Source organism: Novosphingobium sp. SG707, assembly GCF_012275515.1.
In the GTDB taxonomy this organism is placed as follows: Bacteria; Pseudomonadota; Alphaproteobacteria; order Sphingomonadales; family Sphingomonadaceae; genus Novosphingobium.
In genome coordinates this window covers 111063-167633 of the sequence record NZ_JAAZQL010000003.1, presented here as the reverse complement: position 1 = coordinate 167633, position 56571 = coordinate 111063, and the positions used below count along the sequence as shown (strand labels likewise).

Here is a 56571-nt window from a genome sequence, read left to right as displayed (position 1 = left end):
TTTCAACATGGGGGCGATGGAGAACAAGGGGCTCAACGTCTTCAACACCCGCTATGTTCTGGCCGACCCGGAAACGGCGACCGATGGCGATTATGACGCGGTGGAAGGCGTCATTGGCCATGAATATTTCCACAACTGGTCGGGCAATCGCATCACCTGCCGCGACTGGTTCCAATTGAGCCTGAAGGAAGGCTTCACCGTGCTGCGCGATCAGATGTTCAGCGCGGATATGGGGTCCGAGCCGGTCAAGCGCATCGAGGATGTGCGCATCCTGCGCAGCGCCCAGTTTCCCGAGGACAGCGGGCCGCTGGCCCATCCGATCCGGCCCGATTCCTATCAGGAAATCAGCAATTTCTACACCGCGACCGTCTATAACAAGGGCGCCGAGGTGATCCGCATGATGCGGGTGATGGCAGGAGCAGAGCGTTTCCGCAAAGGCACCGACCTCTATTTCGCCCGCCATGACGGCGAGGCGGCGACCTGCGAGGATTTTATCCGCGCCATCGAGGAAGGGGCGGGGCTGGACCTGACGCAATTCCGCCTGTGGTATGCGCAGGCCGGGACGCCGCGTGTGGGGATCAGCTTTACCCATGAGGGCGAGGAGGCGGTGCTGCGCCTGACGCAGCAGGTGCCGCCAACGCCCGGGCAGCCCGATAAACTGCCGGTGCCGATCCCGCTGCGGCTGGCACTGTTTGATCCGGCAACGGGCGCGCATCGCGGCGAGGAGCTGATCGTGATGACCGCCGCGCAGGAGGAGCATCGCTTTTCCGGCTGGCCCACGCGTCCGGTGTTGTCGATCAACCGGGGCTTTTCCGCGCCCGTGACCATCGAGGCGGACACCAGTCTGGATGATCTGGTGTTTCTGGCCGCGCATGATGATGATCCCTTTGCCCGCTATGAGGCGATGCAGAGCCTGATGGTGCGCCATCTGGTGGCGGCCGCAGCCGGCGCGATGGACGAGTCCCGCCGCGCCGCCGAGCGCAAGGCGATCGGTGCGGCGATGCTGGCGATCCTGAAGGATCCGGCGATCGACGATCTGATGCGCGGCGAATTGCTGATCCTGCCGCCCTATGCCTATCTGGCCGAGCAATTGCCGGTGGTCGATCCGGGCCTCCTGCATGGCGAGCGTGAAGGCTTGAAGGCATGGCTGGGCGGCGAATTGGGCGATGCCTTTGCCGCGCTGCATGACCGGGCGAGCGCGGTGCCTTTCGGGCTGGACGCGGCGGCCAAGGGCGCGCGCAAAGTGAAGACGCAGGCGCTGGTCTATCTGGCCGCCGCGCAGGGAGCCGGGGCCGCCCCGCGCGCCGCCGCGCAATATGACGCCGCCACCAATATGACCGACCGACAGGGCGCGCTGATGGTGCTGTGCGGATTGGACAGCCCGCTGCGCGAGGCAAAGCTGGCCGATTTCCACAAGCGGCATGAGGGCAATGCGCTGGTGATCGACAAGTGGTTCTCGCTTCAGGCCGGATCGCTGCATCCCGATGTGCTGGATCATGTGAAGGCGCTGGCCGGGCACGCTGATTTCACCATCCACAATCCCAACCGGGCGCGGGCGCTGTATATGGCGCTGGCGGTCAATCCGGCGGGCTTTCATGATGCGGGGGGCGAGGGCTATCGCCTGATTGGCGATCTGATCCTCGCGCTCGACCCTATCAATGCCCAGACGGCGGCGCGTTTTGTGCCCTCGCTGGGCCGCTGGCGGCGGGTGGAGGCGGGGCGCAGCGCTTTGATGAAGGCGCAGCTCGACCGGATATTGGCCGCGCCCGGCCTGTCGAAAGATGTATTCGAGCAGGTGAGCAAGAGTCTTGGTTGAGGTTATTCAGGCTGCGGCTCTGGCCGGTGTGCCGCACGGGTTTCTCGGGCGGCGCGGGGGCGTGTCGGTGGGCGCGGTCGCGGGGCTGAATGTCGGGCTGGGCAGCGCGGATGATCCGGCTGCGGTGGCGCAAAACCGGCGGCTGGCGGCCGATAGCGTGTTGCCCGGCGCGTTTCTGGCCACCTGCTATCAGGTGCATTCGGCGGACTGTGTGGTGGCGCAGGAATGGGCGGATGCCGAGCGCCCCCATGCCGATGCGATGGTGACCGACCGGCGCGGGATTGTGCTGGGCGTGCTGACGGCCGATTGCGCGCCGGTGCTGTTTGCCGATGTGCAGGCGGGCGTGGTGGGCGCGGCCCATGCCGGGTGGAAGGGCGCCTTTACGGGTGTTTGCGAGGCCACGGTCGACGCGATGGAGGCCCTTGGCGCGCGGCGCGAAAGAATTGCGGCCGCTATCGGGCCGTGCATCGCACAAAAATCCTATGAGGTGGACGAGGCTTTTCGCGCGCGTTTCCTCGCGCAGGCCGCACGCCATGATCGCTTCTTCATCGCCGGGCGCGAGGGGCATTATCAATTCGCGCTCGAAGCCTATGTCGCTGATCGGCTGGCGGAATATGGAGTCGCCGTGGTGGAGGGGCTGGGGCTGGACACCTATGATGATGCGAGGCGATTCTATTCCTTTCGCCGCGCCACCCATGCGGGCGAGGCCGATTATGGCCGCCAGATCGCGCTGATCGGGGTGGCCTGAGACAAAAGGGCAAAGAAAAAGGCCATTGGCAGCATTGGTTTTGATGTTTATCAAAACCAAAAAAGCCGGTGACCGTATGGGACAAACCACACGGATCGCGGGGGAGAAGATTCCTGACGATACCGTATTGCGGCTTTATGCCGTGAACGCGATGATGTTCATTCGTTTTTTCGGTCCTGCGGCCCGCATGGACCATTGGTGCAAGGCAAGGGTCAAACATGACAGAAACTGCTGTTGCTGAAAGTCCCAACGATACGGCGCAGGGGGTGCGTCGGCGGGACTTCATCTATGTGGCTGCCACGGGTGCGGCAGGCGTTGGCGCAGCCAGCGTTCTGGTGCCCCTGATCAGCCAGATGGCCCCCTCGGCTGACGTGCTGGCCGAAAGCTCGACCGAGATCGACATCGGCTCGATCCAGCCCGGACAGGCGATCAAGGCGGTGTTTCACAAGCAGCCGGTGTTTGTGCGCCGGTTGACGCCGGTCGAAATCGCCGAGGCGAAGAAGGTGGATGTGGCGAGCTTGCGCGATCCGCAAAGCCTTGAGGACCGCACCAAGAAGGGCAAGGAAGAATGGCTCATCACCATGGGCGTCTGCACCCATCTGGGCTGCGTGCCGCTGGGCGCGGGCGAGGGTGAGGTCAAGGGCGAGTTCGGGGGCTATTTCTGCCCCTGCCATGGCTCGACCTATGACACTGCCGCGCGCATCCGCAAGGGTCCGGCCCCGAAGAATCTCGAGGTGCCGCCTTATGAGTTTACCAGCGACACTGTCGTGAAGATCGGGTGAGGAAGACGAGATGAGCTTTCCCTGGGCCAATGAATACAAGCCGAGCCACCCGGCGATGGTGTGGCTGGACGAAAAGCTGCCTTTGCCGCGCTTTGTCTATAATGCGATCGGGGCCGGTTATCCGGTGCCGCGCAACCTGAACTACATGTATAATTTCGGCGTTCTGGCCGGTTTCTGTCTGGTGATCCAGATCGTGACGGGCGTCGTGCTGGCCATGCATTATGCGGCCAACACGGGCGTGGCCTTCAATTCGACCGAACATATCATGCGCGACGTCAACTGGGGCTGGATGCTGCGCTATGGCCATGCCAACGGCGCCTCGGCCTTCTTTGTCGTCGTCTATTTCCATATTTTCCGCGGCTTTTTCTATGGGTCATACAAGGCCCCGCGCGAGATGATCTGGCTGCTGGGCGTCGCCATCTTCCTGCTGATGATGGCCACCGCCTTCATGGGCTATGTGCTGCCCTGGGGTCAGATGTCCTATTGGGGCGCCAAGGTGATCACCGGCCTGTTCGGCGCGATCCCACTTGTGGGCGAGCCGATCCAGACATGGCTGCTGGGCGGGTTCGCGCCCGATCAGGCTGCGCTCAACCGCTTCTTCTCGCTGCACTTCCTGCTGCCGTTCGTCATTCTGGGCGTGGTGATCCTGCATATCTGGGCGCTGCATATCCCCGGTTCGACCAACCCGACCGGCGTTGAAGTGAAGCAGGAATCGGACACCGTGCCGTTCCACCCCTATTACACCGCCAAGGACGGGTTCGGCCTGGGCGTGTTCCTTATCTTCTATTGCGCGATGCTGTTCTTTGCGCCGAATGCGCTGGGCCACCCGGACAATTACATTCCGGCCAACCCGATGCAGACGCCCGCGCATATCGTGCCGGAATGGTATTTCTGGCCCTTCTATGCGATCCTGCGCGCCTTTACCCAGAACTTCCTGTTCTTCCCGGCCAAGCTGATGGGCGTGCTGGCGATGTTCAGCTCGATCCTGGTGTGGTTCCTGCTGCCCTGGCTGGACAAGTCGCCGGTGCGTTCGGGCCATTTCCGCCCGACCTTCCGCAAGTTCTTCTGGCTGCTGGTGATTGACGTGGCGGTGCTGGGCTATTGCGGCGGTTCGCCGGCCGAAGAGCCCTATGTGATCATCAGCCAGATCGCGGCGCTCTATTACTTCGCCCACTTCTTCATCATCCTGCCGCTCGTCTCGATGACGGAAAAGCCGCTGCCGCTGCCTTTCTCGATCACCGAAGCCGTGCTGGGGGCCGATGAAGCCGCCAACCTGGCCCCGGCTCCGGCCGAATAAGAGAGCGAGGATAGAGACACATCATGATCCGTATCTTTTCCATGCTCGTGGGCGCCTTCTTCTCGCTGGCCCTGTTGTGGTCGGCGGGCAAGGGCACCGTGGCCTATATTTCCGAGCCGCCCGCCAAGACGGTCGAGGCCGAATTCCATCAGCACCCCAAGGCGCTGAGCCTGTCCTCGGACGGGGCCTTCGGCAAATTCGACCGTCAGCAGCTCCAGCGCGGTTTTCAGGTCTATTCCGAAGTCTGCGCGACCTGCCATGCGATCAAGCAGGTGTCCTATGGCGACCTGCGCGAGCTGGGCTATAATGACGCCGAGGTGAAGGCGATCGCGGCCAAGGCGCAGATCCCCGAATATAACCCCGCCACCGGCGAGGTGAAGCAGCATCCGGGCGCACTCAAGGACCATTTCCCGCCGGTCGTCTATGGCGGCGCGGGCAGCCCGCCCGACCTCTCGCTGATCGCCAAGGCGCGTCATGGCGGGGCGGCCTATATCTACTCGCTGCTGACCGGCTATGCCGATCAGGCGGGCTACAAGAACGAAAAGGGCGAGGAACTGCTCAAGAAGTTCCCCGATGCCAAGACGCCTGACGGCTTGTTCTTCAACCCGTACTTTGCCAACCTGAACATCGCCATGCCCCAGCCGCTCGTGTCGGATGGTCAGGTGGCCTATAAGGACGGCACCAAGGCCACCGTCGATCAGATGGCGCAGGACGTGGCCGCCTTCCTCGTGTGGACCGCCGAACCCAAGCTGGAGAAGCGCCACCAGACCGGCTGGCCGGTGCTTGGCTTCCTGATCTTCGCCACGGTGTTGGCCTATATGGCCTATCGCACCGTCTGGGCGGAGAAGAAGGGGCATTGATCCCTTTGTGAGGGACATGAAAACGCCCCCTGCATCACGCGATGCGGGGGGCTTTTCTTTTGGCCTCAAATGACTTTTTCATGTCGTTAAACCCGCCTATAGGCCCCGCTCATGACCCCAGATGATATGAAAGCGCTCGTCCGCTCGATCCCCGATTTTCCCAAGCCGGGCATCCTGTTTCGCGACATCACCACATTGATCGGCCATGGCGAGGGCTTTGCCGCCAGCGTCGCCCTGCTGGCCGACCGCGCGACCGCTGCCGGGGCGCAAGCGATTGCCGGCCTTGAGGCGCGCGGTTTCATCTTCGGCGCGGCGGTGGCGGCCCGGCTCGGCCTGCCCTTCATCCCCGTGCGCAAGCCGGGCAAGCTGCCCGTGCCGGTGCTGGCCATCGATTATGCGCTGGAATATGGCACCGACACGCTGGAGGTCGATCCCGGCGCGGTGGCGCAGGGGCAGAAGGTGGTCATTGTCGACGATCTGATCGCGACCGGCGGCACCGCCTGCGCCGCGCTCACCCTGCTGCGCCGCGCGGGCGCGGTGGTGGACGAGGCGCTTTTCGTGATCGACCTGCCCGACCTTGGCGGGGCCGAGCGTCTGCGCGCGCAGGGCGTGACGGTGCGCCCGATCATGGATTTCCCCGGCCATTGATATTTTGCCGCGGCGCAGGCGCTTGACGGCGCCGCGCCCGCATGGCAAGCGCGTCCGCACCACAGCGCCAGTCCAAGTGCGGCGCGCCCATGAGCGGGTATAGCATAGTGGTAATGTCCTAGCCTTCCAAGCTAGTCAGGCGGGTTCGATTCCCGCTACCCGCTCCAACAATTGATCTCAGATCATCCCATAGAGCTTTGTAAGTCGTGGAAAAGAAGAGTATTTTTCGGGTTTCAAGGCTCGTAAAATCTCATTTTGTTCCGCTTAAGCGCAGGCAGAAGTGGGGCTATTTCCGGAGCATAGCGGGCCATTCAACCCACTTAGCCCCCAGGGGTGGGGCTAAGTCCTGAAAAGGACCGGCCTATGCCTTTGACAGATATAGCGATTCGTACCGCGAAACCCAAAGAGAAGCCTCATAAGCTGAACGATATGCAGGGGCTCTACCTGCTGGTCTCTCCTGCGGGCGGCAAAACCTGGTACATGAAGTACAAGTTCGGCGGGGTGGAGAAGAAGCTGAGGATCGGCGGCTATCCCTCTGTCAGCCTGCGCGATGCGCGTAAGCGGCGCGACGATGCCCGCGATATGCTGGAGGACGGCAAGGACCCTTCGCGGGAGAAGAAGCTGGAAAAGCTGCGGTCGAGCATTCTGGCGGAAAACACCTTCACCAGCATTTCCCGGGAATATTGCATCAAGCGGCGGAACGACGGCGATCAGGCATGGGCGCCAGCCACAGCGACACGTTCGGAATATCTCCTGAGCCTGCTGGATAATTCGATCGGGCACCTCGCGGTCCATGAGATCGAGCCCATCGATATTCTGGCAGCCGTCCGAAAAATCGAAAAGCGCGGAAACCATGAGAGTGCACGCCGAACGCTGCAGTTATCGAGCATGGTCTTCCGCTATGCCGTCGCGACCGCCCGGCTGAAGTCGGACCCGACAAGGGATCTGCGCGGCGCCTTACTGGCGCCGAAGGTCACGCATTACGGGGCGGTGACCGATGCGAGCAAGGTGGGCGCGCTGCTGCGGGCCATCCACGGCTTTGAAGGGCATGTGACCACGAGGTGGGCGCTCAAACTGGCCCCGCATGTCTTTGTCCGCCCAGGCGAGCTTCGTCATGCCCGTTGGGAGGAAATCAATCTCGAGGCGGCCGTTTGGACCATCCCGCCCGAGAAGATGAAGATGCGCAAGCCGCATCATGTGCCTCTGTCGCTTCAGTCGATTGCCCTCCTGAAGGAAATTCATGAGACGACCGGGCCATACGGATATGTGTTTCCATCGATCAGGTCCGGGATCCGGCCCATGTCGGAAAATACCCTGAATGCGGCCTTGCGCCGGCTGGGATATTCGACTGATGAAATGACCGCCCATGGTTTCCGCGCCATGGCCAGCACGCTGCTGAACGAATCCGGGAAATGGTCTTCCGATGCCATTGAAAGGGCACTGGCGCATGGCGACAGCGACAAGGTTCGCGCGGCCTATCATCGAGGGACCCACTGGAAAGAGCGTGTGGATATGGCGCAGTGGTGGTCGGATCTCCTGGACGCGTTGCGCGGCGGTGCCGCCGTGGCGCCGGGTCCCGGCCTCAATCTGCGGTAGAGGAGAGCGGCGGCGGCTGACTTTTCAACCGCTTTCTTTGCGACCTCTGACAGAGCCGGTTGCCGGTCGGCCAGGCCGAAGATCGTTTGGATGCGGCGTCATACCTGCATTCGGCTGCTTTGACAGTTCGGCTGCCTTTCTCTATGTTCTTCAATTGTTCTCAATAGCCGGGAGTTGCAACAAAGCGGCAACTCGTGAAAGAAGCACTTATGACCTGGAAGCTGATCGATCTTTTTTGCGGTGCCGGCGGGATGTCGCTCGGCTTTATCGATCCCCGCTTTTGCGGTGATTTCGAGTGCGTGCTGGCTGTCGATAATGACAAGGCGGCGATTACGACCCACGAACACAATTTCGGCGGCACGTCGGTATGCGGCAATATTGAGCACTGGCTTGAAGATGCCGTGGTTCCGGCGGCGGATGTGGTGATCGGCGGCCCGCCCTGTCAGGGCTTCAGTCTCCTCAACAAGAAGCGCGACGGCGATTCCCGTCGCGCCCTTTGGGAGCCTTTCCTCGACGTGGTGGTGCGTTCGGGCGCGCGCGTCTTCATCATGGAAAATGTGGCCGAGCTTTTCCGCTCGCCCGAACTGGCGGATATCCGCGCGCGCGCGGCCCGCGACGGGTTCCAGACCGACGCCGCGATCCTCAATACGGCGGACTATGGGGCTCCTCAGACAAGGCGGCGCACCATCGTCATCGGTTGGAAGCCCGGGTCATGGCAGCCGGAATTCCCGCCTCTGCCGACCCATGCGGAAGGCAAATCGGGCCGTAATCTTCCGCCCTGGCGGACTGTGCGCGAGGCCATCGGCGATCTGCCGGTGCCGACCATGCTTGAGATTGAGGGACCGGCACCGCTCAATCTCCATATCAGGCGGACGCCGACCGAAAAAAGTCTGCAGCGCTATCGGGCCGTGCCGCCCGGCGGCAACCGCTTCGATCTGCAGCGCAATGCTCCAGAAATTACGCCCGATTGCTGGATCCGCAAAACCTCGGGCGGCACCGATCTCTTCGGCCGCCTGTGGTGGGACCGGCCCTCGGTGACGATCCGAACCGAATTCTACAAGCCGGAAAAGGGGCGCTATCTGCATCCCGATCAGCACCGGCCGATTACCCATCGTGAGGCTGCGCGCCTGATGGGCTTCCCAGATGATTTCCATTTCTGCGGAACCAAGGTGGAGGTCGCCCGCCAGATCGGCAATGCCGTTCCCCCGCCGCTCGCATCGGCGCTTGGGCGTCTGGTGTCGGCCATGCTCACTCCCATGGCAAAAAGCGCGTAAGATGGGGAAACCCGTGCAGGTGCAGACTCCTGCCGATGCGGTCGACCGCATCAAGGGGCTGCTCGATAATTTTCTCGGCAGGCTCGCGGACGATGATCTTCGCGAGCAGGTCCGCAGTCTGGTTCCCGCTTTTGAAGAACTCAGAGGTTTGGGCAAGGGCCTGATTCCAAGCGAACTGGCTTCGTCTGCCCGCGAGCGCATTCTGGCCTATTTCCAGCGCTATGCCCTGCAGGTGATTGAGGGAGACGAACTGCATGTGGTGGCCGGGATCAGCGAATGGGCCCGCCGCGTGCGCGAACTGCGCGTCGAATTCGGCTGGACCATCTGCAGCGGTGTGACCTTTAAGGACATGGCTGACGACGAGCCAGAGCTTGCCGGAGGCCTCGCGGATATTCTGGGAGCCGACCCGCGCAGCCTGAAGCCGGATCAGTATGTGCTGGTCAATCTCCAGCAGGACCGCGAGGCGGCGCATCGCTGGAATGTGCTGAACACGATCCGCAAGAAGAAGGGCCTCGGCACGAAAGCCCGGCTTCTGGAATATATGCGGGCCAATGTCGGGAAGCCTGTCTCGATCGAAGAACTGCGCTATCTGGCCGGAGACAAAAGCGAGTGGGCGCGCCGGATGCGCGAACTGCGCACCGAAGAAGGCTGGCCGATCTTCACCCGCATGCAGGGCCGCTCCGAGCTGCCTGTCGGCACCTATGTTCTGGATGAAGACAAGCAGGCACCTGAACACGACCGCCGGATTCCCGATGATGTGCGCGTAGAGGTTCTGATCCGGGATAATTTCGCCTGCCGGGTGTGCGGCTGGACCCGCGAGCAGCTGAGACAGGATGATCCCCGCAAATTCATCGAGCTGCACCATCTCACTGCGCATGCCGAAAAGGGTGCGAACAGCGTCGAGAATCTGATTTTGCTCTGCAATGTGCATCACGATCAGACTCATGCAGGTCGTCTGAAACTCGAGCTCTGACGCCTGTGGACCGTCTTTCCCCTTCTCAACGCAGCGAGAATATGCGGCGGATCAAGGGGAAGGATACCGGGCCTGAGCATATTGTCCGGCGCATGCTGCATGCGATGGGATATCGGTTTCGGCTGCATCGCAGAAATCTGCCGGGCAGTCCTGACATAGTCATGCCGGGCAGGCGGCTCGCAATCTTTGTCCACGGCTGTTTCTGGCATCGCCATGAAGGCTGCCGCCGCACAACAATGCCCTCGACCCGGCAGGAATTCTGGCAAAGCAAGTTTGCCCGGACCGTCGAGCGCGATGCTGAGCAGTTGGCGGCATTGGAGGCGCTTGGATGGCGCACTGCCGTCCTTTGGGAATGCGAGATTCGCCATGGCGAGCAGCTTCGAGGGCGGCTGGTCGCTTTGATGGCTGAGACGGAGCTGCCGTAGCGGGCTATTTCATCGCCGTATGAGCCTGGTCGTCAGGCTACATCAACTTTCACTTCGGAAGCGCATTTAGTCCCTGGACGTTGGCTCCATACTGTCCGCACTCCACAGCATCGGATTCCTGCACCAGTGCTGGACGGTCGATTCGCGCCATCCGCAGCAGCGCTGAGAGAGGCGGACCTGGGCGGGGAAGGAGCCGTCCTGGATCTTGCGGTAGAGGGTGGCGCGGCTCAGGCTTGTCAGCCTGAGTACATCGTTGATGCGCAGGAAGCGGTCGGGTTGATGGGGCGTCATTACGTTCTCCTTTAAGCTTCTTTGGGGTGAGGACATGATCTGACTTCCGCGCTCCGCTCCCATGGCACAGCAGCAGTCAGCAGGTACCGTTGTGCCGACTCCTGTATCGTGTCTCATCGCAATGGGCGCTTCACACCCGGTCCGAAGGGTCTGTTGCGCAGTGCCGCTGCAGTCCAATTCGCCGGGATGGGAACTGGAGGAAGCGGGCCTGTAGAAGGGGACGGCGGCGGTGGGGTCTCCTTGATCGGATCGTGAAACATCAGGTTGTCCCGGCAGCATTTGTGAAGCCGCTTGAACTTGCAAGAGGCTGAGACAACGCCTGTTTTTCGCGCATGTACGTGGATGTCTGGCCCAGTCCGACTGAGTTCGACCGAATTTTTCCAAACCGATCTCAGGATGTCTCGCCTCCCTGTTTCAGGGTGTCGGATTGCGTTTTGGTTCCGGCTTGCTCCGTTCGAGTCGCTTTTGCCGTCCCGTTTGCACTGCTGCGGCGACCGCTGACACAGAAGTCATGACGGGCTGCGCCGCCAAGGTGTTGAGCTTCCGTTTCTATGAATTGTTGCGTCAGGCTTGTATGATTGCGCCCTGTTCGCCGCAGCCTATCACGGCCCTTCGAGGAGATCCGGAATGCGCTATTTCCTCGACACCGAATTCAACGGCTTTGGCGGAGAGCTGATCTCCATCGCATTGGTGCCCGAAGAGGAAGGACGCGCCCATTTCTATGAGGCCATCACCTGTGCTTCGCCTACACCATGGGTTGCCGAGAATGTGATGCCGGTGCTGGAGGTCAAACCCCGCAGCCGAGCCCAAGTGGCACGTCTCTTTGCCCGCTATCTCCGTAATGATTAGGAGCCTCTGTTGGTGGCCGACTGGCCCGAGGATATAGCTCATGCCGCGCGTCTGCTGGTGACAGGTCCCGGGCTGATGGTGCCGGTGCGCGGCTTGCGCTTCGAACTCTTCGATCCCGACACCATCCTTGCGGGTGCCGACCATCCCTCGACGGTTCCGCATAATGCGCGCCACGATGCCATCGCTCTGCGCGCGCGAATACTCGCCCATGAGGCATGGGAAGCATCCTTGTCGGAATAGCTGAGGGAGCAGGCAATGCGGGTTCGCGGGTCAATGATACCTTCGTGCCCGAGTTGCTTCCCGGGAGGCTGCGCGAAAGGACGGCGGCCGCTAAGAGACGCCTCGTACGATCTCCGTCGCGCCATCCCGCGAGCGCCGGATGCATGTCTGGTTCTGACGGAAGCTGTCGTTGGCAGAAGCCATCAGGGACGACGGCTTCGTCGAAGGGTTTCGGGCGCCGGCAGGCGTACGAAAGTCTTACAAGTACGACCCGCGGTGAGGCTCGCCCTGGTCTATGGGTAAAAGGGCTTTAGTGTGGATTGAGGTGGCTGAAGCAAGCCTGCCGGCCAGCCCGTGATGGGCGGAGCAGCATAGAAGTCAGATGGCCATTGAGCTCGAAGCGCCGCTGATCCTGGAACATCTGACTTGGGGACGGGAATTGTGAAATTGTTGTTGTCGAACGCGATGAGTTCTGATCCCTCAATCTTTCCGAATTCGCCTGAGCCCCATTATTGTGACAGCTCGGCAGCTGTGGGGGCAAGCCAAATTTGCGCGAGTTTCGAAATTCGATCGAAGCGCGCGCCCTGTGATTTGAGAAGGGACAAGGCATGTATGTTTGCGGTCTCGTGATCCCCGTGTCGGAAGGTCAGATCGACGCCTATCGCCGATGGGCTGAGAACGGGGCGGCTTTCTTCAAGGAATATGGCTGCCTTGAAATCGTCGAATGCTGGGAGGATTTCGTCCCGGACGGCGAGCACACCGATTTCCGTAAGGCCGTTGCGGCCAAAGAAGGCGAGAAGATTGTCTTCACATGGCAGATATGGCCCGACAAAGCCTTCTTTCAGGCCGCTGAGGAAAGGATGCACCACGATCCGCGAATGGACACAGCCGGCGATCCGCCATTTGATGCAAGGCGGCTTATCCTTGGATGCTTTCAGCCCATTGCCTGTATGGGGCGAGGGTGAACAGGTGGCATCAAGTTTGAACCCAGCTCCTGCAGTCAGCTCGGTCAGCAATAGGAAGCCTCCGCGGGCGCTATGAGAAGAAATCCGATCCGGCAGGCAGTGAATGGCGTGCTCCTGTGATTTTTGATCGGTAGGATGTCCACATACTCTCATTGCTCAACGGAAGGTGCCGGGCCGGGATTTGACTCTGAATGAACCGCAATCGCTGGGCGCAAATTGTTGCCGGATGTCTCATGTAATGCTATGGGGTCATCAGTGCTTAAGAACGGAAAAGATTCCGTATTTATGCTTCGAACCCTAGTTGCGAAAATGGATTGGGGCTAATTATGGGGCTTTTGATAATTTAAAAATAGAATTATTTATTATATATCAAATGTATAATTTTTAATTTCGATTCCCGCTACCGGCTCCAACCTCACATCACCGCCATCCACACCATCAGCGAGCCCAGCGAGGCGATGGTGGTGACCAGAATCGTGGCTGAGGTCAGGGCGGCTTCGCGGCGGTAATATTCGGCGACCATGAAGGGGCCGGTGCCCGTCGGCAGGGCGGCCAGCAGAACGGCGGCATGGGTCAGGCCGGGGGTAAGGTGGAACACCTCGGTCGCCAGAAACCATGTCAGCGCGGGATGCAGGATCAGCTTGGCCAGGGTGAGCGCGCCGATGGCGCTCAATGGGGCGGATTCCTCGCGCTTTTCGGCCAGAAACAGGCCAAGGCCCACCAGCGCGCAGGGCGAGGCCGAGCCGCCCAGCAGTTTGAGAAAAGCATTGACCGGCACAGGCACGCCAAAGCCCGACACCAGAACGACCACCCCCAGCGCTGGCGCCACCAGCAAGGGGTTGCGCGCCAGCGAGAGCGCGACCTTGCGCGCCATATGCAGCGGATGGGCCTGCGCCTGAAGCCCGATTTCCAGCAGCACCAGCGCCAGCGCAAACAGCACGCAGACCGTCAGGATCGAGGCGATCAGCGTGGGCGCCAGCGAGGACGGCCCCAGCACCGCCAGCAGCAGCGGAAAGCCGATGAAGCCGGTGTTGGCATAGCCCGCGTTCAGCCCGTCGATCGCCGCATCGGCCAGCGGCCGCCCCCGGCTCATGCTCACCCCCAGCGCGAGGGCAAAGACCGCCGCCCCGCCCAGCGCAAAGACCGCCATGAAGGCGGGCTGCCAGATGGTCGCGATTTTGGCATTGGCCACGATATCGAACAACAGCGCGGGCAGCGCGAGATTGACGACATAGCGGTTGATCTCGCCGCTGGCCATCGGGCCCATCACGCCGATGCGCCGCGCGCCCCATCCAGCCAGAATGAGCGCAAAGATCGGCAGGGTGATGCCAAGAATCGCAAGCATGAATCTATCCCAGAGTGCCGGTTTCATCGCCTGCGGGCGCAGGCGGACCGGCTGGGCCTCGCTGGCGCGCGGGCGCGGTAAAATCAAGACCTGGCAGCCTTTTTTCGGCGCGGCGCAGACGTTTTCAGCGCACCAAAGGGCAAAGCGAAAAGCCTTTACGCAACCGTTTGTTTACGTCATTTTAGGCAAGATCCCCCTAAACATCGATCATACCCTTGGGAGGGGGCCATCATGCCGTTTCTTCGCCAATTGATCGAATCGCGCAACGGGGCGCTTTCGCAACTGGCCGCGATTGCGGCCGACATGTTCGAGGTGCCCATCGCGCTGGTCAGCCTGCTCGACGGTGATCGACAGGTCTTTGTCGGCCGCCACGGGCTGGATGCCGAAGGCACGCCCATCGAGCAGTCCTTTTGCCGCCATGCCGTTGCGCAGGACGCCCCGATGGTGGTGCCCGATGCCGAACTGGACTCGCGTTTTTGCTTCAACGGGCTGGTCTGCGGCGCGCCGGGCATCCGCTTTTATGCGGGCGTGCCGCTGCGCGTGCGGGCGCGGCCGGGCGAGAATGTCACCGGCATCGGCGCCTTTTGCCTGATCGACACGGTGCCGCGCGAATTTTCGCCCGCCGACCTGGCGCGCCTGTCCAGTCTGGCGTGCGGGGTGGAGGCGATCCTGCAATCCATGGTGTCCAGCATGGCGATGGCGCAGGATGCCGCGCGCATCAACCGCCTTTATGCCGACCAGCAGCGCCTGCAGCGCCAGTTCCGTCAGGCCGAACTGATGGCCTCGATGGGTTCGTGGCGGCTCGATGCTCGGCTGCAGACCGTGACATGGTCCGAAGGCGTTTATGATATCCACGACCTGCCTCCCGGCGAGGGGATGGCGGTGGACGATGCGCTGTCCTATTATCCGCCGGCCGAACGCGAGCGGATCACCGCCCTGATCGAGCAGGCGATCAACACCGGCGCGGCCTATGATGTCGAGGTCGATCTGGTTTCGGCGCGCGGCGTGTGCAAAAGGGTCCGCGCGATCGGCGAGCCCGAGCTGGAAAACGGGCGCGTCATCGGGCTGATCGGCGTGTTTCACGATGTGACCGAGCGGCACGAATTGTTTGTCGAGCTGGACCGCCGCGCCAACACCGACGAAGTGACTCATGTGGCCAGCCGCCATGCCTTTGTCACCCATGTCGACGAATGCGTGGAGCGCGCCCAGCAGCGCGGCGAGCGCATGGCGCTGATGCTGATCGATCTGGACAATTTCAAGCAGGTGAATGACACGTTCGGCCATGGCGCGGGCGACGATATCCTGCGCAAGGTGGCCACAGAGCTGCGCTCGCCATGGCTGGGGGGCAGTCTGGCGGCGCGGCTGGGAGGCGATGAATTCGCGCTGGTCATCACCGATCAGGCGATGATCGCCCAATTGCCCCGCGTGGCGGAAAATCTGCTGCGGGTGCTGCGTTTCCCGGTCGGGCGGGGCAAGGACCCGCTGATGGTTTCGGCCACGATCGGGGTGGTCGAACTGCGCGGGGCCGATGATTGCCGCCACGATCTGTTGCAACGCGCCGACCGCGCGCTCTACAGTGCCAAGCGCAAGGAGCGCGGCACATGCGAGGTGGAATGGTCGGACAAGGTGGAGCGGCAGGTGCTGCGCGTGGCGGGGTAAAGGACGCGCTGGTGATCCGCCCGTTGACGGGGGATGAGATCGGCGCGGCCATGGGCGATCTGGCGGCTTTGCGCATCGCGGTCTTTGCCGCATGGCCCTATCTCTATGACGGCAACGCGGATTATGAGGCCGACTATCTGCGCGAATTCCTGAGCGCGCGCGATGCCGTGCTGGTGGCGGCAATAGAGGGCGACCGGATCGTCGGCGCGGCCACGGCCAGCCCGATGGCGGCGCAAAAGCCCGAATTTCGCGCGCCCTTTGCGGCGCGGGGCATGGACACATCGCGCCTGTTCTATTTTGGCGAAAGCGTGCTGTTGCCCGCCTATCGCGGGCGCGGGGCGGGCCACGCCTTTTTCGACCACCGCGAGGCGCAGGCGCGGCGGTGCGGCGCCGATGCGGCCTGTTTTGCCGCCGTGATCCGCCCCGACGACCATCCCGCGCGGCCGGGCGACTATCGCCCGCTTGATGGTTTCTGGCGCGCGCGCGGCTATGCGCCGATCCCCGATTTTATCACCCATCTGGCGTGGAAAGAGCACGGCGAGGCGCAGGAAAGCCCCAAGCCGCTGCAATATTGGCACAAGGTTCTCGATTAAGCCTGCCCGTTAAGCTCTGAGTCGTTCAAACGCCCTTTCGCGCATGGCATGGACCGTGCTGTGCCCGCGCTGGTCCAGCCATGCGGCCAGTTCATCCGCAGGCATCGGGCGGGCCAGATAGAAGCCCTGAAACTCGCGGCAGCCGCGCCCTTTCAGATAGGCCATCTGCTGGGCGCTTTCGATCCCCTCGGCGATGACCTTGTGGCCCAGCACCTTGGACACGGTGATGATCGCGGCCAGCATGGATTCGGTCTTGCCATGTTCGCCGATGCTGCCCACCAGCGAGCGGTCGATCTTGAGCGCGTCATATTCCAGCCGCGCCAGTTGCGAGAGATTGGAATAGCCGATCCCGAAATCGTCGATCGAAATCGAAACGCCCACCTTGCGCAGCGCATCGACCCTTTCGCGCGTGCGGGCGAAATCGGCCATGGCGATGCTCTCGGTGATTTCCAGTTCGAGCCATTGCGGCGGCAGGCCAAAATGATCGAGCATGGTCAGCACGGTTTCGACAAAGCCGGGCCGCTCGAACTGCACCGGCGAAACATTGACCGCAATCGGCACCGGCCGCCCCGCATCCAGCCATTGCCGCGCCTGACGCATGGCGCTGCGCAGGATCGAATGGCCCAGCGGCACCATCAGCCCGCATTGTTCGGCAATATTGACAAAGACTTCCGGCGACACCGGCCCCAGCCCCGGACAATTCCAGCGCGCCAGCGCCTCGACCCCGGTGATGCCCAGCGTTTCGGCGTCGAATTTGGGCTGATAATGCAGTTCGAGCCGGTCATGCTCGATGGCATGATGCAATTCGCGCTCGATCAGCGCGCGTTCCTCGACCTTGCCCTTGAGCGAGGAGTCGAAGAAAACATGGGTGTTCTTGCCGCCTTCCTTGGCCCGGTACATGGCGATATCGGCATAGGCCAGCATCTGTTCGGGCGTGTCGGCATCCTGGGGCATACGCGCGATGCCCATGCTGGCGCCGATAAAGACCTCATTGTTGAACACGGTAAAGCATTCGGCCAGCGCCGCATGGATAGAGCGCGCCACCATGTCGAGCACGGCATTGTCATGATGGCCGGGCAGCAGCAGCACGAATTCATCCCCGGCAAACCGGGCGAAAACCGGCCGCGTGGGGCAGGTTTCGCACAATTCGCCAAAGGAATTGGTGCAGGTCTCCAGCTCTTCGAGCGCCAGCCCCATGCCCCGCACAATAATCCGCGCTGCCACCTGACGCAGCAATTCGTCGCCCGCATCATGGCCCAGCGTGTCATTGACACGTTTGAACCCGTCCAGATCGATGAAAATCATTGCCCCGGCGCAGGGTTCGTTCCTGTTTTTCTGCGCCAGCGAGAGGATATGGGTGATGACCGTGCGATTGGGCAGGCCGGTGATCGGATCGGTATAGGCCAGCACATTCATGCGCAGCATATTGTTGTTGAGCCGCGCCACCATCGCGCGGAAACTGTCGGCAAGACCGCCGACCTCGCAGGCGCAGTCAATGTCGATGGGGCGCGAAAAATCGCCCTCGACGATCGCCTGCGTGTTGTCGCGCAGGGTGCGGATCATCCCGGCCAGCTTGCGCGCCGCCAGATAGCTGACCACCGCGGGCAGCGCGAGCAGGGCGGCCATTCTTGCTGCCGAGCCTGCGGTCCACGGCCCGGTCAGCCATAGGCGCGCCACCAGCACCACCACCGCCGAGGTGACAAGCGCCATGAGCGCAAACCGCCAGGGGATACTGTTGAGCCCACGCTCCCGTCCGAGCAGCCTATCGCTCCATGCCATCGATCGCACATCCTTCCTCATACCTATCATAAGGCGTGGAAGGTTTCCTCATGGCCAAGGGAGGGCTGGTGGAAACTACGCAGGACTTTGGTAATATAAGCGCCTGAAAAAAGGCCGGTGTACAGGCTGCCCAGACGGCATCGACATGCTCGGGCGCGGCCACGTCGATGATCTGTCTCGGTCCTGTCCCATGAAAATCCCCGCGTCCGGCGGGAGTGTTGGGAGTGCCGGACGCGGGGATGGGGTGGGGTCTGCCTTGAAAGGGCGCTGCTGCCCTTAGAAAGTGACTTTGGCCCCAAGGTTGAACTGGCGGCCGCTGTGGGTCAGCACGTTGAGGCGGTTGGTCGCATCGACATACTGATCGTTGAGTGCGTCGGTCAGGTTGATCATTTCAAGGCTGAATTTCAGCCGCTCGATCGGCGCATAGGTGATCTGCGCATCGACGTTGATCGTGCGGTTGGTGCCGTTCCAGCTCTGGCCTTCGGTGCCGGGCACGGCGGTCAGATATTTGGAACGATAGGCGACCGAGCCGCGTACCGAGAACTTCTTGTCCTCATAATAGAGCGTGCCATTGGCGGCATATTTCGACAGGCCCACCAAGGGCGCGGTGACCGAGGTGCTGCCATCGGCGCTGGTCAGATATTGGATGTTCGAGGAAACATAGGTGAAGTTACCCAGAACGCCGAAATTCTTGCCGATCCCGCGCAGGAAGCTGAAGGGCTGCTGCATGTTCACTTCAAAGCCGCGCAGCATGCCGCCGCTCGAATTGACCGGGGTGCTGGCGATGAACACGTCGCTGGCGCTGGCGGTCGTGCCGGTCAGCAGGGAGGCGGGCAGGCCGAGCGAGGAAAAGGGCACAGCGGTGCTGAGCGTCTGGGCAAAGCTGCTGATATTCTTCTGGAAATAGGCGACCGAATAGATCGCCCCGCGCGCAGGGTAATATTCGACCGACAGGTCCAGATTGGTCGATTCGGTCGGACGCAGATCCGGGTTGCCCGCGCTGAACGTGCGGCTGCCGCCTGACACCGACAGGCTGCCGCCGGGCGTGAGAGAGGCGATGCCGGCGCGCGCCAGCGTCTTGGCCGCGCCAAAGCGGACCAGCAATTGCCGGTTGATGTCATAGACCACATTGGCCGAGGGCAGCAGGCGGCTGTACGAACGATTGGCCGTCACCAGATTGATGGTTGCGCCCTGGCTGGCATAGCCGGTCGAGAATTGCTTGGTGTTGACATAGCGCAGGCCGATGTCGCCGCGCAGCGGAATGTCGCGGTCGGCAAGGTTGAACTCGCCCATGCCCCAGACACCGGTGTCATCCTCGCGCACAGTGATGAAGGATCCGCGTGCGGTCGCATTTTCAATGCCGCCGATGGCATAGGTCGGGTTGGAATAGATGCCATAAAGGTTGGCAAAGGCGTTGAGATCGGGAACCACCCATGCCGTGGGCGTGCCCGCCGGAACCGCAAGGCCGCGACCAAAGCCGCTGAACACCGTGGTGGCCGCCGCGATCTGGGCGGCGTTGAGCGAATTGACCACGGTTTCGCCCGAAAGGCGGCGCTGTTCGGTCGAGCCATAGGTAAAGCGGCGCCAGTCCACGCCCGCCTTGATCTTCAGGATATCATTGGCCTTCCACTCCAGCGCGCCCTTGGCGGTGCCGAAAGCGTTGTCCACCGTCTGCGGGCGGATGCGGACTTCGGAGGTGCCGCTGGTGAAGGCGAAATTGGCCGGATTGGTGATGTCCACGCCGGGTCGGATGGTGGGGAAGCGGGTCGAGAAATCGTAGAAGAAATTGCCCGTGTTCGCCGCGTCCAGCGTCACCGTGGTCTGGGTCGGATTGGTGAAGGCGGATTTGGAATAGCCTACAAGGCCGGTGAATTTCAGCCGGTCCGAGAACGAATGTTCCAGATTGGCGGTCAGGTTGTAGAAGGTGGTGCGCAGCACGTCATAGCGGGCCTGCGTGCGCAGATCGACATTGTCGAACGTGCCCGAAATCAGGTTGCCATTGCCATCGACCGTGCCGTTGCGAATGATCGTCTGGGGCTTGCCGGTGCCCGAGCGGCTGAAGCTGATCGCCTGAAACTGGCTTTCAGCGCGGGTGCCGTCGAGATAGGAGAACAGACCGTCGAGCGTCAGCAGCGTGCGGTCGCCCGGGCGCCACTGGATCGAGGCCGAGGCGCCCACGCGCTTTTGGTCGATGTCATAGCTGACCAGACCGGGGATGCGGGGGTGATACAGGTTCGCGCTGTTGATCTGGGCCAGATTGTAGCCCGGCACGGTCGAGGCCGCGTTGAAGCCGCCGTTGAAACCGCCATAGGTCCAGCGCGTGATGTTCGCGCCTTCTTCCTTCAAGCGGCGGGCTTCATAGGAGAAGCTCATCAGCACGCCGAAGGTCTGATCATCATTGCTCTTGGTGACCAGCGCGGAGAGGCGCGGCGTGGTCTTGCGCGAGAGGTCATTATAGCTGCCCTGCGCCGAGAAAGTGGCGGTGGGCTTTTTGAAGTCAAACGGGCGGGCGGTCTGCATATCGACCGTTGCGCCCAGCGAGCCTTCTTCCACGTCCGCGCTGGCGCTTTTGCGCACGGCCAGGCTGTTGAACAGGTCGGAGGAGAAGATGTTGAAGTCAAATCCGCGACCGCGGTTGACGCCGCCCGAATTGTCGGTGCCGCCGGTGGTGCCGATGGCCTCCATGCCGTTGATGCGCACGCGGGTGTAATCGGCGCCAAGGCCGCGCACCGAAACATTGCGGCCTTCGCCGTTTACGCGGTTGATGGCCACGCCGGGAATGCGTTGCAGCGATTCGGCCAGATTGAGATCCGGGAATTCGGCAATATCCTCGGCCTTGATGACATCGACGGCGGCGGCGGTCGCCTTTTTCACGCCCAGCGCGCTGTTGAGGCTGGCGCGGAAACCGGTGACAACAATTTCAGCGGAAGCTGGCTCTTTGGCGATGGAGGCGGGTGCCTCCTGCGCCATGGCGGCGGGCGCGGCGATAATGGCGCTGGTGACAAGCAGGGCGGCCTTCGCGCCGCGGCGGATGGAATGGGCCATCAGTAATCCCCTCAAAATCCCATACCGGTCAGGATTGCCGGATTGAGCAGGGGGATAGACCAGGGGGGCGCAAAAACGCCAACCTGATTCCGGCATCAATCATTGCCGGATCAGCACTGATGCGGCTGCAATCGTTATATTTACTTGCGATCATGCCGATATTTGGCTGGATCATCGCGTGATTTGCCTTGGACGGTTTGCCTGGTTGCGCCTATCGAAACGGGGTCAAAAAAGACCATCCGGAGAGATATGATGCACGGCCCGCGCGCCCAGATTCCCACAAGAACGCGCTATAAAATCATCGCGCTGATCTTCCTTGTGACCACGCTGAACTATGCGGATCGGGCCACTTTTTCCATCGCGGGCAGCGCGGCGGCGAGGGAATTATCTCTGACACCGGTGACAACAGGATACGTCCTTTCGGCCTTTGCATGGGCTTATGCGCTGGCGCAGATTCCGGGCGGCGCGTTGCTGGATCGTTTCGGAACCAAGCGTATTTACACCATCGCCATCGCCATCTGGTCCGTGCTGACCGCCGCGCAGGCGCTGGTGGGCATTGTGCCGGGCGTTTCTGCGGTCACCGCGCTTTTCACGCTGCGCTTTCTGGTCGGTCTGGCCGAGGCGCCGTCTTTTCCCGGCAATGCGCGATTGGTGGCGGCATGGTTTCCCGGCGCCGAGCGTGGCACCGCCTCGGCCATTTTCAACAGCGCGCAATATTTCGCGCTGGTGGCCTTTGCGCCGATGATGGGCTGGATGGTGCATGCGCATGGCTGGCGCTCGGTGTTCTGGATGATGGGCGTGGTGGGGGTGATCGCCGCGCTGATCTTTGCGAAAATGATCCACGGGCCGGACCGGCATCCGGGCGTCAATGCCGCCGAGCTGGACCTGATCCGCGAGGGCGGCGGGCAGATCGCGCTGGAGAGCAGCAGCGGGCAATCGCTGGCTTTCAACTGGGCCAATATCCGGCCCTTGTTGGCCAATCGCATGATGCTGGGCATCTATATCGGGCAATACAGCATCAATGTGCTGACCTATTTCTTCGTCACATGGTTTCCGATCTATCTGGTCAAAGAACGCGGCCTCTCGATCACGCAGGCCGGGTTTGCCGCCGCTCTGCCCGCGATCTGCGGCTTTGGCGGGGGATTGGTCGGGGGCGTGATCTCGGATCGCATCCTCAAACACAGCGGCAGTCTGGACCGGGCGCGCAAAATGCCTTTGGTGCTGGGCATGGTGCTGGCCTCCAGCATCCTCGGCTGCGTCTGGCTGGATAATCAGGCGGCCGTGATCGCGGTGATGGCGCTGGCCTTTTTCGGCAAGGGCGTGGCCTCGCTCGGATGGGCGGTGATGGCGGACGTGGCGCCCAAGCGTCTGGCGGGCCTGTCGAGCGGGGTGTTCAACATGTTCGGCAATGCGGCGGGCATCGTGACGCCGATTGTGGTGGGCTATATCGTTGGCGCAACGGGATCTTTCGATCTGGCGCTGCTTTTCGTGGCGGCGCATTGCGTGCTGACCATTCTGGCCTTTACGGTGATCGTCGGGCCGATCCGGCGTCTGGAGATTGCGGCATGAAGGTGGATCGTCGTCAGCTTTTGACCGGGGCGGCCGCGCTGGCCGCCAGCCCCGCGATGGCCGCCACGGCCGCGCCTTTGCGCATCACCAGCCCGATGCCCGCGCCGCGCTGGGCGCAATTGCAGCGGCAATTGCTGTCCGCCCATGCTCAGGCGTGCAAGGACTATTACGCAACCTATGTTGATGCGCAGGATCACCTGAAATGCTTTGAACGCTGGGGCGCCAATGACGGGCCGGACGATGCGGCCGAGGCGACCAATGACTGGGTGCTGCTGCACGCGCTGGGCGCGGATGACAGCCTGCTGACCATGGCGCAGAAGTTCTGGGAAGGGCATTTGCGGCAATATACCGGCATCCGGACCCGCGATGTGCCGATTGCGCGACAGGGCATGTATTACCGCGAATTTCCGGTCCAGATGGACTGGCAGCATAATTCGGAAGGGCTTTCCACCTTCAACGTGATGGGCCTGTCGGCGCCGCGCGATCCGCGTTTGTTGATGCGCACGCGGCGTTTTGCCGATTTCTATACGGGCGCGGATAAAACGGTCGGCAATTATGACCCGCAGCACCGCGTCATCCGCTCGATCCTGAACGGCAGTCGGGGGCCGATGCTGCGCAAGGCAACGCCTCTGGATTGGGCGGGCGATCCGTTTGACGCCAGCCGGTTTCATCTCGAGCATGGCGAGGACAGCTATGAGCAGTTCCTGCGCCATTATGACGAATATGATGATGTGGTCTGCGATACGCCTTTGAATCTGCAATCGACCACCTTGGGGTTGAACGCCTATGCGCTGGGCGCGGGGGAGAGGTTCCGCCGCTGGGTGCTGGATTACACCGATGCGTGGATGGAGCGGGCGCGGGCCAATGGCGGCATCTTCCCCAGCAAGGTCGGCCATGACGGCAAGGCGGCGGCGGATTGGTGGGGCGGCACCTATGGCTGGAATTTCGCGCCCCGCGTGCCGCAAACGGGGGTGCGCGAAGGGCGCAACCGCGTGCCGCGTGCGATCACGGCTTTCTTCAACGCGCTGCTCTTGAGCGGGGACCGCGAATATCTCCATGTCTGGCGGCGGCAGAATGCGATCATCAATGCGCAGGCCCGCATGGTCGATGGCAAGATGCAGACGCCCACCCTGTTCGGCCCGGATGGCTGGCATGGGTGGAAGGCGGGGCCATACCGGCAGGGCGCGTTCGAAATCTGGTATGCCACGCAAGACCCCCAAGACCGCGCGGCGGCGGGCAGCGATCCGTGGATCAGCTTTCTGGAAGGCGCGAACCCTGCCTATCCCGAGGCGGCGCTGGAGGCCGATCTGGCGCATCTGGCCAAGCGGGACGCGGCACGGCGGGCGGATCATACCACGCCCGACACGCGGCTGGCCGACTGGACGCTGGATTTCAACCCGGCCAGCGCCAAGGCCTTGGTGCAACTGACTACGGGCGGCCTGCATATTGCGCGCCCCACGTGGAACGCCGATAGCCCGCCGCAGGGTGGGGTGACGCTGCATTGCCGCTTGCGCTATTTCGATCCGGCGCGGCGGCGGGCGGGATTGCCAATGGATGTGGCGGCGCTGGTCCATTCGCTGGGCGATACGCAGACGCAGGTGAGTTTGGTGAACACCGGCGACAAGCCGCGCCGCGTGATCGTGCAGGGCGGGGCCTATGGCGAACATCGGATCGAGAGTGTGGAGATCGACGGCCGCCGCTATCCCGTCGGCGCGCGGCATTTCGCGCTGGATCTGGCGCCGGGGGCCGGGGCGCGGCTGGTGCTGGCCATGCGGCGCTATGCCAACCGGCCTTCGCTGGCCTTCCCTTGGGGCTAGCCGATCGCCTCGGCGCATAGGCGGCGCATCGGGTCGAGGGCGGGATTGGCATTGTCCCGCCGCCAGGCCATGATCAGCTCGACCGGAAATTCGGGCTGGGTCACCATCTGGCGGAACTGCACATCATCCGGGTGCAGGCCCAGCGCCGATTGCGGCACCACGGCGGCGGCAAGGCCAGCGCGCACAAGGCCCAGCATCGAATGGATCTGCGTCACATGCTGGACGAAATTGGGGGCCACCTGCGCCTCGTCAAACAGGCGCACCAGCATGTCGTGGAAATAGCCCGCGCCTTGCCTTGCATACATGATGAGCGGCTGGCCATCGAGATCGGCGGGGGTCAGCGTCGATAGCCCCTGACGCGGATCGCCCGAGGGTAGCGCGACCAGCAAGGGTTCGTGCAGGATGGTGAGCGTTTCAAATTCGGAGCGCACCACCGGGGGGCGGACAAAGCCGATGTCGATCAGGCCCGTCAGCAGCGCATCGGTCTGCTCGGTGCTGACCATCTCGCGCAGGTCCAGCTCGATATTGGGTAGGCTGGCGCGCGCCTGCGCCACGATTTGCGGCACCAGCGTATAGCCCGAAACGGCGGTAAAGCCGATGGCCACCTTGCCCGCATCGCCCTTGGCCACGCGCCGCGCTGATAGAGACGCGCTTTCCGCCAGCCGGACGATCCGCCGCGCCTCGATCAAAAACACCCGCCCCGCAGGCGTCAAGGACACCGTGCGGCTGGTGCGTTCCAGCAGCGTCACATCCAGAATGCGTTCGAGCAACTGGATCTGGCGGCTGAGCGGGGATTGCGTCATGTTGAGCCGCTGGGCCGCGCGGCCGAAGTGGAGTTCTTCGGCCGCCGCGACGAAGCAGCGAAGCTGGCTGAGTTCGAACATGGAACCCAGCCTAGATGATTCAGGCAGGAATCGGGAGAGCATAAGGCGCGACTTTTTCAATGAGCGCGGCCAATTGCGCATCCTCGGCCGCGGACAGATCGGTCAGCGGGCTGCGCACCGGCCCGGCATCGCGCCCGATCACGCGGCAACCGGCCTTGACGATCGACACCGCATAGCCGCGCCCCTGATTGCGCAGGTTGATATAGGGCAGCACGAAATCGCGCAATTGCTGCTGCACATGGGCGTGGTTACCGCTGCGCACCGCGTTGTAAAATTCCAGCGCCCATTGCGGCATGAAGTTGAAAATGGCCGAGGAATAGGTGGTCACGCCCATGGTCAGATAGGGCGTGGCAAAGGTTTCCGCCGTGGGCAGCCCGCCGATATAGGTCAGCCGGTCGCCCATCCGGGCATAGATGCGCGCCATCAGCTCGATATCGCCCACGCCATCCTTATAGCCCACCAGATTGGCGTTGCGTTCGCACAGGCCCGCCAGTGTTTCATCATCCACAATCGCATTGCCGCGATTATAGACGATGACGCCCAGCCCCGTCGCGCGGCACACCGCCTCGATATGGGCTGCCAACCCTTCCTGCTTGCCCCCCATCAGATAGGGCGGCAGCAGCAGGATGCCATCGGCCCCTGCGGCCTCGGCCTTGCGCGCAATGTCCACCGCAATCGCCGTGCCATAGCCGCAGCCCGAGATCACCGGGACATCGACCTTACGCTCGGCAACGGCCGCGCGCACGACATGGGCGACCTCGTCGGGGGTGAGGGAGAAGAACTCGCCCGTGCCGCCAGCCGCAAACAGGCCCGACAGCTCATGTTCGAGCATCCATGCGCAATGGGCGCGGAAAGGGCCTTCATCAAACGCGCCATGGGCGTCGAAGTGAGTGACCGGAAAGGACAGCAGGCCCTCGCCCAGCCGCTGCGCCATCGAGACGGGATCGAACATTGCTATCTCCTGATATTGCGCGCCGCCAGGCGTTGGGCCGGGGCGTCGTTTCTGCCGCCCTGCCTAGGGTTTCGGCTCAGGCAGGTCCAAACCAAAGGGGCGGTGGATTGATGCAGGATTTGGCTTGATGGGCGGGGCGGCGGGGCGTTCCTCTGCGCAATTTGGCGGTTTGCCGCCCCATGCCCGGCCTGTCAGTCTGCGCCCTCCGATCGCCATGGGGGAGCCGCGCGTGAAATTTGCCAAAGCCTGTCTGTTGGCGCTGACTTTGCTGGCCGCGCCGCTGAATGCCCATGCGCAGGATGGCGGGCCGGGCTATGCCCATTACATGGCGGGGGACCGCAGCCTGCCCACGCCGGGGCTGCGGGCGCCGGGCCTGTTGCTTTCGGGCGGGGGCGATTGGGATGTCGAGGCGTTCCGCTGGTTCGTGGCGCGGGCCGGGCATGGGCATATCGTCGTGCTGCGCGCCTCGCAAAAGGGCGAGCTTGGCGAGGCTTTCTTGAAGGAGATCGGCGGGGTGGCCTCGGTCGAAACTTTCGTCTTTTCCGAGAGGAAGGCCGCCTATGATCCGCGCATCCTTGCCGCGCTGGAGCGGGCCGACGGGGTATTTATCGCGGGCGGCGACCAATCGCGCTATGTCCGCTTCTGGCAGGCCACGCCGCTGTCTCGCCTGATTGACCGGCTGGCGCGGGATCGCCCGATCGGCGGGACAAGCGCCGGGCTGGCGATCATGGGATGGTGGGGATACGGCGCCTTTGGCGATGACGGCATTACCAGCCCCGAGGCTCTCGATAATCCGATGGGGCCGGGGGTGACGGTGGTGGACCGCTTCCTCCATCTGCCCCGGATGCGGCGAATTTTCACCGACAGCCATTTCATGATCCGGGCGCGCATGGGGCGGCTGATCGCTTTCCTCGCCAATGCGCGCGCAAGGGGAGCGAAGGATGTCGTCGGGCTGGGCATGGATGAGCGCGCCTCGCTGGTGGTGGACGGGGCGGGCCATGCGCGGCTGATGGCGCCAAAGGGCACCTACGGCTGGCTGGTGCAGCCGGCGGGGCGGGCGCAAAGGGCGGTGCTGGGCGAGAAGCTGGATTATGCCGGGATCAGGATCACCGGGATCGGGGCCGACAGCCGGTTCGACCTCAACACCTTGCAGGTGAGCCATCCGGCCTTTTCCGGCGTGGCGCGGGTGCGCGCGGGCGTGCTGACCGGGGTTCCGGCTCCCTTGCCGTGAAACCGGCGCGCTGTCATAGGCGGGCGATGAGAGTGGAGAGCATGCAATGAGCGTCGCCTTTCGCCGCGATGGCGATGAGGAACATCTGGAGCCGAAATTCGAGCTGCCCATCCCGCCCGGCCCCAATCTGGTGACCGCGCGCGGCAAGGCGCAGATCGAGGAGAAATGCGGCGAATGGGAGGCTGCCGTCGCCGCCGCGCCGGATGAGGAAGCGGTCAAATCCGCCCGCAGCCATCTGCGCTACTGGCGCACCCGCGCCGCCACCGCCCAGGAAATGCCCGTGCCCGATGGTTCCTGCGTTGCCTTTGGCGCCACCGTGCAGTTCCGCCTGAACGGCCAGACCCGCACCATCACCATCGTGGGCCATGACGAGGCCGATCCGGCGGCCGGCCTGCTCGCTTTCTCCGCCCCTCTGCCGCGCGCGATGATGGAGGCCGAGGCGGGCGAGCTGGTCGATTTCTCCGGCCGGGCCGAAGCGATTGAGATTGTTTCAATCACGGTTTAGATTTTGGCACGGTTTGAACGCTGGCAAAGCGGGGATTTAGCCGTTACCCCTCCGGGCCGATAGAGCCGGGAGAATGCGATGTTTGGGCCTTTACCATGGATGGCGGCGGGTTTGCTGGGGCTGGGCGCCTTGGCGCGGGTGGCGCTCGATCATGGTGAGCCGATCAATGCGCTCTGGCTGGTGGTGGCCTCGCTGGGCTGTTTTCTGGCTTCCTATCGGTTTTATGCGCGTTTTATCGGCGCGCGGGTGATGGGGCTGGACGGCGCGCGGCCCACGCCTGCGATGCGGCGGCCTGATGGGCTGGATTATGTGGCGACCGACCGCAATGTTCTGTTCGGCCATCATTTCGCCGCGATTGCAGGCGCGGGGCCGCTGGTCGGGCCGGTGCTGGCGGCGCAGATGGGCTATCTGCCCGGATCTTTGTGGATCATCTTTGGGGTGGTGCTGGCGGGTGCGGTGCAGGATTTCCTGGTGCTGTGCATCTCGATGCGGCGCGACGGCAAATCGCTTGGCGAAATCATCCGCGTGGAAATGGGCGAGGTGGCGGGCGGCATCGCGCTGCTGGGCACCTTCATGATCATGGTCATCATTCTGGCCGTTCTGGCGCTGATCGTGGTCAAGGCTCTGGCCGAAAGCCCGTGGGGCATGTTCACCGTGGCGGCCACCGTGCCGCTGGCGCTGGCGATGGGCGTCTATTCGCGCTGGATCCGTCCGGGCCGCGTGGGCGAGGTTTCGCTGCTGGGGCTGGTGGGCTTGCTGGCCGCGCTGGTCTTTGGGCAGGATGTGGCGCAATCGGCCTTCTGGGGGCCGTTGTTCACCTATACGCCGATCCAGATCTGCTGGATCCTGATTGTTTACGGGGCGGTGGCTTCGCTGTTGCCGGTGTGGTTGTTGCTGGCCCCGCGTGATTATCTTTCCACGTTTCTGAAGATCGGCACGATCATCGCGCTGGCCATCGGCATTCTGATTATGGCCCCGGCGTTGAAGATGCCCGCGCTGACGCAATTCGTGAACGGCGGCGGGCCGGTGTGGTCGGGCGGGCTGTTTCCGTTTCTCTTCATCACCATCGCCTGCGGGGCGGTGTCGGGCTTCCACGCGCTGATCGCCAGCGGCACCACGCCCAAGCTGATCGCATCCGAGGCCGACGCGCCTTTCATCGGCTATGGCGCGATGCTGGCCGAGGCGTTCGTGGCGATCATGGCGCTGGTGGGCGCATCCATCATCGAGCCGGGCATCTATTTCACCATGAACAGCCCCGCCGCCCTGATCGGCACCACGCCGGAAAGCGCATCGGCGGCGGTCTCGGCCATGGGCTTTGCCATCACGCCCGAGGCCATCGTGCAATTGACGAAGGACATCGGCGAGCACACGATCCTCTCGCGCACCGGCGGCGCGCCCACGCTGGCCGTGGCCATGGCGCAGATTTTCAGCCATGTCGTGGGCGGCGCGGCGATGAAGGCGTTCTGGTATCACTTCGCCATTCTGTTCGAGGCTCTGTTCATTCTGACCGCGGTGGATGCGGGTACGCGCGCCGGGCGGTTCATGGTGCAGGACCTGCTGGCCCGCGCGGTGCCGGGGTTTGCACGGATCGGCGGCATGGCGCAGGGGCTGATCGGCACGGCGATCTGCGTGGCGGCATGGGGTTTCTTCCTGCATCAGGGCGTGACCGATCCGCTGGGCGGGGTGAACACGCTTTGGCCGGTGTTTGGTATTTCTAACCAGATGCTGGCGGCCACCGCGCTGATGTTGGCCACCGCCGTATTGTTCCGCATGAAACGGCAGCGTTATGCATGGGTCTCGGTGCTGCCGACCGTGTGGCTGCTGATCTGCACTCTGTCGGCCGGGTGGCTCAAACTGTTTTCCGATGATCCCAAGGTGGGATTTTTGTCGCATGCGGCGAAATTTTCTCAGGCGGCGGCGCAGGGCAAGGTTCTGGCCCCGGCCAAGAGCATGGCGCAGATGGAGCGAATCATCTTCAACGACCGGGTCGATGCGGTGCTTTGCGGGTTCTTTATGGTGGTGGTGCTGGCCGTTTTGGTGGCGGCGGTGCGAACCTGTTTGGTGGCTCTGCGCAGCGATGCGCCCAGCGTGCGCGAGGTAATGGCGTGAGCGGGTTTCTGCGCCGTCTGATAGGCGCGCTGGTGGGTATGCCCGATTATGACGCCTATCTGGCGCATATCCGCGCCCACCATCCCGACCGCGCGCCGATGACCCGTCAGGAGTTTTTCCGCAACCGCCAAGAGGCCCGCTACGGCAAGGGAGGCGGGGGCAAATGCTGTTGATTTAAGGCTTTTTTGTCCCGCCGCTTTCTGCTTCGCACAATTCGCACAGGGCATGGATGATCCCTGAAACGATCCGGTCCTTCAGACTGTACCAGCGGGTCTGGGCATCGACCCGCACATGCACGATATTTTCGGCCCGCAGCAGCGCCAGATGCTGTGACACCCCCGACTGCGACAGGCCGGTCATCGCCACCAGTTCGTTCACGCTGACCTCGCCCTCGTCCATCCGGCACAGCATCAGTAGGCGCTCAGGGTGACTCATCACCTTGAGGCGCGCGGCCATCATCGCGGCATTGGCTTTCAGTTCTGCAAGGTCCGTGGGCTTCATTGGGCCGGAATTGGCGCTTTCCGGCGGGTTTTGCAAGGGGGGGCGGCGTCAGGCCTCCGCCGATCCGCCCCGCGCGGCGCCTGCCAGCGCCATTTCCGCCAGCGCCTGGGCCACCTCGGCCATGCGCGGGCGGGCCAGCGAATAGAACACTTGCTTGACCTCGCGCCGTCCCTGCACCAGCCCCGCCTTGCGCAGCAGCGCGAGTTGCTGGCTGATGATCGACAGGCTTTGCCCTGTGCGCGCGGCCAGTTCGCCCACGGCCACGGGGCCGCGCGCCAGTTGCGTCAACAGATTGAACCGCAGGGGATGGCCAAGCAGACGCAGCGCCTCAATCAGGTCGGGAACGGGCGGCGGGCCGGGCGTTAAAGACGGGTGGGAAGCGCAGGCGGCAGGGCGCGGGGCGCTGTCGGCTGGTTCCATCACGTCGCATTGCTCCCAATCTGGCCAGAGCCGCAGACGGTCCGGCGGCGGGCGCCTATCCTAATGTATTGTGATGGTGAGAAATTGACCGCGATCAATCGGAAGTTCCGAACATGCGGTTTCCATTCCAATCAGGATGTTCCCAAATGGTTCGTTAACCGCAGGTTACCGGACGCGGAAAGCGGGCAAAAGAAAACCCGGCCGAAGCCGGGCTTGGAAGTTTGGGAGAGGATGCCTGAAAGGCAAGTTCTAAGTAGGTGAATCAGGTGATTCGCGCAACTGTAAAAGATGTCAACTAGCCATATCGGCGTTAATTAAATGACACAAAAACCAAGATGGCCAATATGGCAAAAATCCGTTCATGTTTCGGTAAATTTCGCCACTCTGGTCCGACAAATTATCCCAGCGGAACATCGATATTGTCGATCAACCGGGCCTTGCCGATTCGGGCGGCGGCCAGCAGGCGCGCCGGGCCGGTGCCGCGTGTGACCAAGGGCACCAGCGTGTCGGCATCGCAGACCTGCGCATAATCCACCGAGGCAAAGCCGCCCGCCAGCACCGCCTGCTCCATGCGGGCCAGCGCCTCGCCGATCGGCGCACCGCCCGCGATTTCCGCCGCCGCCGCCCGCATCGCGCGCGACAGAGAGGCCGCCTCGATGCGTTCCTGCGGCGTCAGATAGGCATTGCGCGAGGAACGGGCGAGGCCGTCCTCTTCGCGCACCGTGGGCACGCCGATGATCGCATCGACATGCGGCGCGGTCAGATCCAGATCGCGCGCCATCCGCCGGATCACCGCCAGTTGTTGCCAGTCTTTTTCGCCAAACAGCGCGACATCGGGCGCCACCTGATTGAACAGTTTGAGCACCACCGTGGCCACGCCGTCGAAATGGCCGGGCCGGGCCGCGCCGCAATAGCCATCGCTGACCCCCGAGACGCCGACATTGGTGGCAAAACCGGCGGGATACATTTCATCGACCGTGGGCGCCCAGAGCAGCGCCACGCCCTCGCTCTCCAGCGCGGCCTGATCGGCGGCCAACTGGCGCGGATAGGCGTCCAGATCCTCGCCCGCTGCAAATTGTCGGGGATTAACGAAAATCGATGCGACCACGTGATCGGCATGGCGCCGCGCCTCGCGCATCAGCGTTAAGTGCCCGAAATGCAAGGCTCCCATCGTCGGGACCAGCGCCACGCGGCCGCTCTTGCGCAAGTCGGCCACCGCTTCGCGCAGCAGATTGAGGTGATTGATGGTTTGCACCGGCACGGCCCCTTCGGTAAGGTTTTGACACTGTTCGCGCGGTGGCTGATAAGCCGGGCCGACGCGGGCAGCAACGCTTTTAAGCCCGCCAACCCTGTGATGAGAGAGCCGCCATGTCTGGTCCCCACCGCATCGTTTTCGCCAATGAAAAGGGGGGCACGGGCAAATCCACCACCGCCGTGCACATCGCCGTGGCGCTGGCCTATCTGGGCGCGCGGGTGGGCACGATCGACCTGGATTCGCGCCAGCGCACCATGCACCGCTATATGGAAAACCGCGGCGAGACCCTGCGCCGCCGGGGCATCGAGCTGCCCACGGTGAAATTCGACGTGTTTCGCGGCACGACCACGCAGGAACTGGACGAATTGACAGCGCATGTGTCGCGCGATGTCGATTACCTGATCTTTGACACGCCGGGCCGCGACGATGAATTCGCCCGCCATGTGGCGATGAGCGCCGACACGCTGGTGACGCCGCTCAACGACAGTTTCGTCGATTTCGACCTCATCGGGCAAGTGGATGCCGAGACCTTCAAGGTGCGCCGCCTGTCCTTCTATGCCGAAATGATCTGGGAGGCGCGCAAGAAGCGGGCGCTGGCCACGATCAACGAACATCGGCGCGAGATGGACTGGGTGGTGGTGCGCAACCGCACCCAGCATATCGAGGCGCGCAACATGCGCCGTATCGACAGCGCGTTGGCCGAACTCTCGCGCCGGGTGGGCTTTCGCATTGCCCAGGGCCTGTCCGAACGCGTGATCTACCGCGAATTGTTCCCCAGCGGGCTGACCTTGCTGGACAAGGGGCATCTGGGCGATCTGGGCACCAGCCATCTGGTCGCGCGGCAGGAATTGCGCACGCTGGTGGCGGGCATGAACCTGCCCGCGCCCCGTGTGCAGCGCGATGCGCAGGCGATGTCGGCGGGCTGATATGGTCAAGCTGCTTTTGCTGCTGGTGCTGGCGTCATGGGCGTGCCGCCAATGGACGGGCCAGTGGCCATGGGTGCATTGGCAGCGTATGACCGGGCCGACGGCGGTAGAGCGCGCGCGCCGCCTGCTGGGCGTGGAGGCCGGGGCCGGGCGCGGGGCGATCATCGAGGCGCATAAGAAATTGATCGCGCGGGTTCACCCCGATCGCGGCGGCGATGCCGCGTTGGTGCATGAGGCCAATGATGCGCGCGACCTGCTGCTGGCGCGGCTGGGAACCGAAACCGGCACATGACCGATCCGGCGATCTTCCGGGAATATGACATTCGCGGCACCTATGGCCGCAATCTGTTCGACGACGACGCCTATGCGATCGGCCGCGCGGTGGCGCAGGCCCTGCAGGAGCGGGGCGGGCGCAGGATCGCTGTGGGGCGCGACGGGCGGCTCAGCGCCCCCGCGCTGGAGGCCGCGCTGGTCGAGGGCCTGCGCGATGGCGGGCTGGATGTGGTGCGGATCGGGGTTGGTCCGACCCCGATGCTCTATTACGCCGAAGCCTCAATGCAGGAGGTAGATGGCGGCATTCACGTAACTGGCAGCCACAATCCCCGCGATGATAATGGCTTCAAGATAGTATTTTTTGGGGGCGCCCTGTTCGGGGCCGAAATCCAGCGGATCGGGCTCCTCGCTGCGGATGTGGCGGCTGCGAAGCGGAGCGGTGTTGCCGGTGAACTTGGTGCCGGAGAAGGTGTTGTCGGTGAATGGATCGGCGGTGATCTCGTCCATCGTGGCGCGGTGGAAGGGCAGGATATTCTGCCCGCCTATGTCGCGCGGCTGGTCGATGGTCTGCTGCCGGGGCTTTGGGACAAGGCGGGCGATCTTCGCATTGGCTGGGACGCCGGAAACGGCGCCGCCGGCCCCGCCATCGAGGCCCTGACCGCGCTCTTGCCCGGAGAGCATCATCTTCTCTTCACGCAGGTTGACGGACATTTTCCTCACCACCATCCAGATCCGACTGTTGAGGCAAATCTCGCAGACTTGCGGGCGCTGGTCGCCTCCAGACATCTCGATTTCGGAGTGGCTTTCGACGGGGATGCGGACCGGATCGTGGTAATCGACGGGCGGGGGCGCTCGATCCTGGGCGATCAACTGCTGGCGCTGCTGGCGCAGGACCTTCTGCTCGATTGTCCCGGCGCGGTAATTCTGGGCGATGTCAAAGCGTCACAGGCGGTATACGACCGGATCGCGGCGCTGGGCGGGGTGCCCGCGATGGGGCCTGCGGGGCATAGTCTGATCAAGGCCGAAATGAAGGTTAACGGCGCGATGCTGGCCGGGGAGACCTCGGGCCATATCTTTTACAAGCACCGATTCTACGGTTTCGACGATGCGCTTTATGCGGCGGTGCGGCTGATCGCCGCGGTTTCGCGCCGAAATGGATCTATTGCGGACTGGTTCGATGAACTGCCCGTCTGCTTCAACACGCCCGAATTGCGCTTTCCTGTGGCGGCCAATCGTAAACGCGCGGTGGTTGAGGAAGTGGCCGCGAGGCTGGCGGCGCAAGGCGCGCGGGTCAACCGGATGGATGGCTTGCGCGTGTCCTGCGATGATGGCTGGTGGTTGCTGCGCGCGTCCAATACGCAGGAGATGCTGGTGGCCCGCGCCGAGAGCACAAGCGAGGCCGGGCTTGCCGCGCTGGTGGCGCAGTTGGACGCAGAACTGGCGCAAAGCGGGGTGAGCCAGAGTGGGGCAAGCGGGGTGTGAGGCAGGTCCACCCGCGCATTGCCGAATGGTTTGCCGGGCGCGGGTGGCATATCCGCCGCCATCAGGCCGAAGTGCTGGCGCAGGTGGCCGATGGGCATCATGTGCTGCTGGCCGCCGACACCGGGGCGGGCAAGACGCTGGCCGGGTTCATGCCCACGCTGTGCGATGCGGCGGAAGGCGTTTTGGCTGCCAAAAAAGGCGAGGGGGGCTTGCACACGCTCTATGTCTCGCCGCTGAAAGCGCTCGCGCATGATATTCAGCGCGGCCTGTTGGGGCCGGTCGCCGAAATGGGGCTGGGCCTGCGGGTCGAGGCGCGCACCGGCGACACATCCTCGGACCGCAAGGCGCGCCAGAGGCACGATCCGCCCCATGTGCTGCTGACCACGCCCGAATCTTTGTCTTTGCTGCTGTCCTATCCCGAAAGCGCGACGATGTTTGCCGGGCTGCGCTATGTGGTGGTGGACGAAATCCACGCGATGGCGGCGGGCAAGCGGGGCGATCTGCTGGCGCTGTCTTTGGCCCGGTTGCAGAGCCTAGCGCCGGAAATGCGGCGGATCGGCCTTTCCGCCACGCTGGCCGATCCGGCGGGCTTTGCGCGCTGGCTGGCGCCTGTGGGCGAGGATGCGGCGCTGGTTGCGGGCGAGGAGGGCGCGCCCGCGGATGTCTCGATCCTGCTGCCTGCGGGCCAGCGCATTCCGTGGAGCGGCCATGCGGCCAGTTGGGCCGTGCCCCAGATCCTCGACCTGATTCGCGCCCATCGCACCACGCTGATCTTCACCAACACGCGCTTTCTGGCCGAATATACGTTTGGCCTGCTGTGGGATCGCAACGAGGAAAACCTGCCCATCGGCATCCACCATGGCAGCCTGTCCGCCGAGGCGCGGCACAAGGTCGAGGCGGCGATGGCGGGCGGGCGGCTGCGCGCGCTAGTCTGCACCGCCAGCCTCGATCTGGGGGTGGACTGGGGCGACATTGATCTGGTGGTGCAGATGGGGGCGCCCAAGGGCTCCTCGCGCCTGTTGCAGCGGATCGGGCGGGCCAATCACCGGCTCGATTGCCCATCCAAGGCGGTGCTGGTGCCGGGCAACCGGTTTGAATTTCTCGAAGCCGTGGCCGCCGTCGAGGCGGTGCGGGCGGGCACGCGCGATGGCGAGGACCTGCGCCCGGGCGGCCGCGATGTGCTGGCCCAGCATGTGCTGGCGCTGGCCTGCGCGGGGCCGTTCGATGGCGACGCTCTGCTGGCCGAGGTCCGTCGCGCCGCGCCTTATGCCGATATGGGCGAGGAGGAGTGGGGGCGGGTGCTCGGCTTCGTCTCGAACGGCGGCTATGCGCTGCGGGCCTATGACCGGTTTCGCCGGATCACCCATGGCCGCGATGGGCTTTGGCGGCTGAGCCATCCCGATCTGGCGCGCTCCTATCGGTTGAATGCCGGGATCATTGTCGACGCCGATATGGTCGAGGTGGCCTTTCGCAATGGCCGCGCGCTGGGGCGGGTGGAGGAGGATTTCGCCGCCTCGCTGGGGCCGGGCGATACGTTCCGCTTTGCCGGGCTGGACCTTGAGGTCGAGTCGCTACGCGAGGGGGCCTTGCTGGTGCGGGCCTCGCGGCGTTCGGCGGCGATTCCCTCGTATAATGGCGCGCGCATTCCTATCTCCTCGCATCTGGCCGACCGGGTGCGGGCGATCCTGAACGATCCGGCGCGCTGGGATGATTTCCCCGAGGATGTGCATGAATGGCTGGCGGTGCAGGCGCGGGTATCGGTGCTGCCGCGCCCGGGCGAACTGCTGGTCGAGAGCTTTCCCCATCAGGACCGCTTCTACAGCGTGTTCTACACCTTCGAGGGTTGGCCCGCGAATCAGTCGCTGGGCATGTTGATGACGCGGCGGATGGAGGCGCTGGGCCTCTCGCCGCTGGGCTTTGTGGCCAATGATTATGCGCTGGCGGTCTGGGGGCTGCGGCCGGTCGAGGACCCCGCCGCGCTGCTCTCGCCCGACATTCTGGTCGAGGAATTTGTCGAGTGGGTGGAAAATTCCTATCTGCTTCGCCGGGCCTTCCGCGAGGCTTCGGTCATCTCCGGCCTGATCGAGCGTCAGATACCGGGCAAGCGCAAGACCAACCGGCAGGTCACTTTTTCAAGCGATCTCATCTATGACGTGCTGCGCCGCTATGAGCCGGATCATCTGCTGCTCAAAGCCGCATGGGCCGATGCGCGGCAGAAGATGACCGACGTGGCCCGCGTGGCCGAGGTGCTGGACCGGGCGCAATCGGCGATCCGCCATCAGCGCCTGTCGCGCGTCAGCCCGCTGGCCGTGCCGACGCTGACCATGATCGGGCGCGAGAGCCTGCCCGCAGGCGCCGCCGATGATGAGCTGTTGTTGGAGGCTGAGGCGCTGGCCGCCATCGCCATGGGCGATCCCGCGCCGGAATAGGGCGCAAAAAAGGGGCGGATCGCTCCGCCCCTCTCTCTTGCCGTTTAACGCAGCATACCCTGGCCTTACTTGGCCCCGGCAGCCTTGTTGAAAGTGGCATAGCGCTCGTTACCGACGAAGCCGAACTTCGTCACTTCCGAGGCCTTGATGATGTTCAGCACATTCGCTGCCAGTTCATAGCCCGACTGCGCATCCGGCTCGAACTGAAGTTCGGGCTCGGGGGTCATGCTGCGCGAAGCCTTGAGGTTCGCGGCCAGCACGCTGCGGTCGATCGGCGTGCCGTTCCACAGGATCTGGTTATCCGGGGTAAGCACAACCTTGTTCTTGATCGGGTCGACCGGCGGCTTGGGCATATTCGGCGGCGGCGGCGAAGGCAGGTCGATGTTCACCGCGTGGGTGGCCACCGGAATGGTGATGATGAACATGATCAGCAGAACGAGCATAACGTCGATCAGCGGAGTCGTGTTCATCTCCGACATTGGCTCGCCATCGTCTTTACCGGCTGACATTGCCATGGGATGTTACTCCTGAGTTAAAGGGCTTATCAGCCGTTCGGATCGACCGGGTTCGAGATGAAGCCAACCGTGGGATAGCCCGCGCGCTGCACGTTGAAGATCGCACCCGCGACGCAGCGCCAGGGCGCTTCGACGTCGGCACGAACGTGAACCTGCGGCACCTTTTCGGGGTTATCGCGCAGAACCTCTGCACCGCCCTCGCGCTTGATGATGTCGTCAAGGCGCTTGAACGCCTGGTCGTACAGTTCAGTCGAGTCAACGGGGGTGATGTTGTTGAAGTAGATGCGGCATTCGCCACCACGCGACGCGCCTTCGAAGCCGGGGTCGCCGGCGCTGCGACCGGCAGCGTCGGTGGTGCTGACCGTGATCAGCAGGTTTTCGACCTTATCCTTGGATTCCTGCGAAACCATCACAGGGATCTTCAGCTTCTGGATCGTCTGGATCGCAACCGGAACTGCGATCAGGAAGATGATCAGCAGCACCAGCATCACGTCCACCAGAGGGGTGGTGTTGATGTCGGACATCGGCTTTTCTTCGCCGCCCGCGCCGCCAACAGACATTGCCATGTTATGATCCTACTCTTGCAATGCCCTCTTTCGAGAGGAGGGATTGGGGGGAGGGGAGGGCCGGGAAATCATGCCGCATGCCGCGCATGATTTCCCGTAGCATCCGCTCGGACTGGCCGCCCGGATGCAACCTCATGTCTTACTTCTTGGCGGCGGGAGCCGGAGCAGCCTTCACCGGGGCAGCAGCCACGGCCGGCTTGATGGCGCCCTTCGAGTTGATGTAGGCCAGCACGTCAGCCGAGAAGCCCGTCAGCAGCTCGTTGATGCGCTTGTTGCGCGACTGCAGGAAGTTGTAGGCAAGCACGGCAGGCACAGCGACGAGCAGACCGATGGCGGTCATGATCAGAGCTTCACCCACGGGGCCGGCAACCTTGTCGATCGATGCCGAACCGGCCAGACCGATGGCGATCAGAGCGCGGTAGATGCCGACCACGGTACCGAACAGACCCACGAAAGGAGCGGTCGAACCGACGGTGGCGAGGAAGGGCAGGCCACGAGCAAGGAACGCGCCGATCGAGGCTTCGGTGCGGGCCAGCGACGAGTGGACCCAGTCGTGGGCTTCGAGGCTGTCGGCCATCTTGCCGTGGTTTTCTTCGGCCAGGATACCGGCTTCGACGATGTCACGGAACGGGCTGGTCTTTTCCAGCTTGGCGGCGCCTTCCTTGAGCGAAGCGGCCTTCCAGAACGTGCCCAGAGCCTTGTACTGCTTGAGGATCTTCGACTGGTCCGACCAGCGGGTGAACAGCACGAAGAACGAACCGAACGAGAAAATCGCCATGATGGTCACGGTCGACTGAGCGATCAGACCGCCCTGTTCCAGGGCTTCCTTGAAGCCGAACTTGTTCTGCGGAGCCGCGCCAGCAGCGGCGGTCAGAATGTCAATAAGCATGCGATGGTCCTCTCAAAGGGCTCTCGAGTAGAGAATAGGGTCATTTACAGTAGGGACCGGGCCTTCATGCCGCAGATCCCCTGGGGAGTGTGGCTCAGTCCTTCGGGATGACCCACTTCACGCGATTGGCATAAACGCCGGTGGTGGGCTGGCCTTCGCCATCCTTGGCGGGCGCAAAGCGCGCGCGGCTGGTGGCGTATTTGCAGGTGGCAGCATCCAGTTCGGCATTGCCCGAGCTGGCCGTGATTTCACAGCCCGACACGCGCCCGTCAGGGGCCACGGTCAGCTTGAAACCCGTCGTGCCCTGCACACCTTCACGCAGGGGGCGCGAAGGATAGTCCTCAGGCGTCACCCAGTTGGCGGGGTTGCCCTTGGGGGCAGCGCCAACAGGCGTGAAACGCGGCGGCGGCGGCGCCGAAGGCGCAGGCGGTGCCAGCACAGGGGCAGGCGGCGCCGGCGGCGGGGCAACCGAAACCGTCTCGATCACGGGCGCGCTGACGGGCGCCACGTTCACCGGCGGCGGCGGAGCGACGATCGGCGGCGGCGGAGCGTCCTTCGGCGGCGGCGGAGGCGGTGGCGGCGGTTTCTCCTCTTGCTTGATATCGACAGTCGTCACTTTTTTCATGACCTTCTGGACGGCCGAGTAGGCAAGACCAGAGACCAAGGCATAACCAACGACGATGTGAATCAAGGCAACGATGATAATGGCGGTAAGGCGATTACCGCTCAATTGTTGATCAGCGTAGGCCATTCAGACGCATCACTCCATACAAAAACCCGGGCAAGCCCCGGGCCGACCATGAACCGAACCCGAAGGCGAAGTCCATGGGGAAAAGCTCATATCCACCCTGCCGGATTTACCGGATATTCGCCAAATGCCTTATGTGTCGGCTTTCGGCGAACGCATCGGCCCCCTTTGTTGGGGGTCCGCTTTTTTGCCAATCCTAGCCACCTTGCCGACTCGGCGCAACGCCTTATGCGCAGGGGGGTGGGGTTCAGGCAAAATTCATTTGTGTTAAAGCCTATCTAACAGGCACCCTTGGGGGCCTTTTGCAGGGGTTATGCGCCAATGGCGAATTTTTCGGAGTTTTCCGCGATGTTTCAAGGCATCCGAGCATGGAAATCGGCTTGCTTTGCGGCTCTATTGCCGCTGTTTGTTCCGGTCTCTGCGGGGGCTCAGGAGCCCCTTACGCAAAATGTCGTACAATCGTATGCTGACCTTGTTGGTCTGGCCGAATCGTCGCCTTTGGTCGTCTTCGCCGAGCTGAAAAAGGTGATTCCCATGCCTCTGCCGCGCGAGACGTCGCCTTTTTTGACCGTCCAGCGTGCCTATGTCGAGGCGCAGGGAATTGATTTGTTGAGCGGAACCGGCTCGGTTTCGGCCTCGGTGCGCTATCTGGCCGATATCCGGCTCGATTCGCGCCACAAAATTCCCAATCCGCGCAAACAGATGGTGCTGATCTTTGCCCGTCCCGGCACCACGCCGGGCGATATCCAGCTGGTTTCGCCCGATGCCCAGCTGCCCTGGAGCCAGCCGCTCGAGGCGCAGGTCCGCAAGATTCTGGCCGATCTGGCCGCCCCTGATTCGCCGCCCCATATTACGGGAATCAATATGGCGCTCTATCAGCAGGGCGATCTGGCAGGCGAAGGCGAAACGCAGATCTTCCTGACCACGGCCAAGGGCACGCCCGCGGCCATCATTGTCCAGCACAAGCCGGGCCAGCCCTCGCGCTGGAGCGCGTCCTTCTCCGAAGTGGTCGATGCGGCCAATGCCCCGCCCGCGCAAGGCACGCTGGAATGGTATCGTCTGGCCTGCTCGCTGCCCGAAACGCTGCCCGCTTCGGCCAATCTGGGCGAAACGCAGGAGGCCAAGGATCAGGCTGTCGCAGATTATCTGCTGGTGCGCCGCGATCTGGGGCCTTGCACGCGCACGCGGGTTGCGTGGGGCGGGGATATTGCCAAACCGGCCAAATAGGCTTGCTGGCAATCCAATTGCCCCCTAGGTGGCGCATCGTCAAATCCAAGGATTCCACGATGACCGATACTGTCGATAGCGCCACCCTTTCGCCCCAATCCGGCAAGCCGCCGCTGCGCATTGCGCTGGCGGGCCTTGGCACGGTGGGCGCGGGCGTCATTCGGCTGGTGGAGGCCAATGCCGATCTGATCGCGCGGCGCGCAGGCCGCCCGATCAAGGTTTCCGCCGTTTCCGCACGTGATCGCGGCAAGGATCGCGGCGTCGATCTTTCGCCCTATGCGTGGGAAGACGACATGACCGCGATGGCCGCGCGCGATGACGTGGACGTGGTGGTCGAACTGGTCGGCGGGTCGGACGGCCCGGCGCTGGTGCTGGCGCGCAATGCGATTCGCCATGGCAAGGCGCTGGTGACGGCCAACAAGGCGATGATCGCCCATCACGGCATGGCGCTGGCCAAGGAAGCCGAAGCGCAGGGTGTGGCCATGCGTTTTGAAGCGGCCGTGGCGGGCGGCATCCCGGTCATCAAGGGCCTGCGCGAAGGTGCGGCGGCCAACCGGGTCGAGCGCCTTTACGGCATCCTCAACGGCACCTGCAATTACATCCTCTCGACGATGGAAGACACCGGCCGTGATTTCGCCGAGGTGCTCTCCGAGGCGCAGGCCAAGGGCTATGCCGAGGCCGACCCGACCTTTGACATCGAGGGCATCGACGCCGCGCACAAGCTGTCCATCCTGTCGGCCATTGCGTTCGGCGCCAAGATCGACTTTGGCAGCGTAGACACGCAGGGCATCAGCCGCATCCTGGCGGCCGATATCGCCCAGGCCGATTCGCTGGGCTATTGCATCCGCCTGATCGGCACCGCCGAGGCCGATGCCGGACCCGAGGGCACGCCGGGCCTGTTCCAGCGCGTTGCGCCCCATCTGGTGCCTTTCGACAATCTGCTCGCCCATGTCGATGGCCCGACCAATGCGGTCGTGGTCGAGGGCAATTTCTCGGGCCGCCTGCTGTTTCAGGGCGCGGGCGCGGGCGATGGTCCGACCGCTTCGGCGGTGGTGGCAGACCTGATCGACATCGCGCGCGGCATGGACACCGGGTTTGAAGCCGACATGGCCTTTTCGATCCCCGTTGATGGTTTGGAAGACATGGCGCCTGCGCCTGCCGGTCATCGCCTTGGCCGCGCCTATATCCGCTTCCTCGTGGCGGATCGTCCGGGCGTGCTGGCCGAAATCACTGCCGCTATGCGCGATGCGGGTGTGTCCATCGAGAGCCTGATCCAGAAAGGTCAGGCCAGCAAGGACGGGGCGGTCATCGTCGCCATCGTCACGCATGAAGTGCCCGAGGCGGCCGTGGCCAAGGCGCTGGCGCTGCTCGAAGGTTCGCCCAGCCTGGTAGGCCAGCCGTTGGTCATGCAGATTCTGGGCGCGTAAGGCGGCGCATTTGCTCCGCCGAAATCCGGGAGCAAATGCGCAGTAACTCAGACAATTTCGACGCCGGGGGCCATGCCCTCGGCGTTTTTCTTTGTCGGCTCAATAACTGGGTTCGTATGTTGCCCGTTTTGGACCTTTGACTTCGCGTTTGCGGCATTTGTCCGCTCGACAACCGGCCTGTGCATAGGTAAGCGGACGTGTCTGCATAGGTATTCACAACGTGCATTCACACTGCCGACCAACAGGTCCGGCATAGGGGCCATACATTCCTGAAGGAATCGGACAGATTATGAGCGCTACTCCTGCCAGCAAGATTCTCGACCGCGTTCTGGTGCTTGAAATGGTGCGCGTGACCGAAGCGGCCGCCATCGCCTCGGCCAAGCTGATCGGACGCGGGGACGAGAAGGCCGCCGACGCCGCCGCAGTCGAAGCCATGCGCGAGAAGCTCAACGAACTTTATATCGACGGCACCGTGGTGATCGGCGAGGGTGAGCGCGACGAGGCGCCGATGCTCTATATCGGCGAAAAGGTCGGCGCGGCGCTGGGCAAGGGCCCCAAGATCGACATCGCTCTCGACCCGCTGGAAGGCACGACGATCTGCGCCAAGGCCGGGCCGAACTCGCTGGCCGTGCTGGCGATTGCCGAAGAGGGCGGGCTGCTCAACGCGCCCGACACCTATATGGACAAGCTGGCCGTGGGGCCGGGCTATCCTGATGGCATCATCGATCTGGCCAAGAGCCCGACTGAGAACGTCAAGGCCGTGGCCGCCGCCAAGGGCGTGGCGCCCGAGGACATCGTGGTCTGCGTGCTGGACCGCCCGCGCCACACGGACCTCATCGACGAACTGCGCGCGCTTGGTTGCGGCGTCTATCTGATCGGCGACGGCGACGTGGCGGGCGTGATCGCCACCACCAACACCGAGGAAACCAACATCGACATGTATATGGGCCAGGGCGGCGCGCCGGAAGGCGTGCTGGCCGCAGCGGCTCTGCGCTGTGTCGGTGGTCAGTTCAAGGGCCGTCTGGTGTTCCGCAATGACGATGAAAAGGCCCGCGCCTACAAATGGGGCATCACCGATCTCAACAAGATCTATGACCTGACCGAGCTGGCCAAGGGCGACTGCATCTTTGCCGCCAGCGGCGTGACCGACGGCTCGCTGCTGAAAGGCGTGAAGCGCACGCGCGGCGGCCGTCTGACCACCGAAAGCGTGGTGATGCGCGCCAGCACCGGCACCGTGCGCTGGGTCAAGGGCGACCGCCGGGCGTAATCGGTACTGCGAATAACATAAAGGGGGCAGGGGTTTGCACCGCTGCCTCCTTTTGTATGTGCGGCAAACCTTGCAATCCTGCCGTTCTTGGCTAGAGGCACGCGCGAGGGAAGCAACGCGGCGGCTGAGTCTTTCGTGCCGCGTGCAGTGGAGATACGCGAATGAAGATCCTTGCCGGTAACGGTAACCTGCCGCTGGCGCGCGCGATTGCGGGCTATCTGGAACTGCAATTGACGGATGCCAGTGTGCGCCGTTTTGCCGATGAAGAAGTCTTCGTCGAAATCCACGAAAACGTGCGCGGCGAGGATGTCTTCGTCGTTCAGTCGACCGCCTATCCCGCGAACGACAATCTGATGGAACTGCTGATCTGCATCGACGCGCTGCGCCGCGCCTCGGCCAAGCGGATCACGGCGGTCGTCCCCTATTTCGGCTATGCCCGTCAGGACCGCAAGCCCGGCCCGCGCACGCCGATCTCGGCCAAGCTGGTGGCCAATCTGATCACCACGGCGGGCGCCGACCGCGTGCTGGCGGTTGACCTCCATGCGGGTCAGATCCAGGGCTTCTTCGACATTCCCACCGACAACCTGTTTGCCGCCCCCGTGATGGCCGCCGATATTCTGGCGCGCAATGGCGATGATGGGCTGATGGTGGTTTCGCCCGACGTTGGCGGCGTGGTGCGCGCCCGCGCGCTGGCCAAGCGTCTGAACAATGCCCCGCTGGCCATCGTGGACAAGCGCCGCGACAAGCCGGGCGTGTCGGAGGTGATGAACATCATCGGCGACGTCAAGGGCCGCACCTGCATCCTGATCGACGACATCATCGATTCGGGCGGCACGCTGTGCAACGCGGCGCAGGCGCTGATGGATGCGGGCGCCGCTTCGGTCACGGCCTATATCACCCATGGCGTGCTGTCGGGCGCGGCGGTCTCGCGCGTCAACAATTCGGCGCTCAAGGAACTGGTCATCACCGACTCGATCCTGCCCACCGAGGAAACGCAGAAGTCGGACAAGATCCGTCTGCTGACCATCGCTCCGCTGATCGGCGAGGCGATCCGCCGTATCGCGGATGAAAGCTCGGTGTCGAGCCTGTTCGACTAAGACTTGCAAGGCCCTCTGCCGCCAGCAGGGGGCCTTTATTGCCAGGGGCGGTTGCCCCCCGGCGGCACGCGTTCCAGCGCCTCCAGCCTTTTGGCCTGACGCGATTCCAGCGCCAGCGTGAGCAGCGGGTTGGGCGTGCGCACAAAGCGGCGCGGTGTCACGCCGAACAATTCGGTAAATTCGCGCGTCATCTGCGCCTGATCGAAATAGCGCAGGATCAGTTCCTCGGCCTCGGCCTCGTCGGCCACGCCGTGCAGATGGCTGGCCATGTCCAGCGCGCGGGCGCGGCGCATCACCTGCTTGGGCGGCATACCGAAATCGCGCCGCACGATCCGCTCCAACTGTCGCGTACTGATCGCCATCTCGGCGGCGAAATCGCTGATGCTGGCATTGGGATTGGCAAAGGTCAGCGCCTCAAAGGCGGTGCTGATCGGATTGGGATACGGACGGCCCAGCTTTTCCACCAGCAGCCGGAAACGGCGCTCCAGCAGATCGGCGATCGCCACCGGGTCCTCGGTATGGCTGAAGGCGGCCAGCGTTTCTTCGCTGTTGAGTCCGTAATGTTCGAGCGGGACCAGCCGGTTGACCATCTCATGCGCGCTGCGGCCAAAGAGCGCATAGCCCGCCCCCGCCTTCAGCGCATAGCCGATGGACAGAAAGCTGCCCTCGACGGTGATGGGCATGATCTTGCTTTGCGGGCCAAAAATCAGCGCGGCGCGGCCAAGATGGTGGACACCGTCGGCGGTATGGGCGGTCCATTTGCCGCCCAGTTGAATACGCACCATCGAACTGTCGTTGAAGATGCCAGAAGACAGGCAGTAATCAGGCGGCAGATTGACCGGCGTGACATAGATCCGCCCCAGCCACGGCGCCAGATCGGGCGCGGGCGCCCGATTATAGGACAGCGGTTGGCCCTTGCTTGACCGGCCGACCAGCGGTGTCACCGCTGCATCAAGGGCCGGTTTGGTTGGCTTGAGCATAGATTTTGGACCCAGTATTCGTTTTTGTTGTAAAAATAATTTCCAGAACCTGTGTAGTTCAATTTCCCCTGCGTGCGGCTTTGTCAACCGATTGTCACGTTATATTGCTGTGCTGCTGCCACCTGCGGCTTGACCGCAACCCATGGGCAAAGGCACAAGCGGCGCCATGAAACTGAACCTTGATGCTGACATTGCACTGGCCCAACGTCTTGCCGATGCGGCGGGCGCGGCGATCCGCCCCTATTTCCGGTCCGGCGTGGCCTCCGAGCGCAAGGAAGACGCCAGCCCCGTCACTCTGGCCGATCAGGCCGCCGAAGAGGCCATGCGCGCGATCCTGCGCGCCGAGCGTCCCGATGACACGATCATCGGCGAGGAATATGGCGTGACGGCCGGAACCTCGGGGCGCAGCTGGGTGCTGGACCCGATTGACGGCACGGCGGGGTTCCTTGCGGGCCGCGCGATCTTCGGCACGCTGATCGCGCTGGTGATCGAGGGCTGGCCGGTGCTGGGCGTGATCGACCAGCCGATTGCGGGTGAGCGCTGGGTGGGCGCCTCGGGCCGCAAGACGACGTTTAATGGCCAGCCGGTCAGCACCCGCCGTTGCCGCGAATTGTCCGACGCCACCATCGCCACCACCGGCCCGCATTATTTCAGCGACCATGAGGGCGAGCATTTCATGGGTCTGGCCGCCAAGACCGATTATCGCCGGATGGTGATGGGCGGCGATTGCTATAATTACGCGATGCTGGCCAGCGGCCATCTCGACATCGTGTGCGAGGCGGGGCTCAAGCTGCATGACTGGGCGGCGCTGGTGCCGGTGGTCGAGGGCGCGGGCGGCCTGATGTGCGACTGGAACGGCGATCCGCTGCACGCCGGGTCGACCGGCCATGTGCTGGCGCTGGGCGATCCGGCGCGGCAGGATGATGCGGTCGAGGCGCTGGCCTGTACCCACGATCACCACCACTCCGATCATCACTAGGGCCATTGATCCGGCGCTTCTTCTTCTATGGAACATTGATGGCGGGCATGGGCAACCGGCATGAACGGGCGGCCCATGCCTTGCTGGACAAGGGCCGCGCGGCCAGTGCGCGCGGGCGGCTCTATGCGGTGCCCGATCCGGCGGGGTGGTATCCGGCGCTGCAGCCGGGCGCGGGGGTGGTGCGGGGCATGGTCCATCGCGCCGGGCCGCGTTTCGATGCGCGGGCGCTGGCCCGGATGGATGTCTATGAAGGGCGCGAATACCGGCGCGGGACGGTGAGGCTGGGCAAGGCCACCGCCTGTGCCTATATCTGGCGCGGACCTTTGCCGCGCGGGGCATGTCGGATCGCTTGTGGCGATTTTCGTGTCTGGTTGGCGGCGCGTCGGGGGCGGCGGGCCTATGGCGCCTGACTCGCGCCGCCCGCAAATATCTCCGTCGCCCGCAGCAGATCGGCCAAGGCGCTTGCATTTGCCCGGCGATGCCCCTAAGGGCCGCCCCTTCAACCGGTTCGGAGGATTTGCCGCAAGGCAGATTCGCTCGCCTGCCTGGCCATCAAGGGCTGCCACGGCAAGCGGGACGGACCGCTAGATCAAGGAGATGAAAATGCCCAAGATGAAGACCAAGAGCGGTGTGAAGAAGCGCTTCAAGATCACCGCCACCGGTAAGGTCAAGCATGGCGTCGCTGGCAAGCGTCACCGTTTGATCAGCCATAATTCGAAGTACATCCGTCAGAACCGTGGCACCGAGGTGATCTCCGACGCGGACGCGAAGGTGATCAAGAAGTGGGCGCCCTACGGGCTGAACTGAGGAGTTACTGAGTTATGGCACGTGTCAAAAGGGGTGTTACCACCCGCGCCAAGCACAAGAATATTCTGGAACAGGCCAAGGGTTACCGCGGTCGTCGCAAGAATACGATCCGCGTTGCTCGTCAGGCCGTTGAAAAGGCCGGCCAGTACGCTTACCGCGACCGCAAGGTCAAGAAGCGTACCTTCCGCGCTCTGTGGATCCAGCGTATCAACGCTGCGGTTCGCGCCGAAGGCCTGACCTATTCGCAGTTCATCAACGGCATCAAGCTGGCTGGCATCCAACTGGACCGCAAGTCGCTGGCCGATCTGGCGCTGAACGAAGCGGCCGTGTTCTCGGCTGTTCTGGCTCAGGCCAAGGCTGCTCTGCCCGCCGCGTAAGCGCGCAGGCCGATTGGACAGAAAGGGCGCGGGGGGATTTCTCCCGCGCCTTTTTTGTTGCCCTGCGTCCAGAGGTGAACTTGCCTTCACATCATCGATGCGTCATGCATGGCGCCAAGGTTCGCAATAAAGATAAGGCCAAAAGATGAGGCCAAGAGACAAGGGATGCCATTGACGCGCGGATCATCGGTCCGGGCCAGGTTCTTTGCCCCGCCGGCGGAATTGGCCCGGTATTTCACGACCTTCTATTTGGCCGAGATTGATCTCGCGCCCGGCCAGCGCGTGGTTGATTATCTGCATCCCGAATGGGCCAATCTGCGCTTTTCCTCGGGCGGGCCGCTGGCCGCGCATAATACGCGGGGCATGGGCATCGCCGATTGCCATTTCGCGGTGACAGGCCCGAGCGGCCATGCGGTGCGTTTCGAGGTCGGGCCATGCAGGATCTGGGGCGTGGGCCTGTTGCCGCTGGGCTGGGCGCGGTTTGTCGGCCTGCCTGCGGCGGAACTGGCCGATGCGGTGCTGGACGGGGCCGACCATGATGGCTTTGCGCCCTTCATGCCGCTGGCCGAGGCGATTTTCGGGCCGGAGCCGGATGTCGAGGGCGAATTGGCGCGGATCGGCCGCTTTTTTGCCGAATGGCCATCCGACGGCGCGGGCGATGACCAAAGGGTTCAGGCGATCCATGCGGCCATGATCGACCCGGCGGTGTCCAGCGTGGCCGAAATGGCGCGCCGCGCCGGGGCGAGCGCCCGCACGGTCGAGCGCCTGTGCCAGCAATCCTTCGGCTTTGGCCCCAAATATCTGCTGCGCCGCCAGCGTTTCATGCGCAGCCTTGCCCAGTTCATGCTCGACCCCTCGCTGAAATGGATCGGGGCGCTGGACGGGCATTATCACGATCAGGCGCAATTCGTGCGTGAGTTTCGCCAGTTCATGGGCATGACTCCGCGCGAATATGCCCGGATGCCGCATCCGATCATCGAGGCCTTTGTGCGCGAGCGGGCGCGGATTGCGGGCGCGGCGGTGCAGGCGCTGGACGGGCCGGACGGCGCCCGCTTGGGGCGGCGCCCTACTTGACGCCGTGCGGTCAGGGCGCGGTTGATCTTGGCGCCGCGCCGCCCTAGAGGGTGCTGGCGCATGGCCCGATGCCGGCGCGCCCATCAGCAGACGGACAGAGCATGGATTACGAAAGTCTCGGCGCACAGGCGCTCGACAGCATTGCAAAGGCGCAGGATCTGGACGCGCTGGAGGCGCTGCGCGTGGCGTTTCTGGGCAAGCAGGGTTCGATCTCGGGCCTGCTCAAAACGCTGGGCGGGATGAGCCCGGAGGAGCGCCAGACCACGGGGCCCAAGATTCATGCGCTGCGCGAAGGCGTGACGAATGCGCTGGCCGACAAGAAGGCGGCTCTGGAAGCAGCCGCGCTGGAGGCCAAGCTCGCCGCCGAGACGGTCGACCTGACCCTGCCCGCGCCGGAAAGCGCCCGTGGCAGCGTGCATCCCGTCAGCCAAGTGATGGACGAACTGGCCGAGATCTTTGCCGATCTGGGCTTTGCCGTCGCCACCGGGCCGGAGATCGAGGACGACTGGCACAATTTCACCGCGCTCAACATGCCCGAGAGCCATCCGGCGCGCGCGATGCATGACACATTCTATATCGACAAAACCGCCAGCGGTTATGAAACCGAGCAGGACATGGTGCTGCGCACGCATACCAGCCCGGTGCAGATCCGCGCGATGCTGGCCGCAGGCGGCGACAAGCCCTTGCGTATCATCGCCCCGGGCCGCGTCTATCGCAGCGATTCCGATGCCACCCATACGCCGATGTTCCATCAGGTCGAAGGTCTGGTGATCGGCAAGGACATCACGCTGGCGCATCTGAAATGGACGCTGGAAACCATGCTCAAGGCTTTCTTTGAGCGGGACGATATCGTGCTGCGCCTGCGCCCCAGCTATTTCCCCTTCACCGAACCCAGCGTCGAGGTCGACACCGGCTATTCCTATGTCGATGGCCGCCGCGTGGTGGGCGGTTCGGGCGATGCGCCGGGCCATGCGTGGATGGAATTGCTGGGATCGGGCATGGTCAACCGCCATGTGCTGAGCGCGGGCGGCTATGACCCGGATCAGTGGCAGGGTTTTGCCTTTGGCGTGGGCGTCGATCGTCTCGCCATGCTGAAATATGGGATGAACGATTTGCGGGCCTTCTTTGATGGCGATGCGCGCTGGTTGGGCCATTACGGCTTTTCCGGCCTTGATGTGCCGACCCTTTCGGGCGGCGTTGGCGTACAGGCATAAGGGGCTTCCGCATGAAATTCTCTCTCTCGTGGCTGAAAGCCCATCTGGAAACCGAAGCGACTGTTGAACAGATCGCGGGCAAGCTGAACGCCATCGGCCTTGAAGTCGAAGGCATTGAGGACCCGGCGGAAAAGCTGAGGGGCTTTCGCGTTGCGCGCATTCTGACCGCTGATCGTCATCCCAATGCGGACAAGTTGCAGGTGCTTTCGGTCGATACTGGTGAGGGCGCGCCCTTGCAGGTGGTCTGCGGCGCCCCCAATGCGCGTGCGGGCCTTGTCGGCGTGCTGGGCCTGCCCGGCGCGGTGGTGCCTGCCAATGGCATGGTGCTCAAGGTTGCCGCCGTGCGCAGCGTCGAATCGAACGGCATGATGTGTTCGATGCGAGAACTGGAATTGGGCGAGGGCCATGACGGCATCATCGAATTGCCCGAGGACGCTCCGGTCGGCACCGCTTTCGCAGAATATCACGGCGCCGATCCGGTGTTCGACATTTCGGTCACGCCCAACCGCCCTGATTGCATGGGCGTTTATGGCATCGCGCGCGATCTGGCCGCGGCTGGTCTGGGCTTTCTCAAGCCCATCGCCGCGCCGGGGATTGCCGGTTCCTATGCCTGCCCGGTTGAAATCCGCACCGAGGATACCGATGGCTGCCCCGCCTTTTATGGCCGCACCATCAAGGGCGTGAAGAATGGCCCCAGCCCGGAATGGCTGCAGGCTGCGCTCAAGGCTGCTGACCAGCGGCCGATTTCGGCGCTGGTCGACATCACCAATTATGTGATGCTGACCTATGGCCGCCCGGCCCATGCCTATGATCTGGCTAAGCTGTCGGGCGCGGTCGTGGCCCGCCGCGCGGTTGCGGGCGAGCAATGCCTTGCGCTCAATGGCAAGACCTATGATCTGAACGAGAGCATGACTGTAATCGCCGATGCGGCGGGCGTGCATGACATTGCCGGGATCATGGGCGGCGAGCATTCGGGTTGCAGCGATGACACCGCCGATGTCCTGCTCGAAATCGCCTATTTCACGCCCGAGCGGATTGCCGCCACGGGTCGCGCGCTGAACCTGACCTCTGACGCCCGCGCGCGGTTTGAGCGCGGGGTGGACCCGGCTTTCCTTGACACCGGGCTTGATCTGCTGACGGGCCTGATCCTTGAGATCTGCGGCGGCGAGGCATCCGAAGTGGTGCGCGCCGGTGCTGCGCCCGCCACGCCCAAGACCGTGGCTTTTGATCCTGCGCTGGTGACCAAGCTGGGCGGGGTTGAGATTGCGGGCGATGAGCAGAAGCGCATCCTCGCAGCACTGGGCTTTACGGTGGGCGATGACTGGGCCGTGACCGTGCCGGGCTGGCGCCCGGATGTCGATGGCGCGGCCGATATTGTTGAGGAAGTGGTGCGTATCCACGGCCTCGACGGGATCGAGAGCGTGCCTTTGCCGCGTGAGGATGGCGTTGCCAAGCCGACCGCGACCCCGGTGCAAAAGCTGGAGCGTCGTCTGCGTCGCAGCGCCGCTGCGCGCGGGCTGAACGAGGCGATTACGTGGTCGTTCCTGCCGGAAGGCGAGGCGGAGCATTTTGCTGAAGGCGTGCTCTGGCGTCTGGCCAATCCGATCAGCGAAGACCTGAAGGTCATGCGTCCCAGCCTGATCCCGGGTCTGCTGAGCGCGGCCAAGCGCAATCTGGCGCGTGGGGGCTCCTCGCTGCGCCTGTTTGAAATCGGGCGCCGCTATCTGCGCGATGCCAATGGCAAGGGTGCGGAACGGCTGACGCTGGCCGTGGTGCTGGCGGGCGACAAAACCCCGCGCGGCTGGGCCACGGGCAAGGCGCAGGCGTTTGACGCTTTCGACGCGAAGGCCGAGGCGCTGGCCTTGCTGGCCGAGGCGGGCGCGCCGGTGGATAACCTCCAGATCATGGGTGAAGCTGGCGCTCAGTTCCACCCCGGCCAGTCGGCCACCTTGCGGCTTGGGCCCAAGAATGTGCTGGCGCGTTTCGGCATGTTGCATCCCACCACCGCCAAGGCGTTTGATCTGGACGGCCCGGTGGCGGTGGCGGAAATTTTCCTCGATGCCATTCCGGGCAAGAAGGGCGCTTCTGGTTTTGCCCGCGTCAATTATGCGCCCCCGGCCCTGCAGGCGGTGAAGCGCGACTTTGCTTTCTTGGTGAAGGCCGATCTGGCGGCGGGCGATCTGCTGCGCGCGGTGAAGGGCGCGGACAAGGCGAATATCATCGCTGCGCGCGTTTTCGACGATTTCCGGGGGCAGGGCGTGCCCGAGGGCCAAAAGTCGCTTGCCATCGAGGTCACGCTGCAGCCTGCGGAAAAGAGCTATAATGACGCCGACCTGAAGGCCATTGCCGACAAGGTGACGGCGGCGGCGGCCAAGCAGGGCGCGGTTTTGCGCGGTTGAACGCCAAGGGGTTGAAAGAAAAGGGCGCTGCGGGCATTCTCGCAGCGCCTTTTTTGTTGGCCGGATGGGGAATGGTGTGAGCGAAGAACTGGTGAGCCTTGTTTCGGGCGAATGGCGCGCCTTGATCCATCCGCTGGGCGCCGAACTGCAATCGCTGCGCGATGGGGCGGGGCGCGAGTTTATGACCGACGCCGATCCGGCCTATTGGACGGGCCATGCGCCTTTGCTCTTTCCGATCATCGGCGCGCTGCGGGGCGATGCGTTTCGGCATGAGGGGTGCGAATATACCCTGCCGCGCCACGGTTTTGCGCGGCGCAGCCGGTTTGCGATTGCCGCCCGGAGCGAGGATGCGGTAAGTTTTGCGCTGGAGGACAGCGAGGCGACGCGGGCGGTTTACCCCTTTGCTTTCCGGCTGGAGATGGCGTTTCGCCTGCACGGCGGGGCGCTGCATATGACCGCCACGGTGCATAATCGCGGCGAGGCGGTGATGCCTTTCAGCTTTGGCTATCATCCCGCTTTTGCCTGGCCTTTGCCGGGCGGAGGCGAAAAAACCGCGCACCGCATCATCTTTGAAAAGGATGAGCCCGAGCAGATCCGCCGCCTCAGCAAGGCCACGGGCGAATTGCTGCCGGGCGGCGAGGCGACGCCGGTGGCGGGGCGCGAACTGGTGCTGCATGAAACTCTGTTTGAGGCCGATGCGATGGTTTGGACCGGGCTGGCCAGCCGCGCCTTGCGCTACGCCTCTCCGCAAGGCCCCGCGCTCGACATTGCCTTTCCCGACAGTCCCGACCTTGGCCTGTGGCAGGTGCCCGGCGCGCATTATCTGTGCATCGAGCCATGGGCGGGCTATGCGGACCCGCTCGGCTTTGACGGAGAGATTGGCCAGAAGCCGGGGATTGTCCTGTTGCCGCCGGGTGAAAGCCGCAGCTTCCGCATGGATGTGCGTGTAAGCGCGGGATAGGCGCCAAGCGCGTAAGCGCGGGATAGACGAAAAGCCCGCCGCCATGTAAGCGCGCGCGCATGACTGACGCCTTTGCCACCCGCCGCACCTTTGCCATCATCTCGCACCCTGACGCGGGCAAGACCACGCTGACCGAAAAGCTGTTGCTGAACGGCGGCGCGATTCACTTGGCGGGCGAGGTGAAGGCGCGCGGGGCTGCGCGGCGGGCGCGTTCGGACTGGATGAAGATCGAGCAGCAGCGCGGGATTTCGGTGACCTCCTCGGTCATGACCTTTGCCCGCGAGTTTGAAGGGCTGGGGCATATCACCTTCAACCTGCTCGACACGCCGGGCCACGAGGATTTTTCCGAGGATACCTATCGCACGCTGACGGCGGTCGATTCGGCGATCATGGTGATCGACGCGGCCAAGGGCATCGAGCCGCAGACGCGCAAGCTGTTTGAAGTGTGCCGGATGCGCAATGTGCCGATCATCACCTTCGTCAACAAGGTGGACCGTGAAGGCCGTCCGGTCTTCGAGATTCTGGACGAGGTGGCCGATGCGCTGGCGCTGGACGTGTCGCCGCAAAGCTGGCCGGTCGGCATGGGCGGCACGTTTGAGGGCATCCTTGACCTGAAAAGCGGGCGGATCAGCCGGCCCGAAGGCGACAGCCGGGAATTTCTGGGCAAGGTCGATCATGAGCCGGTGCCGGAGGAATTTGCCGAGGAGATCGAGCTGGGGCAGGCGGGCTATCCCGAATTTGATCTTGAGGCCTATCGGCATGGCGATCTGACGCCGGTGTTCTTTGGCTCGGCGCTGAAGAATTTCGGTGTGGCCGAATTGATCGAGGCCATCGCCCGCATCGCGCCCCCTCCGCGCCCGCAGCCCAGCGAAGCGGGTGTGATCGATCCGTCGGGCAATGAGGTGACGGGCTTCATTTTCAAGGTGCAGGCCAATATGGACCCGATGCACCGCGACCGCATCGCTTTCATGCGTCTGGTTTCGGGCACATTCAAGCGCGGGATGAAGCTGACGCCATCCGCGTTGGGCAAGCCGATTGCGGTGCATTCGCCGATCCTGTTCTTTGCGCAGGACCGCGAGATTGCCGATGAGGCCCAGCCCGGCGATATCATCGGCATTCCCAACCATGGCACTTTGCGCGTGGGCGACACGCTTTCGGAAACGAACAAGGTGCGCTTCACCGGCCTGCCCAATTTCGCGCCGGAAATCCTGCGCCGCGTTCAGCTCAAGGACCCGACCAAGACCAAGCAATTGCGCAAGGCTCTCGATGATCTGAGCGAAGAGGGCGTGATTCAGGTCTTCTATCCCGAAATCGGTGGCCAGTGGATCGTAGGCGTGGTGGGCCAGCTTCAGCTCGACGTGCTGATTTCGCGACTGGAGGCTGAATATAAGGTAGGCGCCATGCTGGAGCCTGCGCCTTTCGATACCGCGCGCTGGGTCAAGGGCGATGCCAAGGCGCTGTCCGACTTTGCCGAATTCAACCGCGCCAATCTGGCCAAGGACCGCGATGGTGATCCGGTGTTCATGGCGCGATCGTCATGGGATGTGTCCTATCAGCAGGAGCGCAACCCCGAGCTGACCTTTTCCGCGACCAAGGAGCGGTGAGAGCATTACCCGCTTTTGCGGTTTCAACAGGCGCGTCGGGACATAAGTTCCGGCGCGCCTGTTTTTTGCGCGTGCGGGATGTTTGACGGCTTTTGCCTCCGAAACGCTGCCTAATTTTTGAGCAGATGCATAGGAATCGGGCGCAGGCCGGGCCTGATTAACCACCAGACGGGGCAATCGCCTTGGCGAATCCCCGCGAATCTCAAAAAACCCTAAATTGGCACACCCCTTGCTAGGTATGTGGCATACCGGCGCTGGGCCGGTTGGCTAATAGGGGATAGGCATGAAGTTCATCATCGCCATCATCAAGCCGTTCAAGCTCGACGAGGTGCGTGAAGCCCTCGGCGCACTTGGGGTCGCCGGTCTGACGGTGTCCGAAGTGAAGGGCTTTGGTCGGCAAAAAGGGCAAACCGAGATCTATCGCGGCGCCGAATATTCGACCAACATGCTGCCCAAGGTGAAGATCGAGATCGCCGCCAGCGACGAACTGGCGCCGCGCGTGGTCGAAACCATCCAGCAGGCCGCCAGCACCGAAGCCATCGGCGATGGCAAGATCTTCGTGCTTGATCTGGCCTCGGCCGTCCGCATCCGCACCGGTGAAACCGGGGATACCGCTCTGTGAGCGGCGCTAGCCTTAGGAGTGAACCCACTATGATCCGCAAGATGATTTGCGGCGCTGGGGCTTTGGGCGCATCGCTCTTTGCCGCCACCACCGCTTTTGCGCAGGCAGCGCCGATCAAGGCGCCGACTGCCGAACAGATGGCCACCATGGTCAACAAGGGCGACAACACCTGGATGCTGATGTCCTCGGTGCTGGTGCTGCTGATGAGCATCCCCGCTCTGGCGCTGTTTTACGGCGGTCTGGTCCGCACCAAGAATATGCTCAGCGTGCTGATGCAGGTGTTCATGATCGTTTCGGTGGC

General features: G+C 63.4%; 56 protein-coding genes and 1 tRNA gene (2 of these 57 running past the window's edge). 43 read left to right on the top strand and 14 right to left on the bottom strand.

Going from position 1 to position 56571, the window contains the following annotated elements; genetic code table 11:
- The 12 genes from pepN to FHW92_RS09495 all read left to right on the top strand — a co-directional run.
- Positions 1-1816 carry the 3' portion of an aminopeptidase N gene (gene pepN / locus FHW92_RS09550; RefSeq protein WP_168603046.1) on the top strand. It extends 800 nt beyond the left edge of the window, so 1816 of the gene's 2616 nt are visible here — the last part of the coding sequence; the start codon falls outside the window, past its left edge; its stop codon occupies positions 1814-1816.
- Positions 1809-2564 (top strand): peptidoglycan editing factor PgeF, encoded by a 756-nt coding sequence (gene pgeF, locus FHW92_RS09545; RefSeq protein ID WP_246870042.1) that lies wholly within the window; start codon positions 1809-1811, stop codon positions 2562-2564. The genes pepN and pgeF overlap by 8 nt, the downstream gene beginning before the upstream one ends.
- Before the next feature lie 43 nt (positions 2565-2607).
- Complete coding sequence (locus tag FHW92_RS09540; RefSeq protein ID WP_168603045.1) at positions 2608-2805, top strand: hypothetical protein; 198 nt, start codon at positions 2608-2610, stop codon at positions 2803-2805.
- Positions 2783-3346: a ubiquinol-cytochrome c reductase iron-sulfur subunit gene (gene petA / locus FHW92_RS09535; RefSeq protein ID WP_168603044.1), complete on the top strand. Its 564-nt coding sequence runs from the start codon at positions 2783-2785 to the stop codon at positions 3344-3346. Before FHW92_RS09540 ends, petA begins: the two co-directional genes overlap by 23 nt.
- Before the next feature lie 10 nt (positions 3347-3356).
- On the top strand, positions 3357-4643 hold the full coding sequence (locus FHW92_RS09530) for a cytochrome b/b6 (protein ID WP_168603043.1): 1287 nt from the start codon (positions 3357-3359) through the stop codon (positions 4641-4643).
- A 23-nt stretch (positions 4644-4666) separates the two neighbouring features.
- Entirely contained in the window at positions 4667-5503 is an 837-nt protein-coding gene (locus FHW92_RS09525; protein WP_168603042.1) for a cytochrome c1, read from the top strand.
- Between the two features lie 111 nt (positions 5504-5614).
- A complete protein-coding gene (locus tag FHW92_RS09520) occupies positions 5615-6151 on the top strand; it encodes an adenine phosphoribosyltransferase (protein WP_168603041.1) in 537 nt (178 codons plus the stop codon).
- Between the two features lie 93 nt (positions 6152-6244).
- A tRNA-Gly gene (locus tag FHW92_RS09515) sits at positions 6245-6318 on the top strand.
- A 196-nt stretch (positions 6319-6514) separates the two neighbouring features.
- Entirely contained in the window at positions 6515-7747 is a 1233-nt protein-coding gene (locus FHW92_RS09510) for an integrase arm-type DNA-binding domain-containing protein (RefSeq protein WP_168603040.1), read from the top strand.
- A gap of 209 nt (positions 7748-7956) precedes the next feature.
- The gene (locus FHW92_RS09505) at positions 7957-9021 is read left to right on the top strand and encodes a DNA cytosine methyltransferase (RefSeq protein WP_168603039.1); all 1065 of its coding nucleotides are present in this window, start codon (positions 7957-7959) and stop codon (positions 9019-9021) included.
- Position 9022: 1 nt separating this feature from the next.
- Positions 9023-9994, top strand: coding sequence for an HNH endonuclease signature motif containing protein (locus FHW92_RS09500; RefSeq protein WP_168603038.1), 972 nt, complete (start codon positions 9023-9025; stop codon positions 9992-9994).
- A 5-nt stretch (positions 9995-9999) separates the two neighbouring features.
- Positions 10000-10419: a very short patch repair endonuclease gene (locus tag FHW92_RS09495; protein ID WP_349237664.1), complete on the top strand. Its 420-nt coding sequence runs from the start codon at positions 10000-10002 to the stop codon at positions 10417-10419.
- A 66-nt stretch (positions 10420-10485) separates the two neighbouring features.
- Here FHW92_RS09495 and FHW92_RS09490 read toward each other — a convergent pair whose 3' ends face one another.
- On the bottom strand, positions 10486-10710 hold the full coding sequence (locus tag FHW92_RS09490; RefSeq protein WP_168603037.1) for an AlpA family phage regulatory protein: 225 nt from the start codon (positions 10708-10710) through the stop codon (positions 10486-10488).
- Positions 10711-11337: 627 nt separating this feature from the next.
- Between FHW92_RS09490 and FHW92_RS26215 the strand changes: the two genes are divergently transcribed.
- The 3 genes from FHW92_RS26215 (at position 11338) to FHW92_RS09480 (ending at position 12743) form a co-directional block, all read left to right on the top strand.
- Positions 11338-11559 carry a hypothetical protein gene (locus FHW92_RS26215; RefSeq protein ID WP_349237663.1) on the top strand — a complete coding sequence of 74 codons (222 nt, stop codon included), beginning with the start codon at positions 11338-11340 and terminating at the stop codon, positions 11557-11559.
- Positions 11560-11571: 12 nt separating this feature from the next.
- Positions 11572-11799 carry a hypothetical protein gene (locus FHW92_RS26210; protein WP_349237662.1) on the top strand — a complete coding sequence of 76 codons (228 nt, stop codon included), beginning with the start codon at positions 11572-11574 and terminating at the stop codon, positions 11797-11799.
- A 587-nt stretch (positions 11800-12386) separates the two neighbouring features.
- Positions 12387-12743 (top strand): DUF1428 domain-containing protein, encoded by a 357-nt coding sequence (locus tag FHW92_RS09480; RefSeq protein ID WP_168603036.1) that lies wholly within the window; start codon positions 12387-12389, stop codon positions 12741-12743.
- Positions 12744-13158: 415 nt separating this feature from the next.
- Here the strand turns inward: FHW92_RS09480 and FHW92_RS09475 are convergent, their stop codons facing one another.
- Positions 13159-14088 (bottom strand): AEC family transporter, encoded by a 930-nt coding sequence (locus FHW92_RS09475; protein ID WP_168603035.1) that lies wholly within the window; start codon positions 14086-14088, stop codon positions 13159-13161.
- Here FHW92_RS09475 and FHW92_RS09470 point away from each other — a divergent pair.
- The 3 genes from FHW92_RS09470 to FHW92_RS09460 are packed head-to-tail and all read left to right on the top strand — an operon-like array spanning position 14087 to position 16340.
- Entirely contained in the window at positions 14087-14341 is a 255-nt protein-coding gene (locus tag FHW92_RS09470; protein ID WP_168603034.1) for a hypothetical protein, read from the top strand. The genes FHW92_RS09475 and FHW92_RS09470 overlap by 2 nt on opposite strands.
- The gene (locus FHW92_RS09465) at positions 14320-15747 is read left to right on the top strand and encodes a diguanylate cyclase (RefSeq protein ID WP_168603033.1); all 1428 of its coding nucleotides are present in this window, start codon (positions 14320-14322) and stop codon (positions 15745-15747) included. The genes FHW92_RS09470 and FHW92_RS09465 overlap by 22 nt, the downstream gene beginning before the upstream one ends.
- A gap of 50 nt (positions 15748-15797) precedes the next feature.
- Positions 15798-16340 carry a GNAT family N-acetyltransferase gene (locus FHW92_RS09460; protein ID WP_246870095.1) on the top strand — a complete coding sequence of 181 codons (543 nt, stop codon included), beginning with the start codon at positions 15798-15800 and terminating at the stop codon, positions 16338-16340.
- A gap of 9 nt (positions 16341-16349) precedes the next feature.
- Here the strand turns inward: FHW92_RS09460 and FHW92_RS09455 are convergent, their stop codons facing one another.
- Positions 16350-18119 (bottom strand): EAL domain-containing protein, encoded by a 1770-nt coding sequence (locus FHW92_RS09455; RefSeq protein ID WP_168603032.1) that lies wholly within the window; start codon positions 18117-18119, stop codon positions 16350-16352.
- A 276-nt stretch (positions 18120-18395) separates the two neighbouring features.
- The gene (locus FHW92_RS09450) at positions 18396-21164 is read right to left on the bottom strand and encodes a TonB-dependent receptor (RefSeq protein WP_168603031.1); all 2769 of its coding nucleotides are present in this window, start codon (positions 21162-21164) and stop codon (positions 18396-18398) included.
- A 249-nt stretch (positions 21165-21413) separates the two neighbouring features.
- On the opposite strand from FHW92_RS09450, the gene FHW92_RS09445 reads away from it, so the two are divergent.
- Together FHW92_RS09445 and FHW92_RS09440 are read left to right on the top strand one after the other, a co-directional pair.
- Positions 21414-22733 carry an MFS transporter gene (locus FHW92_RS09445; protein WP_168603030.1) on the top strand — a complete coding sequence of 440 codons (1320 nt, stop codon included), beginning with the start codon at positions 21414-21416 and terminating at the stop codon, positions 22731-22733.
- The gene (locus FHW92_RS09440) at positions 22730-24550 is read left to right on the top strand and encodes a hypothetical protein (RefSeq protein WP_168603029.1); all 1821 of its coding nucleotides are present in this window, start codon (positions 22730-22732) and stop codon (positions 24548-24550) included. The genes FHW92_RS09445 and FHW92_RS09440 overlap by 4 nt, the downstream gene beginning before the upstream one ends.
- Here FHW92_RS09440 and FHW92_RS09435 read toward each other — a convergent pair.
- On the bottom strand, positions 24547-25434 hold the full coding sequence (locus tag FHW92_RS09435; RefSeq protein ID WP_168603028.1) for a LysR family transcriptional regulator: 888 nt from the start codon (positions 25432-25434) through the stop codon (positions 24547-24549). The two genes, FHW92_RS09440 and FHW92_RS09435, sit on opposite strands and share 4 nt — an antisense overlap.
- A gap of 19 nt (positions 25435-25453) precedes the next feature.
- A complete protein-coding gene (gene kdgD, locus FHW92_RS09430; protein ID WP_168603027.1) occupies positions 25454-26386 on the bottom strand; it encodes a 5-dehydro-4-deoxyglucarate dehydratase in 933 nt (310 codons plus the stop codon).
- A gap of 229 nt (positions 26387-26615) precedes the next feature.
- On the opposite strand from kdgD, the gene FHW92_RS09425 reads away from it, so the two are divergent.
- From FHW92_RS09425 to FHW92_RS09410, 4 genes are all read left to right on the top strand, one after another.
- The gene (locus FHW92_RS09425) at positions 26616-27617 is read left to right on the top strand and encodes a cyanophycinase (RefSeq protein WP_168603026.1); all 1002 of its coding nucleotides are present in this window, start codon (positions 26616-26618) and stop codon (positions 27615-27617) included.
- Between the two features lie 46 nt (positions 27618-27663).
- Positions 27664-28122: a GreA/GreB family elongation factor gene (locus FHW92_RS09420; protein WP_168603025.1), complete on the top strand. Its 459-nt coding sequence runs from the start codon at positions 27664-27666 to the stop codon at positions 28120-28122.
- A 78-nt stretch (positions 28123-28200) separates the two neighbouring features.
- The gene (locus FHW92_RS09415; RefSeq protein ID WP_168603024.1) at positions 28201-30231 is read left to right on the top strand and encodes a carbon starvation CstA family protein; all 2031 of its coding nucleotides are present in this window, start codon (positions 28201-28203) and stop codon (positions 30229-30231) included.
- Positions 30228-30404: a YbdD/YjiX family protein gene (locus FHW92_RS09410; RefSeq protein WP_168603023.1), complete on the top strand. Its 177-nt coding sequence runs from the start codon at positions 30228-30230 to the stop codon at positions 30402-30404. Before FHW92_RS09415 ends, FHW92_RS09410 begins: the two co-directional genes overlap by 4 nt.
- Position 30405: 1 nt before the next feature.
- Here FHW92_RS09410 and FHW92_RS09405 read toward each other — a convergent pair whose 3' ends face one another.
- The 3 genes from FHW92_RS09405 to panC form a co-directional block, all read right to left on the bottom strand.
- Positions 30406-30732 (bottom strand): metalloregulator ArsR/SmtB family transcription factor, encoded by a 327-nt coding sequence (locus FHW92_RS09405; protein ID WP_168603022.1) that lies wholly within the window; start codon positions 30730-30732, stop codon positions 30406-30408.
- A gap of 48 nt (positions 30733-30780) precedes the next feature.
- Positions 30781-31152 carry a metalloregulator ArsR/SmtB family transcription factor gene (locus FHW92_RS09400; RefSeq protein WP_246870093.1) on the bottom strand — a complete coding sequence of 124 codons (372 nt, stop codon included), beginning with the start codon at positions 31150-31152 and terminating at the stop codon, positions 30781-30783.
- 397 nt (positions 31153-31549) lie between these two features.
- Complete coding sequence (panC, locus tag FHW92_RS09395; RefSeq protein ID WP_168603020.1) at positions 31550-32407, bottom strand: pantoate--beta-alanine ligase; 858 nt, start codon at positions 32405-32407, stop codon at positions 31550-31552.
- A gap of 113 nt (positions 32408-32520) precedes the next feature.
- On the opposite strand from panC, the gene FHW92_RS09390 reads away from it, so the two are divergent.
- The 4 genes from FHW92_RS09390 to FHW92_RS09375 are packed head-to-tail and all read left to right on the top strand — an operon-like array spanning position 32521 to position 37517.
- The gene (locus FHW92_RS09390) at positions 32521-33333 is read left to right on the top strand and encodes a division plane positioning ATPase MipZ (protein WP_168603019.1); all 813 of its coding nucleotides are present in this window, start codon (positions 32521-32523) and stop codon (positions 33331-33333) included.
- Between the two features lies 1 nt (position 33334).
- Positions 33335-33625 (top strand): molecular chaperone DnaJ, encoded by a 291-nt coding sequence (locus FHW92_RS09385; RefSeq protein ID WP_168603018.1) that lies wholly within the window; start codon positions 33335-33337, stop codon positions 33623-33625.
- Complete coding sequence (locus FHW92_RS09380; protein ID WP_168603017.1) at positions 33622-35088, top strand: phosphoglucomutase/phosphomannomutase PgmG; 1467 nt, start codon at positions 33622-33624, stop codon at positions 35086-35088. The genes FHW92_RS09385 and FHW92_RS09380 overlap by 4 nt, the downstream gene beginning before the upstream one ends.
- Positions 35085-37517, top strand: coding sequence for a ligase-associated DNA damage response DEXH box helicase (locus tag FHW92_RS09375; RefSeq protein WP_168602903.1), 2433 nt, complete (start codon positions 35085-35087; stop codon positions 37515-37517). Before FHW92_RS09380 ends, FHW92_RS09375 begins: the two co-directional genes overlap by 4 nt.
- A 65-nt stretch (positions 37518-37582) precedes the next feature.
- Here FHW92_RS09375 and FHW92_RS09370 read toward each other — a convergent pair whose 3' ends face one another.
- The 4 genes from FHW92_RS09370 to FHW92_RS09355 form a co-directional block, all read right to left on the bottom strand.
- Complete coding sequence (locus tag FHW92_RS09370; protein ID WP_168603016.1) at positions 37583-38032, bottom strand: biopolymer transporter ExbD; 450 nt, start codon at positions 38030-38032, stop codon at positions 37583-37585.
- 29 nt (positions 38033-38061) lie between these two features.
- Entirely contained in the window at positions 38062-38598 is a 537-nt protein-coding gene (locus FHW92_RS09365; RefSeq protein WP_172249169.1) for a biopolymer transporter ExbD, read from the bottom strand.
- 139 nt (positions 38599-38737) lie between these two features.
- Positions 38738-39487 (bottom strand): MotA/TolQ/ExbB proton channel family protein, encoded by a 750-nt coding sequence (locus FHW92_RS09360; protein WP_168603015.1) that lies wholly within the window; start codon positions 39485-39487, stop codon positions 38738-38740.
- 94 nt (positions 39488-39581) lie between these two features.
- On the bottom strand, positions 39582-40112 hold the full coding sequence (locus FHW92_RS09355; protein WP_349237682.1) for an energy transducer TonB: 531 nt from the start codon (positions 40110-40112) through the stop codon (positions 39582-39584).
- A gap of 657 nt (positions 40113-40769) precedes the next feature.
- On the opposite strand from FHW92_RS09355, the gene FHW92_RS09350 reads away from it, so the two are divergent.
- From FHW92_RS09350 to FHW92_RS09335, 4 genes are all read left to right on the top strand, one after another.
- Complete coding sequence (locus FHW92_RS09350) at positions 40770-41462, top strand: hypothetical protein (RefSeq protein WP_168603013.1); 693 nt, start codon at positions 40770-40772, stop codon at positions 41460-41462.
- A 59-nt stretch (positions 41463-41521) separates the two neighbouring features.
- Positions 41522-42889, top strand: a complete 1368-nt coding sequence (locus FHW92_RS09345; RefSeq protein WP_168603012.1) for a homoserine dehydrogenase — start codon at positions 41522-41524, stop codon at positions 42887-42889.
- A 289-nt stretch (positions 42890-43178) separates the two neighbouring features.
- Positions 43179-44156 carry a class II fructose-bisphosphatase gene (glpX, locus tag FHW92_RS09340; protein WP_168603011.1) on the top strand — a complete coding sequence of 326 codons (978 nt, stop codon included), beginning with the start codon at positions 43179-43181 and terminating at the stop codon, positions 44154-44156.
- A gap of 161 nt (positions 44157-44317) precedes the next feature.
- Positions 44318-45253, top strand: coding sequence for a ribose-phosphate pyrophosphokinase (locus tag FHW92_RS09335; RefSeq protein WP_168603010.1), 936 nt, complete (start codon positions 44318-44320; stop codon positions 45251-45253).
- 35 nt (positions 45254-45288) lie between these two features.
- Here FHW92_RS09335 and FHW92_RS09330 read toward each other — a convergent pair whose 3' ends face one another.
- Positions 45289-46197, bottom strand: coding sequence for a helix-turn-helix domain-containing protein (locus tag FHW92_RS09330; RefSeq protein ID WP_292692953.1), 909 nt, complete (start codon positions 46195-46197; stop codon positions 45289-45291).
- Between the two features lie 208 nt (positions 46198-46405).
- Between FHW92_RS09330 and FHW92_RS09325 the strand changes: the two genes are divergently transcribed.
- The 11 genes from FHW92_RS09325 to FHW92_RS09275 all read left to right on the top strand — a co-directional run.
- Positions 46406-47212, top strand: coding sequence for an inositol monophosphatase family protein (locus tag FHW92_RS09325; protein ID WP_168603541.1), 807 nt, complete (start codon positions 46406-46408; stop codon positions 47210-47212).
- A gap of 5 nt (positions 47213-47217) precedes the next feature.
- Positions 47218-47622 (top strand): gamma-glutamylcyclotransferase family protein, encoded by a 405-nt coding sequence (locus FHW92_RS09320; protein ID WP_282599712.1) that lies wholly within the window; start codon positions 47218-47220, stop codon positions 47620-47622.
- 193 nt (positions 47623-47815) lie between these two features.
- Positions 47816-48019 carry a 50S ribosomal protein L35 gene (gene rpmI, locus FHW92_RS09315; RefSeq protein WP_168603007.1) on the top strand — a complete coding sequence of 68 codons (204 nt, stop codon included), beginning with the start codon at positions 47816-47818 and terminating at the stop codon, positions 48017-48019.
- A 14-nt stretch (positions 48020-48033) separates the two neighbouring features.
- Complete coding sequence (rplT, locus tag FHW92_RS09310; RefSeq protein WP_168603006.1) at positions 48034-48396, top strand: 50S ribosomal protein L20; 363 nt, start codon at positions 48034-48036, stop codon at positions 48394-48396.
- A gap of 222 nt (positions 48397-48618) precedes the next feature.
- Positions 48619-49470 (top strand): helix-turn-helix domain-containing protein, encoded by an 852-nt coding sequence (locus FHW92_RS09305; RefSeq protein ID WP_246870041.1) that lies wholly within the window; start codon positions 48619-48621, stop codon positions 49468-49470.
- A 101-nt stretch (positions 49471-49571) separates the two neighbouring features.
- On the top strand, positions 49572-50684 hold the full coding sequence (gene pheS / locus FHW92_RS09300) for a phenylalanine--tRNA ligase subunit alpha (RefSeq protein ID WP_168603004.1): 1113 nt from the start codon (positions 49572-49574) through the stop codon (positions 50682-50684).
- Positions 50685-50695: 11 nt separating this feature from the next.
- Entirely contained in the window at positions 50696-53083 is a 2388-nt protein-coding gene (pheT, locus tag FHW92_RS09295) for a phenylalanine--tRNA ligase subunit beta (protein WP_168603003.1), read from the top strand.
- A gap of 76 nt (positions 53084-53159) precedes the next feature.
- Entirely contained in the window at positions 53160-54044 is an 885-nt protein-coding gene (locus FHW92_RS09290) for an aldose 1-epimerase family protein (protein WP_168603002.1), read from the top strand.
- Between the two features lie 59 nt (positions 54045-54103).
- Positions 54104-55648 (top strand): peptide chain release factor 3, encoded by a 1545-nt coding sequence (locus tag FHW92_RS09285; RefSeq protein WP_168603001.1) that lies wholly within the window; start codon positions 54104-54106, stop codon positions 55646-55648.
- A 283-nt stretch (positions 55649-55931) separates the two neighbouring features.
- Complete coding sequence (locus tag FHW92_RS09280; RefSeq protein WP_168603000.1) at positions 55932-56270, top strand: P-II family nitrogen regulator; 339 nt, start codon at positions 55932-55934, stop codon at positions 56268-56270.
- 29 nt (positions 56271-56299) lie between these two features.
- A protein-coding gene (locus FHW92_RS09275) for an ammonium transporter (RefSeq protein WP_168602999.1) crosses the window boundary here: on the top strand, positions 56300-56571 show its beginning. Its footprint extends 1141 nt past the window's final position; the window shows 272 of its 1413 coding nt (coding positions 1-272); its start codon is at positions 56300-56302; its stop codon lies off the right edge, out of view.

Coding starts and splice junctions, on each gene's coding strand:
- FHW92_RS09540 (WP_168603045.1), top strand. CDS start 2,608: ATGTTTATCAAAACCAAAAAAGCCGGTGACCGTATGGGACAAACCACA.
- petA (WP_168603044.1), top strand. CDS start 2,783: ATGACAGAAACTGCTGTTGCTGAAAGTCCCAACGATACGGCGCAGGGG.
- FHW92_RS09530 (WP_168603043.1), top strand. CDS start 3,357: ATGAGCTTTCCCTGGGCCAATGAATACAAGCCGAGCCACCCGGCGATG.
- FHW92_RS09525 (WP_168603042.1), top strand. CDS start 4,667: ATGATCCGTATCTTTTCCATGCTCGTGGGCGCCTTCTTCTCGCTGGCC.
- FHW92_RS09520 (WP_168603041.1), top strand. CDS start 5,615: ATGACCCCAGATGATATGAAAGCGCTCGTCCGCTCGATCCCCGATTTT.
- FHW92_RS09510 (WP_168603040.1), top strand. CDS start 6,515: ATGCCTTTGACAGATATAGCGATTCGTACCGCGAAACCCAAAGAGAAG.
- FHW92_RS09505 (WP_168603039.1), top strand. CDS start 7,957: ATGACCTGGAAGCTGATCGATCTTTTTTGCGGTGCCGGCGGGATGTCG.
- FHW92_RS09500 (WP_168603038.1), top strand. CDS start 9,023: ATGGGGAAACCCGTGCAGGTGCAGACTCCTGCCGATGCGGTCGACCGC.
- FHW92_RS09490 (WP_168603037.1), bottom strand. CDS start 10,710: ATGACGCCCCATCAACCCGACCGCTTCCTGCGCATCAACGATGTACTC.
- FHW92_RS26215 (WP_349237663.1), top strand. CDS start 11,338: ATGCGCTATTTCCTCGACACCGAATTCAACGGCTTTGGCGGAGAGCTG.
- FHW92_RS09480 (WP_168603036.1), top strand. CDS start 12,387: ATGTATGTTTGCGGTCTCGTGATCCCCGTGTCGGAAGGTCAGATCGAC.
- FHW92_RS09470 (WP_168603034.1), top strand. CDS start 14,087: ATGAATCTATCCCAGAGTGCCGGTTTCATCGCCTGCGGGCGCAGGCGG.
- FHW92_RS09475 (WP_168603035.1), bottom strand. CDS start 14,088: ATGCTTGCGATTCTTGGCATCACCCTGCCGATCTTTGCGCTCATTCTG.
- FHW92_RS09465 (WP_168603033.1), top strand. CDS start 14,320: ATGCCGTTTCTTCGCCAATTGATCGAATCGCGCAACGGGGCGCTTTCG.
- FHW92_RS09460 (WP_246870095.1), top strand. CDS start 15,798: ATGGGCGATCTGGCGGCTTTGCGCATCGCGGTCTTTGCCGCATGGCCC.
- FHW92_RS09455 (WP_168603032.1), bottom strand. CDS start 18,119: ATGGCATGGAGCGATAGGCTGCTCGGACGGGAGCGTGGGCTCAACAGT.
- FHW92_RS09450 (WP_168603031.1), bottom strand. CDS start 21,164: ATGGCCCATTCCATCCGCCGCGGCGCGAAGGCCGCCCTGCTTGTCACC.
- FHW92_RS09445 (WP_168603030.1), top strand. CDS start 21,414: ATGATGCACGGCCCGCGCGCCCAGATTCCCACAAGAACGCGCTATAAA.
- FHW92_RS09440 (WP_168603029.1), top strand. CDS start 22,730: ATGAAGGTGGATCGTCGTCAGCTTTTGACCGGGGCGGCCGCGCTGGCC.
- FHW92_RS09435 (WP_168603028.1), bottom strand. CDS start 25,434: ATGTTCGAACTCAGCCAGCTTCGCTGCTTCGTCGCGGCGGCCGAAGAA.
- kdgD (WP_168603027.1), bottom strand. CDS start 26,386: ATGTTCGATCCCGTCTCGATGGCGCAGCGGCTGGGCGAGGGCCTGCTG.
- FHW92_RS09420 (WP_168603025.1), top strand. CDS start 27,664: ATGAGCGTCGCCTTTCGCCGCGATGGCGATGAGGAACATCTGGAGCCG.
- FHW92_RS09415 (WP_168603024.1), top strand. CDS start 28,201: ATGTTTGGGCCTTTACCATGGATGGCGGCGGGTTTGCTGGGGCTGGGC.
- FHW92_RS09405 (WP_168603022.1), bottom strand. CDS start 30,732: ATGAAGCCCACGGACCTTGCAGAACTGAAAGCCAATGCCGCGATGATG.
- FHW92_RS09400 (WP_246870093.1), bottom strand. CDS start 31,152: ATGGAACCAGCCGACAGCGCCCCGCGCCCTGCCGCCTGCGCTTCCCAC.
- FHW92_RS09390 (WP_168603019.1), top strand. CDS start 32,521: ATGTCTGGTCCCCACCGCATCGTTTTCGCCAATGAAAAGGGGGGCACG.
- FHW92_RS09385 (WP_168603018.1), top strand. CDS start 33,335: ATGGTCAAGCTGCTTTTGCTGCTGGTGCTGGCGTCATGGGCGTGCCGC.
- FHW92_RS09380 (WP_168603017.1), top strand. CDS start 33,622: ATGACCGATCCGGCGATCTTCCGGGAATATGACATTCGCGGCACCTAT.
- FHW92_RS09370 (WP_168603016.1), bottom strand. CDS start 38,032: ATGGCAATGTCAGCCGGTAAAGACGATGGCGAGCCAATGTCGGAGATG.
- FHW92_RS09365 (WP_172249169.1), bottom strand. CDS start 38,598: ATGGCAATGTCTGTTGGCGGCGCGGGCGGCGAAGAAAAGCCGATGTCC.
- FHW92_RS09360 (WP_168603015.1), bottom strand. CDS start 39,487: ATGCTTATTGACATTCTGACCGCCGCTGCTGGCGCGGCTCCGCAGAAC.
- FHW92_RS09355 (WP_349237682.1), bottom strand. CDS start 40,112: ATGAAAAAAGTGACGACTGTCGATATCAAGCAAGAGGAGAAACCGCCG.
- FHW92_RS09350 (WP_168603013.1), top strand. CDS start 40,770: ATGCCTCTGCCGCGCGAGACGTCGCCTTTTTTGACCGTCCAGCGTGCC.
- FHW92_RS09345 (WP_168603012.1), top strand. CDS start 41,522: ATGACCGATACTGTCGATAGCGCCACCCTTTCGCCCCAATCCGGCAAG.
- glpX (WP_168603011.1), top strand. CDS start 43,179: ATGAGCGCTACTCCTGCCAGCAAGATTCTCGACCGCGTTCTGGTGCTT.
- FHW92_RS09335 (WP_168603010.1), top strand. CDS start 44,318: ATGAAGATCCTTGCCGGTAACGGTAACCTGCCGCTGGCGCGCGCGATT.
- rpmI (WP_168603007.1), top strand. CDS start 47,816: ATGCCCAAGATGAAGACCAAGAGCGGTGTGAAGAAGCGCTTCAAGATC.
- rplT (WP_168603006.1), top strand. CDS start 48,034: ATGGCACGTGTCAAAAGGGGTGTTACCACCCGCGCCAAGCACAAGAAT.
- pheS (WP_168603004.1), top strand. CDS start 49,572: ATGGATTACGAAAGTCTCGGCGCACAGGCGCTCGACAGCATTGCAAAG.
- pheT (WP_168603003.1), top strand. CDS start 50,696: ATGAAATTCTCTCTCTCGTGGCTGAAAGCCCATCTGGAAACCGAAGCG.
- FHW92_RS09285 (WP_168603001.1), top strand. CDS start 54,104: ATGACTGACGCCTTTGCCACCCGCCGCACCTTTGCCATCATCTCGCAC.
- FHW92_RS09280 (WP_168603000.1), top strand. CDS start 55,932: ATGAAGTTCATCATCGCCATCATCAAGCCGTTCAAGCTCGACGAGGTG.